Annotated in this window: 46 protein-coding genes (2 of these 46 running past the window's edge); 25 read left to right on the forward strand and 21 right to left on the reverse strand. The window is 70.1% G+C overall.

The genetic code is table 11. The annotated features are described in order from the left end of the window. Positions 1–413: the 5' portion of a histone deacetylase family protein gene (locus tag A176_RS04805; protein WP_002640444.1), read on the reverse strand. The gene continues 613 nt to the left of window position 1, outside the view; 413 of the gene's 1,026 nt are visible here — the first part of the coding sequence; its start codon is at positions 411–413; the stop codon falls past the left edge of the window. A 110-nt stretch (positions 414–523) separates the two neighbouring features. Here A176_RS04805 and A176_RS04810 point away from each other — a divergent pair, with 110 nt between their 5' ends. The 5 genes from A176_RS04810 (at position 524) to A176_RS04830 (ending at position 6,914) form a co-directional block, all read left to right on the forward strand. Further along, positions 524–2,572, forward strand: coding sequence for a methyl-accepting chemotaxis protein (locus tag A176_RS04810; protein WP_002640445.1), 2,049 nt, complete (start codon positions 524–526; stop codon positions 2,570–2,572). A 9-nt stretch (positions 2,573–2,581) separates the two neighbouring features. Next, on the forward strand, positions 2,582–3,865 hold the full coding sequence (locus tag A176_RS04815; protein ID WP_002640446.1) for an MFS transporter: 1,284 nt from the start codon (positions 2,582–2,584) through the stop codon (positions 3,863–3,865). A gap of 132 nt (positions 3,866–3,997) precedes the next feature. Then, on the forward strand, positions 3,998–4,552 hold the full coding sequence (locus tag A176_RS04820) for a twin-arginine translocase TatA/TatE family subunit (RefSeq protein WP_002640447.1): 555 nt from the start codon (positions 3,998–4,000) through the stop codon (positions 4,550–4,552). Between the two features lie 42 nt (positions 4,553–4,594). Continuing rightward, complete coding sequence (tatC, locus tag A176_RS04825; RefSeq protein WP_002640448.1) at positions 4,595–5,800, forward strand: twin-arginine translocase subunit TatC; 1,206 nt, start codon at positions 4,595–4,597, stop codon at positions 5,798–5,800. A gap of 13 nt (positions 5,801–5,813) precedes the next feature. After that, the gene (locus tag A176_RS04830) at positions 5,814–6,914 is read left to right on the forward strand and encodes a potassium channel family protein (protein WP_002640449.1); all 1,101 of its coding nucleotides are present in this window, start codon (positions 5,814–5,816) and stop codon (positions 6,912–6,914) included. Here A176_RS04830 and A176_RS04835 read toward each other — a convergent pair. The 3 genes from A176_RS04835 to A176_RS04845 form a co-directional block, all read right to left on the reverse strand. Continuing rightward, positions 6,886–8,205, reverse strand: a complete 1,320-nt coding sequence (locus tag A176_RS04835; RefSeq protein ID WP_002640450.1) for an alpha/beta fold hydrolase — start codon at positions 8,203–8,205, stop codon at positions 6,886–6,888. The two genes, A176_RS04830 and A176_RS04835, sit on opposite strands and share 29 nt — an antisense overlap. A gap of 49 nt (positions 8,206–8,254) precedes the next feature. Further along, positions 8,255–9,544, reverse strand: a complete 1,290-nt coding sequence (locus A176_RS04840) for an O-acetylhomoserine aminocarboxypropyltransferase/cysteine synthase family protein (RefSeq protein WP_002640451.1) — start codon at positions 9,542–9,544, stop codon at positions 8,255–8,257. Between the two features lie 283 nt (positions 9,545–9,827). Then, a complete protein-coding gene (locus A176_RS04845) occupies positions 9,828–10,196 on the reverse strand; it encodes a nuclear transport factor 2 family protein (protein WP_002640452.1) in 369 nt (122 codons plus the stop codon). A 134-nt stretch (positions 10,197–10,330) separates the two neighbouring features. Here A176_RS04845 and A176_RS04850 point away from each other — a divergent pair, with 134 nt between their 5' ends. Beyond that, the gene (locus tag A176_RS04850) at positions 10,331–11,230 is read left to right on the forward strand and encodes a methylated-DNA--[protein]-cysteine S-methyltransferase (protein ID WP_002640453.1); all 900 of its coding nucleotides are present in this window, start codon (positions 10,331–10,333) and stop codon (positions 11,228–11,230) included. Here the strand turns inward: A176_RS04850 and A176_RS04855 are convergent. From A176_RS04855 to A176_RS04870, 4 genes are read right to left on the reverse strand one after another with little or no spacing between them, the layout of a single operon-like run. Beyond that, positions 11,221–11,913, reverse strand: coding sequence for a histidine phosphatase family protein (locus A176_RS04855; RefSeq protein ID WP_002640454.1), 693 nt, complete (start codon positions 11,911–11,913; stop codon positions 11,221–11,223). The two genes, A176_RS04850 and A176_RS04855, sit on opposite strands and share 10 nt — an antisense overlap. Next, positions 11,913–12,986 carry a phosphotransferase family protein gene (locus A176_RS04860; protein ID WP_002640455.1) on the reverse strand — a complete coding sequence of 358 codons (1,074 nt, stop codon included), beginning with the start codon at positions 12,984–12,986 and terminating at the stop codon, positions 11,913–11,915. The genes A176_RS04855 and A176_RS04860 overlap by 1 nt, the downstream gene beginning before the upstream one ends. 18 nt (positions 12,987–13,004) lie before the next feature. Next, positions 13,005–13,829, reverse strand: a complete 825-nt coding sequence (locus A176_RS04865; protein ID WP_002640456.1) for an SDR family oxidoreductase — start codon at positions 13,827–13,829, stop codon at positions 13,005–13,007. A 5-nt stretch (positions 13,830–13,834) separates the two neighbouring features. Further along, positions 13,835–15,070 (reverse strand): acyl-CoA dehydrogenase family protein, encoded by a 1,236-nt coding sequence (locus A176_RS04870; RefSeq protein WP_002640457.1) that lies wholly within the window; start codon positions 15,068–15,070, stop codon positions 13,835–13,837. 79 nt (positions 15,071–15,149) lie between these two features. Here A176_RS04870 and A176_RS04875 point away from each other — a divergent pair, with 79 nt between their 5' ends. Beyond that, positions 15,150–16,055 carry a LysR family transcriptional regulator gene (locus tag A176_RS04875; protein ID WP_002640458.1) on the forward strand — a complete coding sequence of 302 codons (906 nt, stop codon included), beginning with the start codon at positions 15,150–15,152 and terminating at the stop codon, positions 16,053–16,055. A gap of 1,338 nt (positions 16,056–17,393) precedes the next feature. Next, positions 17,394–17,879, forward strand: a complete 486-nt coding sequence (locus A176_RS04880) for a hypothetical protein (protein ID WP_002640459.1) — start codon at positions 17,394–17,396, stop codon at positions 17,877–17,879. Between the two features lie 165 nt (positions 17,880–18,044). Here A176_RS04880 and A176_RS04885 read toward each other — a convergent pair whose 3' ends face one another. Beyond that, a complete protein-coding gene (locus A176_RS04885; protein ID WP_002640461.1) occupies positions 18,045–18,893 on the reverse strand; it encodes an aldose epimerase family protein in 849 nt (282 codons plus the stop codon). A 7-nt stretch (positions 18,894–18,900) separates the two neighbouring features. Then, a complete protein-coding gene (gene pruA / locus A176_RS04890) occupies positions 18,901–20,556 on the reverse strand; it encodes an L-glutamate gamma-semialdehyde dehydrogenase (protein WP_002640462.1) in 1,656 nt (551 codons plus the stop codon). Positions 20,557–20,726: 170 nt separating this feature from the next. On the opposite strand from pruA, the gene A176_RS04895 reads away from it, so the two are divergent. From A176_RS04895 to uraH, 5 genes are read left to right on the forward strand one after another with little or no spacing between them, the layout of a single operon-like run. Further along, a complete protein-coding gene (locus A176_RS04895) occupies positions 20,727–22,172 on the forward strand; it encodes a SidA/IucD/PvdA family monooxygenase (protein WP_002640464.1) in 1,446 nt (481 codons plus the stop codon). Beyond that, entirely contained in the window at positions 22,169–23,539 is a 1,371-nt protein-coding gene (allB, locus tag A176_RS04900; RefSeq protein ID WP_002640465.1) for an allantoinase AllB, read from the forward strand. Before A176_RS04895 ends, allB begins: the two co-directional genes overlap by 4 nt. A 21-nt stretch (positions 23,540–23,560) precedes the next feature. After that, positions 23,561–24,583, forward strand: a complete 1,023-nt coding sequence (alc, locus tag A176_RS04905) for an allantoicase (RefSeq protein ID WP_002640466.1) — start codon at positions 23,561–23,563, stop codon at positions 24,581–24,583. Continuing rightward, a complete protein-coding gene (gene uraD, locus A176_RS04910; RefSeq protein ID WP_002640467.1) occupies positions 24,580–25,092 on the forward strand; it encodes a 2-oxo-4-hydroxy-4-carboxy-5-ureidoimidazoline decarboxylase in 513 nt (170 codons plus the stop codon). Before alc ends, uraD begins: the two co-directional genes overlap by 4 nt. After that, entirely contained in the window at positions 25,089–25,433 is a 345-nt protein-coding gene (gene uraH / locus A176_RS04915) for a hydroxyisourate hydrolase (protein ID WP_002640468.1), read from the forward strand. Before uraD ends, uraH begins: the two co-directional genes overlap by 4 nt. Positions 25,434–25,438: 5 nt before the next feature. On the opposite strand, the gene A176_RS04920 is transcribed toward uraH, so the two are convergent. The 4 genes from A176_RS04920 to A176_RS04935 all read right to left on the reverse strand — a co-directional run bounded on the left by A176_RS04920 (position 25,439) and on the right by A176_RS04935 (position 27,627). Beyond that, positions 25,439–25,846 (reverse strand): DUF488 domain-containing protein, encoded by a 408-nt coding sequence (locus A176_RS04920; RefSeq protein ID WP_002640469.1) that lies wholly within the window; start codon positions 25,844–25,846, stop codon positions 25,439–25,441. Positions 25,847–25,955: 109 nt separating this feature from the next. Then, positions 25,956–26,369, reverse strand: coding sequence for a response regulator transcription factor (locus A176_RS04925; protein WP_002640470.1), 414 nt, complete (start codon positions 26,367–26,369; stop codon positions 25,956–25,958). Between the two features lie 146 nt (positions 26,370–26,515). After that, positions 26,516–26,854: a hypothetical protein gene (locus tag A176_RS04930; protein WP_002640471.1), complete on the reverse strand. Its 339-nt coding sequence runs from the start codon at positions 26,852–26,854 to the stop codon at positions 26,516–26,518. A gap of 113 nt (positions 26,855–26,967) precedes the next feature. Next, the gene (locus tag A176_RS04935) at positions 26,968–27,627 is read right to left on the reverse strand and encodes a S1 family peptidase (RefSeq protein WP_044889683.1); all 660 of its coding nucleotides are present in this window, start codon (positions 27,625–27,627) and stop codon (positions 26,968–26,970) included. A gap of 378 nt (positions 27,628–28,005) precedes the next feature. On the opposite strand from A176_RS04935, the gene A176_RS04940 reads away from it, so the two are divergent. The 7 genes from A176_RS04940 to A176_RS04970 all read left to right on the forward strand — a co-directional run bounded on the left by A176_RS04940 (position 28,006) and on the right by A176_RS04970 (position 36,240). Next, positions 28,006–31,590 carry a protein kinase domain-containing protein gene (locus tag A176_RS04940; RefSeq protein ID WP_044889682.1) on the forward strand — a complete coding sequence of 1,195 codons (3,585 nt, stop codon included), beginning with the start codon at positions 28,006–28,008 and terminating at the stop codon, positions 31,588–31,590. A gap of 443 nt (positions 31,591–32,033) precedes the next feature. Then, positions 32,034–32,690 carry a 2-hydroxychromene-2-carboxylate isomerase gene (locus tag A176_RS04945; protein WP_002638785.1) on the forward strand — a complete coding sequence of 219 codons (657 nt, stop codon included), beginning with the start codon at positions 32,034–32,036 and terminating at the stop codon, positions 32,688–32,690. A gap of 144 nt (positions 32,691–32,834) precedes the next feature. After that, complete coding sequence (locus A176_RS04950; protein ID WP_002638786.1) at positions 32,835–33,482, forward strand: hypothetical protein; 648 nt, start codon at positions 32,835–32,837, stop codon at positions 33,480–33,482. Between the two features lie 76 nt (positions 33,483–33,558). Beyond that, the gene (locus A176_RS04955; RefSeq protein ID WP_002638787.1) at positions 33,559–34,755 is read left to right on the forward strand and encodes an acetyl-CoA C-acetyltransferase; all 1,197 of its coding nucleotides are present in this window, start codon (positions 33,559–33,561) and stop codon (positions 34,753–34,755) included. A gap of 29 nt (positions 34,756–34,784) precedes the next feature. Beyond that, positions 34,785–35,000, forward strand: coding sequence for a hypothetical protein (locus tag A176_RS04960; RefSeq protein WP_002638788.1), 216 nt, complete (start codon positions 34,785–34,787; stop codon positions 34,998–35,000). 161 nt (positions 35,001–35,161) lie between these two features. Further along, the gene (locus A176_RS04965; RefSeq protein WP_002638789.1) at positions 35,162–35,359 is read left to right on the forward strand and encodes a hypothetical protein; all 198 of its coding nucleotides are present in this window, start codon (positions 35,162–35,164) and stop codon (positions 35,357–35,359) included. Positions 35,360–35,511: 152 nt separating this feature from the next. Continuing rightward, positions 35,512–36,240, forward strand: a complete 729-nt coding sequence (locus tag A176_RS04970) for a DUF1751 domain-containing protein (RefSeq protein ID WP_002638790.1) — start codon at positions 35,512–35,514, stop codon at positions 36,238–36,240. A 15-nt stretch (positions 36,241–36,255) separates the two neighbouring features. Here the strand turns inward: A176_RS04970 and A176_RS04975 are convergent, their stop codons facing one another. Continuing rightward, complete coding sequence (locus A176_RS04975; protein WP_002638791.1) at positions 36,256–37,893, reverse strand: sigma-54-dependent Fis family transcriptional regulator; 1,638 nt, start codon at positions 37,891–37,893, stop codon at positions 36,256–36,258. 142 nt (positions 37,894–38,035) lie between these two features. Here A176_RS04975 and A176_RS04980 point away from each other — a divergent pair, with 142 nt between their 5' ends. Together A176_RS04980 and A176_RS04985 are read left to right on the forward strand one after the other, a co-directional pair. Further along, entirely contained in the window at positions 38,036–38,911 is an 876-nt protein-coding gene (locus tag A176_RS04980; protein ID WP_021781109.1) for a dioxygenase family protein, read from the forward strand. Positions 38,912–38,943: 32 nt separating this feature from the next. Then, the gene (locus A176_RS04985) at positions 38,944–39,564 is read left to right on the forward strand and encodes a YceI family protein (protein ID WP_002638793.1); all 621 of its coding nucleotides are present in this window, start codon (positions 38,944–38,946) and stop codon (positions 39,562–39,564) included. A 127-nt stretch (positions 39,565–39,691) separates the two neighbouring features. On the opposite strand, the gene A176_RS04990 is transcribed toward A176_RS04985, so the two are convergent. From A176_RS04990 to A176_RS05005, 4 genes are all read right to left on the reverse strand, one after another. Next, on the reverse strand, positions 39,692–46,765 hold the full coding sequence (locus A176_RS04990) for a DUF6982 domain-containing protein (RefSeq protein ID WP_049872234.1): 7,074 nt from the start codon (positions 46,763–46,765) through the stop codon (positions 39,692–39,694). 126 nt (positions 46,766–46,891) lie between these two features. Continuing rightward, complete coding sequence (locus tag A176_RS04995; RefSeq protein ID WP_002638795.1) at positions 46,892–48,283, reverse strand: peptidase MA family metallohydrolase; 1,392 nt, start codon at positions 48,281–48,283, stop codon at positions 46,892–46,894. 57 nt (positions 48,284–48,340) lie between these two features. Next, a complete protein-coding gene (ilvA, locus tag A176_RS05000) occupies positions 48,341–49,645 on the reverse strand; it encodes a threonine ammonia-lyase (protein WP_257720807.1) in 1,305 nt (434 codons plus the stop codon). Continuing rightward, positions 49,642–50,871: a Glu/Leu/Phe/Val family dehydrogenase gene (locus A176_RS05005; RefSeq protein ID WP_002638797.1), complete on the reverse strand. Its 1,230-nt coding sequence runs from the start codon at positions 50,869–50,871 to the stop codon at positions 49,642–49,644. Before A176_RS05005 ends, ilvA begins: the two co-directional genes overlap by 4 nt. A 71-nt stretch (positions 50,872–50,942) precedes the next feature. Here A176_RS05005 and A176_RS05010 point away from each other — a divergent pair, with 71 nt between their 5' ends. Continuing rightward, positions 50,943–51,461: a helix-turn-helix domain-containing protein gene (locus tag A176_RS05010; RefSeq protein ID WP_044889680.1), complete on the forward strand. Its 519-nt coding sequence runs from the start codon at positions 50,943–50,945 to the stop codon at positions 51,459–51,461. A 4-nt stretch (positions 51,462–51,465) separates the two neighbouring features. Here the strand turns inward: A176_RS05010 and A176_RS05015 are convergent, their stop codons facing one another. Then, on the reverse strand, positions 51,466–53,886 hold the full coding sequence (locus A176_RS05015; protein WP_044889649.1) for a DEAD/DEAH box helicase: 2,421 nt from the start codon (positions 53,884–53,886) through the stop codon (positions 51,466–51,468). Between the two features lie 68 nt (positions 53,887–53,954). Here A176_RS05015 and A176_RS05020 point away from each other — a divergent pair, with 68 nt between their 5' ends. Further along, a complete protein-coding gene (locus A176_RS05020; RefSeq protein ID WP_044889648.1) occupies positions 53,955–55,061 on the forward strand; it encodes a sigma-70 family RNA polymerase sigma factor in 1,107 nt (368 codons plus the stop codon). Positions 55,062–55,156: 95 nt separating this feature from the next. After that, positions 55,157–55,708, forward strand: a complete 552-nt coding sequence (locus A176_RS05025; protein WP_002638801.1) for a hypothetical protein — start codon at positions 55,157–55,159, stop codon at positions 55,706–55,708. Between the two features lie 24 nt (positions 55,709–55,732). Here the strand turns inward: A176_RS05025 and A176_RS05030 are convergent, their stop codons facing one another. Further along, positions 55,733–57,260, reverse strand: partial view of a beta-ketoacyl synthase N-terminal-like domain-containing protein gene (locus A176_RS05030; RefSeq protein WP_002638802.1) — the 3' portion only. The gene runs 41 nt beyond the window's last position; 1,528 of the gene's 1,569 nt are visible here — the last part of the coding sequence; its start codon lies beyond the right edge, outside the window; it ends in the stop codon at positions 55,733–55,735.

Below are 57,260 nucleotides of genomic sequence, written 5' to 3' on the forward strand. Positions count from 1 at the left end.
TTGTTGAGCAGGCAGAAGCCCATGGCCTTGTCGGGCTCGGCGTGGTGGCCGGGCGGGCGCACCAGCGCGAAGGCGTTGCGGGCCTCGCCCTTCATCACCGCCTCCACCGCCTGGATGGAGGCGCCGGCGGCGAGCCTCGCCGCGTCCACGCTGTCGGGGGACACGAGGGTGTCCGCGTCGACTTGCGCCTTCTGCCCGTTGAGGCGCTGGAGGTACGCGAGCAGCTCCGGCGTGTGCACCGCCGCCAGCTCCGCGTCCGTGGCCGAGCGCGGCGCGGTGAGCAGCGTGCCCTTCACTGGCGCGCTCGCCAGCACGCCGAGGATGCGCCGCAGACGGGAGGGCGACTCGGGGTGGCCCTGCCCGGGGTCATGCTGGAAGAAGAGGGGGTCCGTCAGTAGCAGGGTGGAGGACATCCGGAAGACCTTACGCATCCGCCAAGCGGGAAGTCAGCGCCCTGGAGGGCGGGCGGCGCCATCGCCCTGTTCTTGCCCTGCCGGTGTTTCCCTCCTTACAGTGCCCCGTCTTGGCTCTCCGGTTCAAGAAACCCGGCCTGCGCCGGCTGCTGCTCGGCTCCTTCGCGCTCGTCCTCGCACTCATCCTGGGGACGCTCTACTTCGTCGTTCCGTCGCGCGTGGAGGCCCACCTGGAGGAGCGCCTGCAGACGCGGGGCGTCGCCCGGGCGGGCCTGGCTGTCACCATGCTGACAACCCAGCCCGCCGCGGCCCTGCCCGACAGCCTGGAGCGGCTGCGGGACGGCGACGATGACTTCAAGGTGCTGGCCGTGCTCTCCAGCGAGGGGCAGGTGCTGGCCACCCACCCCCGCGAGCCTCCCGCCTGGTTCCAGGAGGAGTTGAAGGCCCGACAGGGCGCGCCGCTGGACGGCCTGCGCTTCGCCAACGGTGACCGCGTGGTGGCACGCCCGGTGACGTTGTCCGGGGGCGTGGTGGGGCAGGTGCTGGTGGTGCTCGACAACGCCGGCCTGAACGCGGTCGTCACCGAGCTGCGCCATCTCGTGCTGCTCGCGTTCGGCATTGGCCTGGCGCTCTTCCTGCTGGTGGCCTTCTTCATCTCCCGCGCGTTCATCCTGGTTCCGCTGGACGCGATGATGGGCATGGCGCGCCGGCTGGCGGAGGCGGACCTCACGGGCCGCGTGGACGTGGGCACCCAGGACGAGCTGGGGCAGTTGGCCGAGGCGCTCAACCGCATTGCCCAGAGCTGGCGTGACACGCTGGGCCGGGTGCGCGGCGTGTCGGACGTCGTGGCGGGCGTGGTGGAGCAGATTCACCGCACCGGCACCACCGTGTCGTCCGGCGCGGGCACGGTGCAGGCGCGCGTGGAGGAGACGTCGTCCTCCATGGTGCAGATGATGGCCTCGCTGCGCGGCATCGCGGAGAACGTGGAGGTCCTCTACCAGAGCGCCGAGGAGAGCAGCTCCTCCATCATGGAGATGGCCGCCACCAACGACGAGGTGGCGGAGAACGTCCAGGCCATGGCGGCCAGCGTGGAGGAGACGACCAGCGCCATCGAGGAGATGACGTTCTCCATCAAGGAGGTGGCCACCAACATCCAGGAGCTGTCCGCCTCCACGGAGGAGACGTCCTCGGCCATCAGTGAGATGGACGCGGCCATTGGCCAGGTGGAGGCCAACGCCAAGGAGACGGCGCGGCTGTCCGAGCAGGTCTTCGAGGACGCGCAGACGGGCGTGGAGTCCCTGCGCAAGACGCTCACCGGCATCGACCGCATCAAGGACACGAGCCGCTCCGCAGCCAGCGTCATCGACAGCCTGGGCCGGCGCATCTCCGAGATTGGCAACATCCTCAACGTCATCGACGACGTGGCCGAGCAGACGAACCTGCTGGCGCTCAACGCGGCCATCATCGCCGCGCAGGCGGGCGAGCACGGCAAGGGCTTCGCGGTGGTGGCGGAGGAAATCAAGGACCTGGCCGAGCGCACCGGCGCGTCCACGAAGGAAATCGCGGAGCTCATCCGCAGCATCCAGGAGGAGAGCCGTCACGCCGTGGTGGTGATGAACCAGGGCGTGCGCAGCGTGGAGGAGGGCGTGCAGCTCGGCCGCGAGGCGGAAGGGGCGCTGCGCAAAATCAACGACAGCACCCAGAAGTCCACGCAGATGGTGAAGGCCATTGCCCGCGCCACGGTGGAGCAGGCGCGCGGCAGCAAGCAGGTGACGGCGTCCATCCACCGCATCAGCGAGTCGGTGCAGCAGATCTCCAAGGCCTCCAACGAGCAGGCCCGCGGCGGCGAGCAAATCATGAAGAGCGCGGAGAAGATGAAGGCGCTCACCGCCCACGTGCAGCGCAGCAGCCAGGAGCAGGCGCACGGCAGCAAGCAAATCACCCGCTCCATCGAGAGCATCAACGAGATGGTCACCCACCTGAACCGCGCCCAGAAGGAGCAGACCAAGGGCAGCGAGCAGGTGCTCAAGGCGGTGGAGACCATCAAGGGCGTGTCGGAACACCAGACGCGCTCCGTGAAACAACTGGAGGAGGCCATCGACAACCTCCAGCGGCAGGCGGAAATCCTCCGTGCGGAGGTTCGCCGCTTCCGGGTGTAAGACGTCTTCATGCCGACACAACGACAGGTTTCGGAGCGCGCCGTGGTGGCGCTCATCGGCGCGGTCCAGTTCGTCAACATCCTGGACTTCGTGATGGTGATGCCGCTGGGCCCCGACTTCGCGAAGGGGCTGGGCATCGCGACGTCGCACGTCGGCACCATTGGCGGCGCGTACACGGCCGCCGCCAGCGTGGCGGGGCTCGCGGGCGGCTACTTCCTGGACCGCTTCGACCGGCGCAAGGCGCTGGCGGTGACCATGCTGGGGCTGGTGGTGGCCACCGCCGCGGGCGGCTTCGCCACGGGCCTGTCCACCCTGCTGCTGGCGCGCGTGGTGGCGGGCCTCTTCGGCGGCCCGGCGACGTCCCTGGCGATGTCCATTGTCGCGGAGCTCGTCCCCGTGGAGCGGCGCGGCCGGGCGCTGGGGACGGTGATGATCGCCTTCTCCGTGGCTTCGGTGGCGGGCGTGCCCATGGCCCTGAAGATGGCGGAGTTCGGTGGCTGGCGCCTTCCGTTCTTCGGGGTGGCCGCGCTGGGGCTGGTGGTGGTGCTGGGCGCCATCTTCTACCTGCCGCCCGTGCGCGGACACCTGGACGCGGAGGCCGGAACGCGGCGTCAGGTGGGGATGCTCGAGCTGCTGGGCCACCGGGACATCCAGTGGTCCTACCTGATGACGGCGCTCGTCATGATGGCGGGCTTCATCCTCATCCCCAACCTGTCCGCCTATCTGCAGCAGAACGTGGGGTACCCGCGGGACTTGCTCTGGCTGCCGTACTTCGTCGGAGGCATCGCCAGCTTCGTCACGCTGCGGGTGGCGGGGCCCATGGTGGACCAGTACGGGCCCTTCGTGGTGGGGACGGTGGGCTCCGTCCTGGTTCTGCTGTCCACCTACGTGGGCTTCATGGCCTTGCCGGCGTGGCTGCCGGTGCCGGTCATCTTCTCGGCGTTCATGGTCGCCATGGGGATGCGCAACGTGGCCTACCACACGCTGACGTCACGGGTGCCGGACAACGCGGTGCGCGCGCGCTTCATGTCGCTCCAGTCCGCCGTCCAGCACATGGCCACCGCGATGGGCGCCTTCCTCAGTGCCCGGCTGCTGACGGACCTGCCGGACGGCACGCTGGGCGGCATTCGGGAGGCGGCAGGAGTGTCCATGGCGCTGACGCTGTTGCTTCCCGCCATGTTGTGGGTCGTGGAGCGGCGGGTGCGGAGGACCGAGCAGGCGCGGGCGCTGGCGATGGCTTCCTCGGTTGGCGGGAGTGTTCCACTGTCGCCCAAGGCGGAGTCGCACGCGTAGTATGAAAGGGTGCCTGGGGGTTGCCTGCCGCCCATTCCGGAGGGCGGGCGAGCGCTTTGGCACGACGAACGGTTGCGCCTGTATCCCCGGGGCGCGATAAACCGGGCTGCCTCGGGGAGCGCGTCAGGAAAAATGTTCAACATCGGCGCAGGCGAAATGGTGTTCATCCTGGTGGCCGCGCTGCTCATTCTTGGGCCGCAGCGGCTGCCAGAACTCGCGCGTGGCATCGGCAAGTTCCTGCGTGAGTTCCGCCGCCAGACGGATGAAGTCCGCAACGTGGTGGAGCGTGAGTTCTACGCCATGGACCAGGAAATCGGAGAGCCGCCCACCGCGCCCGTGAGGCCCGGCACGCGGTTCGCCCCTCAGCCGCCGGAGTCCCTGGGCGGCGGGACGGACGCGCCGGTGCCTCCCGTGACGGACGGCGCGGCGCCGCAGCAGGGCGACACGGCGGCGCCTCCTTCCGCGCAGTCCTCCACGCAAGTGCTGGAGCTGGACGCGAACGGGCCTCGCGAGGTGTCCGCTTCGGAGGTGCCGCCCAGCGAGGGCACCGCCCAGGCGGCGGCGCCGGAGCAGCCCTCGGCCGAAGCGCCCGAGGCGGCGCCGGAGCCGGCTTCTTCTTCCGCCACCTCGCCCACGCTGTCGCCCATCCCGGGCACGGTGGCGCGCAACGCCCCGAAACGGAGCTGAGTCCTGAGCCCCCCGCCCATCAACCCCGACGCCGACCTGCGCATGAGTCTGGCGGACCACCTGACGGAGCTCCGCAGCCGTCTCATGCGGTGCACCATCGCGGTGCTCGTGCTGGGCACGGTTTCGCTCATCTTCGCCAAGCCGATTTTCGGCCTGCTGATGCAGCCGGTCCTGGACGCGCTGCCGCCCGAGAATCGCGCGCTCATCTACACGTCCGGCATCGAGGAGCTGAACGTCCTCATGAAGGTGGGCGTGTACTGCGGCATCTTCCTCACCACGCCCGTCATCCTGATGCAGATCTGGGGCTTCGTGTCGCCCGGCCTGTATCCGGAGGAGCGCCGCTTCGCCGCGCCCTTCGTGGCGTTCGGCTCCATCGCCTTCCTGCTGGGCGCCGCCTTCTGCTACTTCGCGGTGCTCCCCTCCATGTTCACCTTCCTCCTCAACGAGGAGGAGACGCTCGCCCTGGAGCAGCGCCTGGATTCGGCGCGGCTGCGCGCGGATGACGCCTTGCGCTTCCTGCGCCTGGGCGAGGCCGAGGAGGCGGGCCGCATCGCGAAGGAGACGAGCACCGCGCTGCGCGCCGACGGCACGGGCCAGGCGCCCGAGACGCAGGTGGCGCCCGCCGCCAGCGTGGAGATGACCGCGCGGCTGGAGGGCCTGGGCCGGCTGCTGGACGCGGCCTCGGTGGGCTACGGCGCCCAGTCACGCGGCGTGCTGCGGCAGGCCGTGGCGAAACGCGTGGAGGCCGTGACGGCCTACGGGAATCAAGACTACGCGGCGGCGGCGGCGGCCATGGATGGTTCAGCGAGCCTGCTGGCGGGCATCGCGCCCACGCGCACGGAGGAGATGGCGGGGCTGTGGCGGCTGGAGAAGGAGCTGGCGACGGCGCATACCGCGCACGAGGCGGCGCGCTGGACGCGGCCCATGCTCTCCATGCATGAGCAGCTCTCGCTGGTGCTGCTGCTCATCCTCGCCTTCGGCATCATCTTCGAGCTGCCGCTCGTCATGGCGTTGCTGGGCGTGGTGGGCGTGGTGAAGTCGTCCTGGCTCTTCAAGTACCAGCGCCACGCCTTCGTGGTGTGCCTCATCGCGGCGGCCATCATCACCCCCACGGGCGATGTGGTGAACCTGTCGCTGATGGCGGGCCCCATGCTGCTCTGCTACGAGCTGGGCGTGCTGCTGGTGTGGCTGGTGGAGCGGCGTCGCGCGCGGAACTCCGAGGAGACGGGCATCACCCCGGCGTCGTAGTCGAGGAACCACCATGAAGAAGCCGTCCCGCCGGCACTTCCGGGCCAACCTGCGCTACCTGCGGGCGCTCACGCGGCGCTTTCGCACCACGTTGACGCTGTCGGCCGTGCTGTTCCTGGGCGGGCCGCTGTTCTTCCACTGGCGCTTCCGCAGCCCGGAAGGACAGCGCATCGACTTCGGTGAGGCGCTACACCACACCTACTTCCTGCTCTACGGCCAGCCGTCGCTGCCCTACGTGGACGACTGGCTGGTGGAGGTGCTCAACCTGGTGATTCCCCCTACGGGGATTGCCCTGGTGGCTGACGGTGTGGTGCGCTTCGCCTACCTCTTCTTCGCCCGGCACAAGAACGACAAGGAGTGGATTGAAGTGGTCTCTGAAACGATGAAGGGCCACGTCGTGGTGTGCGGGGCGGGGCGGGTGGGCTACCGCGTGGTGACGCAGTTGCGGGAGATGGGCCGGGAAGTGGTGGTGGTGGAGAAGCGCGAGGACGCCGCCTTCGTGTCCGCGCTGCGCGACGAGCTGGTGCCGCTGCTCATCGACGACACCCGCAGCCCGCTGTGCCTGCCGCGCACCAACGTGAAGGATGCCTCTGCCATCGTCTGCGCCACGGACGATGATTTGGCCAACCTCAACATCGCGCTCGACGCGCGCAAGCTCAACCCGAACATCCGCGTGGTCATCCGCCTGTTCGACGATGACTTGAGCGGCAAGGTGCGCGAGACGTTCAAGGCCGAGGCGCTCTCCAGTTCGTCCCTGGCGGCGCCGGCCATGGCGCTGGCGGCCATGGACCCGCGCATCATCCACTCGTTCCACCTGTCCAAGCACCTGATGGTCGTCTCGCTCTTCGAGGCGCGCCTGGGCCTGCCGAGCCTCACCATCTCCGAGGTGCGGGACAGGTTCGGTTGCCTCACGCTGTCCCTGCAACGCGGCGGCGAGGAGAAGCTGCACCCTCCCGGCGACGAGGTCATCCGGTCCGGCGACGTGCTGTCGCTCCAGGCGTCCTATCCGGAGTACCGGCGGCTGCGCGCCTTCACCCACGAGGCGGAGCCGCCGCTCTGGTCCCACCACGACCCGGTGCCGGTGGTCACGCCTTCGGCACGCAAGGTGGGCTGAAGGCGGGCGCTCGTGGGGGCGCCTCCGCCCAGTGCTGGGGGCTCTTCGCGGTGGGCAGCACGAGCGCTCGCGAGAGCAGGGACGCCATCGCGTCCCACTCCAACAGGAAGCCGTCATGGCCATGCAGGCTGGCCAGCGTGGCGTGCTCGGCGTGCAGCCCCCGCTCCCGCAGCCGCCGCGCCAAGGCCGCCATGTGGCTGGGGAAGAAGAGCTGGTCGGTGTCGATGCCCACGCACAGCGCGCTCGCGCGGATGCGGGCCAGTCCGCCGCCCGGGAAGCGTGACACGTCATGGTGGTCCATGGCCCCGAGCTGCGCCAGGTACGCGCGCGCGTCGAAGCGGGCCTCCAGCTTCTGGCCCTGGTACTCCAGGTAGCTGTGCATGGGGTGCAGCGCGCGAGAGGACCACTCGGCGGGACGGCCTTGCAGGGCCTCCAGGCCGGGCTCCGCGCGGTAGGTGAGCATCGCGAGCTGCCGCGCCAGCTCCAGGCCCCGGCGCGGCGACTCGGGGTAGCCCGGGTCCATCAGCAGCGCCTGCCGCGCCACGTGGTTGAGGCCCACCACCCACGCGGTGGCGGACTCCGTGGTGGCGATGGGCGCCATGCGGGCGAAGCGCTCCGGTGCCAGCGCCGCGAGGCAGAGCACCACCATGCCGCCCAGTGAGCCGCCGGTGACGAGCTCCACCTCGTCCAGGCCCAGCGCGTCCATGGCCAGGAGGATGCTGCGCGCCTGGTCCCACGGGGTGAGCGTGGCCGGCAGGCGGTGTTCGTCCTGGCGCAAGTCGCCCTTGGCCTGGGGCAGCGGCGGCCCGAAGCGCGCGTCGTCCGTGCGCAGCGGGAAGCCCTCGTCGGCCGGGCCCGTGGTGCCGTAGCAGGAGCCGAGGTTGTTGAAGCACAACAGCCGCACCCGCGACGGGTCCAGGACGCGCCTGGGGCCGATGAGCGGCTCCCACCAGCCGCCCTTGCCACCTGCCCGCATGTCGCCGGTGAGCGCGTGGACCAGCAGCACCGTGGGCACGGACGCCGGGGCGCGTCCGGAGCCTCGGTGCCGGGCCTCCTCGGCGAGCCCGCGCTGTTCCTCCACGGTGCGGCGGACGACGCGCAGCGCGCTGGCGTCGGCTTCCTCCGGGGAGAGGACGCGCGCGCGCGAGTGCAGCCAGGGCACGTCCTCCTCCGGCCCCCACCACCATCCGCGGACGATGTGGTGCATCACGCGCGCGCCGGCCTCCAGCGTCAAGTCGGGCAGGGACAGGTCGAAGAGGCGCGGGGCCGGTGCGGCGGATGGGGTGGGCATGAGAGCACTCCGGAAAAGTCGTGATGGCCAGCGAGATGACGGGGTGTCGTCAGGGCGCGGTGAGCGCCCGGTCCAGGTCGGCGAGCAGGTCGTCCAGGTGCTCCAGGCCCACGGACAGGCGCACCAAATCGTCGGTGACGCCGGTGCTGAGGCGCTCTTCGGGGGAGAGCTGCTCGTGGGTGGTGGATGCGGGGTGGATGATGAGAGAGCGCGTGTCGCCGATGTTGGCGAGCAGGCTCCAGAGCTTCACGTGGTTGATGAGCTTGCGCCCGGCCTCGCTCCCGCCGTGGACGCCGAACGTCACCAGGCCGCCGAAGCCGCCGCGCAGGTAGCGCCGGGCGTTGGCGTGGGACGGGTCATCCTCCAATCCGGGGTAGCGCACCCAGGCGACCTTGGGGTGTTGCTTCAGCCACCGCGCCACCGCGAGCGCGTTCTGCGAGTGCTTCTCCACGCGCAGCCGCAGCGTCTCCAATCCGAGGATGAACGCGTGCGAGTTGAAGGGGCTGATGGCGGGGCCCATGTCCCGCAGGCCCTCGAGCCGCGCCTTGAGGATGAAGGCCGCGGGACCAAAGGCCTCGGCGAAGCGCAGGCCGTGGTAGCCGGGGTTGGGGTGGGTGAACTCGGGGAACTTGCCGTTCGTCCACGGGAAGGTGCCGCCATCCACGATGACGCCGCCAATGGAGGTGCCCTGGCCTCCGATGTACTTGGTGGCGCTGTGCACGACGATGTTCGCGCCGTGGCGCAGGGGCTGGAAGAGCGCGGGGGACAGCGCGGTGTTGTCCACGATGAGCGGCAGCCCGGCTTCGCGCGCGACGGTGGCGATGGCCTCGAAGTCCGGGATGTCCAGGCGCGGATTTCCGAGCGACTCCAGGTAGAGGGCCTTCGTCTTCGGCGTAATCGCCTCGCGGAAGGGCTCGGGCCGGTTGGCGTCCACGAAGCGCGTGTGGATTCCCAGCCGGGGCAGCGTCACCTTGAAGAGGTTGTACGTGCCGCCGTAGAGGCTGGAGCCGGAGACGAACTCGTCACCGGACTTGAGCAGCGTGAGGAGGGTGAGCGTCTCCGCGGCCTGCCCGGAGGCCACCGCGAGCGCGCCCACGCCGCCTTCGAGCGCGGCGATGCGCTTCTCGAAGACGTCCGTCGTCGGGTTCATCAGCCGCGTGTAGATGTTGCCGAACTCCTTGAGCCCGAAGAGGGCGGAGGCGTGCTCGGCGTCGCGGAACGCGTAGCTGGTCGTCTGGTAGATGGGCACCGCGCGCGCGCCCGTGGTGGGGTCGGGCGTGTAGCCCGCGTGCAGGGCCAGGGTGTCGAAATGCAGGGGACGGTCGTCGGACGTACTCATGGGGCGCTGCTCCTCGGTGGGGAATGAGCGAGGGCAGCGCGCGTCCAGAAACGACGAAGCCCACCAACCCTCGCGGGTGGATGGGCTCGGTGGCTCGCCAGGGTCGGGACGGACGTCAGCCGAACCTGGAGGGCATGAGCCCACCCGGCATCGACATTCGACACATGGCGTTTAGCGACGTCATCGCATCAACGGATAAGCGGTCGTCTTCCGGGAGTCAAGTCACTCGCCCCGCGGTGCCAGCGCATGCGCACTGGCGGACAGCGTGCGTGACGGCGCTGTGTCACCCCAACGCCGTGCAGTGCGCCGAGATGACTTGAGGCGCGTCGTCGACGACCTGCCACACGCGTGTGTAGCGGAAGTCTCCTTCGAAGCGGGCTCCCTGGAACTCTCCGGATAGCGAGGCGCGGACGATGACGACGGCGCCCGCGGAGAGGTAGCGAAGCTCCTGCTCGGTGACGTCCAGACGCGTGAGGCGAAGCGCTCCCGAGCGGTGCGGCGCGAGGTCCGCTTCCTTGTCGAAGAGCTGCCCGGTGTGATTGACGAAGAGGAGGTCGTCGGAGAGCAGCGCGTCGAGCGCGACCACGTCGCTCGACAGCATCGCCTGCCGCAGGGCCTCCTCCGCCGCCAGGATGTCTTCCTCCGTGAACATGGAACGCCTTTCCGGGTGATGATGCTTCACGCCCATGCGAGCCCGGCGCGTGGGACGTGCGCAAGAACCGGGTTGCCGCTGCGTGCGCTCGCGGACATACCCAATCTTGAACGCACTTCTCTCGGAGCAACGGCATGGCATCCAGCGATTACGCCCGCATCGAACAGGCCATCCTCTACCTCGACGCGCATGCGCTCGAGCAGCCGTCCCTGGAGGATGCCGCCGCGCACGTGGGCTTGAGCCCCTTCCACTTCCAGCGGCTGTTCTCCCAGTGGGCGGGCATCAGCCCCAAGCGCTTCGTGCAGCTCCACACGCTCCGCTCGGCCCGGCGCCTGCTCGCCGAGCGCCGGAGCGTGCTGGAGACCTCGCTGGAAGTGGGGCTGTCGGGCAGCGGCCGACTGCACGAACTCTTCGTCACCCTCACGTCGATGACCCCGGGGGAGTACAAGCTGGGCGGGGAAGGGCTCACCGTGCGGTACGGCGTCCACGCGTCGCCGTTCGGTGGATGTCTCCTCGCCGTCTGCGAGCGCGGCATCTGCGGGCTGCACTTCCTCACCGGCGAGTCGAAGGAGGAGGCCTTGGCCGCGCTGAAGCACGAGTGGCCTCGCGCCACGTTCGAGGAGTCCGCCGAGGCCACGGCGCCCTGGATGGAGCGCATCTTCAGCGCTTCGCGCCCGGACGCGGCGCCCCGGCCGTTGTCGGTGCTGGTGCGTGGCACGCCCTTCCAGGTGCAGGTGTGGCAGGCGCTGCTGCGCGTGCCGTCGGGCGAGGTGACCACGTACGAGGACCTCGCGCGGGCCATTGGGAAGCCGAAGGCGATGCGCGCGGTGGGCTCGGCGGTGGGAGACAACCCCGTGGGGCTCCTGATTCCGTGCCACCGCGTGCTGCGCAAGACAGGCATCTTCGGTGAGTACCGCTGGGGCGCCGCGCGCAAGCGGGCGATGCTGGCGTGGGAGGACCTGCGCTACGACGACGGTGTCGCGCAGCAGGCCCGGCCTGGGGCCCTCGTCGAACCCACCGCGGCTCAGCGGTAGGTGAGCAGGGCGCGCTGGGCACCTTCGAAGTGGGCGTGCTCGTTCAGCGTTGAGAGGTACCGGCCCCGCGCGCTGTAGATGACCTTGGTGAGGCCGCAGTTCGCCAGCGTCAGGTTGAGGCGGAAGGCGTGTTCATCCGGGATGCGGAGCAGGTCCTGGCAGACGGCGGTGATGGGGCCACCCGACGTGAAGACGAGCGCGTTCTTCGACGGGCCCATCTGCTCGATGAGCGCGTCCAGCGCGGCGACGCAGCGCTTCCGGAACGTGGACCACGGCTCCGGATAGTCCGCGTCATGGTTGCCCGAGACCCAGCGGGCCACGGCCTCCATGTAGAGCGCCTGGTAGGCCTGACGGGGCGACTCCATCCGCGACAGCTCCTCGCGCAGCACGGCCTGGTCCGCGTAGCGCGGCGTGTGGCGGGCGACGATGTCCTCGTGGTCGAACTCGTCGAAGCCCGGGGTCTGCACGGAGGTGGTTTCACACCCGAGCGCCGCGAGGCACGTCTCCGCCGTCTGCCGGTGCCGCGCCAGGGTGCCGGTGACGACGGCGTCCACGCGCGGAAGGCGCTCGCGCAGCGCGGTTCCCAGCAGCCGGGCCTGCTCGAAGCCTGTCTCGGAGAGCTGGTCGTAGTTCTCCGCGCCGAACGACGCCTGTCCATGGCGGACGAGGTACACCACGCCCATCAGCGGGCTCCTTTCCGGATGAGTCGGTGGCAGCGCCAGCCGAGGTAGTTGACCAGCACCCAGAAGTTCTTGAACGCCGGGTTGCGCGTCTGTTTGTGGTGGTAGCGGTAGTAGATCTGCTGCGCGATGACGGCGAGCCGGAAGAGGCCGAACACCTCGTAGAAGGTCCAGTTCTCCGGCTTCAGCTTCGTGCGGTCCAGGTAGTACGCCACCACCTCCTCGCGCCGCAGCATGCCGGGCAGGTGCGTGGGCTGACGCCGCGTCGAGCGCAGGAAGATGTCGTCATCGGCATGGACCCAGTAGGCGAGCGCGCTGCCCAGGTCCATCAGCGGGTCGCCCAGCGTGGCCATCTCCCAGTCGAGCACACCGATGACGCGCGTGGGCTCCGCCGGGTCGAGCACCACATTGTCGAAGCGCCAGTCGTTGTGGATGACACACGTCGCGATGTCCGCGGGCGTGTTCGCCTTGAGCCAGTCGCGCACGTAGCGGAAGCCCGCGACGTTCCAGGTCCGCGCCTTCTCGTAGCGCGCGGACCAGCCCTCCACCTGTCGCGTGGGATAGCCCGGGCCCTTGCCCAGTGACGTGAGTCCCACCGCCGCCGGGTCCACGGCGTGCAGCTCCACCAGCTTGGTGATGACGTTGAGGCACAGCTCGCGCGTCTGCTTCGCGTCCAGCGTCAGGCCCCGAGGCAGGTGCTTGCGCGGAATGAGCCCCTCGATGCGCTCCATGACGTAGAAGTCGCTGCCCAGCACGGCCGGGTCCTGGCACAGGCCGACCATGGTGGGCACGACGGGGTAGGCCGGCTTCAGGGCCTGCTGCACCGTGTACTCGCGGGCCATGTCATGCGCGGACTTCGCCTTCGTGCCCGAGGGCGGCCGGCGCAGGATGAGGTCCCGGTTCGGGTACTTCAGCCGGTACGTCCAGTTGGAGGCGCCGCCCGCGTACTGCGTGACTTCCGGCGTGCCCTCCAGCGTGGGCACCTGGGCCTTGAGCCAGGCGTCCACGGCGGGGAGGTTCAGCTCCTCGCCCTGTCGGACTGCGCCCGCGGGGTCGATGGTGGCGGTCGATGACATGCGTGGCGGCTCGCGGGCTCAGGGGGATGTCGGACGCGAACCGTGACGCATGCCCCGGGTGCTCCGGCGCAGCATCCACGAATAGAGCTCGCGCGGCAGCAGGCGCTTCATCCGCCACGTCCTCCGTCCGTCCGCGTGGGGCAGGATGTAGAACCCGCGCTGCGCCACGGCGGTGAAGATGTCCTTGGCGATGTCATCCGCGGTGATGGCCGAGCGCTCGAGCAGCCGCGCCATGGTGGCCCCCAGCCGAGGGTCCGTGGTGCGCAGTGAGTCGCCCAGGTTCGTCTTGAAGAAGGACGGGCACACGACGCTGACGCCGACGCCGTACTCGGCCAGCTCGTTGTGCAGCGTCTCCGACAGCGACACCACGGCCGCCTTGGTCGCGTTGTAGCTGCTCATCAGCGGCACATCGAGCAGGCCCGCCATGGACGCCACGTTGACGATGTGGCCGTGGCCCTGCTTCTTGAGGCCGGGCGTGAAGACCTTGCAGCCCCGCACGACGCCCAGCAGGTTGATGTCGATGATCCACTGCCAGTCTTCAATCGACACGTCCTCGATGGCGCCCGCCTGCGCGACACCGGCGTTGTTGACGACCACGTCCACGCCGCCCCACTGGGCGTTGAGCCAGTCCCGAGCGTCCTGGAGGTCCTCCTCGCGGCGCACGTCACAGCGCTGGTAGTGGGCCTGGGGCGCCAGGGCGGAGAGCTCCCGGAGGGCCTCGTCGCCTCGGGCGTCATTGACGTCGCCGATGCAGACCTTCCACCCCGCGCGAGCGAAGCGCAGGGCGATGGCCTTCCCGAGACCGCTGGCACCACCGGTAATGAAGATGCGTTGATTGGCCATGGCAATCAGCTCCGAGAGAAGCCCCGCTTGGACAGCTCGATGCGGGCGATGAGGCCCTTGTGCACTTCGTCCGGTCCATCCGCGAGGCGCAGGCTGCGCGCCTGGGCGAAGAAGCCCGCCAGCGGCGTATCTTGAGACACCCCCGCGCCGCCGTGAAGCTGGATGGCGTCGTCCACCACCTTCTGGAGGACATTGGGCGCGACGACCTTGATGGCGGAAATCTCGCTCATCGCCCCGAGCGCCCCCACCTGGTCCATCTTCCAGGCCGCATAGAGCGTCAGCAGGCGCGCCTGGTCGATGGCGATGCGGGCCTCGGCCACCTTCTCGCGGTTGCCGCCCAGGTTGAGGAGCGGCTTCCCGAAGGCGGTGCGGTTCATGCCCCGGTCAATCATCAGCTCCAGCGACCGCTCCGCCGCCCCGATGCAGCGCATGCAGTGATGGATGCGCCCCGGCCCGAGCCGGCCCTGGGCAATCTCGAAGCCCATCCCCGGTCCGGAGATGACGTTGTCGCGCGGGACGCGCACGTTGTCGAAGTGGACCTCGCCGTGGCCGTGGGGCGCGTCGTAGTCGCCGTACACGGGCAGCATGCGGCGGATGCTCACCCCGGGGGCGTCCAGCGGCACCAGCACCATGGAGTGCTGATGGTGGCGGTCACCGCCGGTGTCGGGCGTGCGGGCCATGAAGATGGCCACCTTCGCATTCGGGTGCCCCAGGCCGCTGGACCACCACTTGCTGCCATGGAGGACGATTTCGTCACCGTCGACGATGGCGGTCGCCGCCATGTTGGTGGCGTCGGACGAGGCGACGTCCGGCTCCGTCATGCAGAACACCGACCGGATTTCTCCGGCGAGCAGCGGCTTCAGCCAGCGCTCCTGCTGCGCCTCGGAGCCGTACTTCCAAAGCACCTCCATGTTGCCGGTGTCCGGAGCGCTGCAGTTGAAGACCTCGGGGGCGATGAAGCTGCGGCCCGTCTCCTCCGCGATGGGGGCGTACTCCAGGGTGCTGAGCCCGGCGCCGAGCTTCGCGTCCGGGAGGAACAGGTTCCACAGGCCCTCGGCCTTCGCCTTGGCCTTGAGTTCCTCCATGACAGGAGGCACGCGCCACGTCTTCCAGTCGCCGCCTTGCGCCGTGGCGCGGAGCTCCTCGTGATAGCGGGTTTCCGCAGGGAGGATGTGCTCGCTCATGAAGCGCTTCACGCGCTCCAGGTAGTCCTTGCCTCGCTCACTCGGCTCGAAGTCCATCGCGCGTTCTCCTGGCGGTCTGCCTCCATCCTGCGCATGGAGGCTTGATGCATCCAGTGAATGTTGGTCATGTGTCATCATGAACCCTGTTCATGCCTCCGCTGGGCTGGCGCGGCTCGACCTCAACCTCTTCCGGGTGTTCGACGTGGTGCTCCGGGAGCGGAACCTGACCCGGGCGGCGGAGGTCCTGTTCCTCAGCCAGTCGGCCGTGAGTCACGCGCTGGCCCGCCTTCGTGAGCAACTGGGCGAGCCGCTGTTCGTCCGGGAGGGGAGGGGCGTGGCGCCCACGGCGTTCGCGGAGCGGCTGGCCCCGGAGATTCGCGCGGCGCTCGCCCTGTTCGAGCAGGCGGTTCATCACAGCCGTGGCTTCGACCCTCGCCGGGACGTGGGGCACTTCACGGTGGCGATGAACGACCTGCTGGAGCCGTCCATCCTTCCGCTGCTGGTGGCGCGGCTGCGGGAGCACGCTCCGGAGATTCGAGTCTCCAGCGTCCGTCTCGACAGGGCCAAGCTGGAGCGGGACCTCGCCTCTGGGAGACTGGACCTCTCCATCGACGTGGAGCAGCAGACGGGGGCGGACCTGAAGCGCGCGCCGCTGCTGAAGGATTCATTCTGCGTCGTGAGTCGCCGTCGGCGGAAGCTGGACGTGGCGAAGTACATGGCGGCCCAGCACGTCACCGTGTCGTCTCGTCGCACGGGGCTGGCCGTGGAAGACCTCGTGCTCAGCCGGCTGGGCTATCAGCGCGACGTCGTCGTTCGCTGCCAGCACTATGAGGCCGCGTTCCAACTCGTCGCGGACTCTGACTTGCTGCTGACGATGCCCCGTCGCCGCGCCATGGACCTGCACGCGCAGCGGGGCAATCACCTCTTGCCGATGCCGCTGTCGTTCCCTCCGCTGGAGCTGCATGTCTATTGGCACCGGCAGGCGGATGGTGACCCTCGGAGCCGGTGGTTGCGTAGCGAGTTGCTCTCGCTGACCGAGTAGTCGCCTGGGGGAATCCCGAAGGGCTGCGACTCCTCTCCTGCAGCAGCCTGTCGGCTGCCCCCGGAATGTAGGAGGTGGCGCGCGGCGCCGCCGGTTGGACAAAGCTCGGTGCGAGGTGCCCCTTCTGGACGGCGCCTGGGAGCTAGCTGTTCGGAAATGTCGGGGGTTTTGGCTACGGACGCTCCCTGCCGCCTCAGGTCGACTACAACCGGCCCGTGGGGGGTGGCGCGTGTCGCCGCGGGTTGGACAGTGCGCAGTGCGCGGTGCCCCTCTGGCCGGCGTCCGGGAGCTAGCTGTTCGGAAATGTTGGGGGTTTTGGCTACGGACGCTCCCTGTAGCCTCGTGCCGACTGCAACCGGCCCGTGGGTGGTGGTGCGTGTCGCCGCGGGTTGGACAGTTCGCGGTGCGTGGCGCCCCTCTGGCCGGCGCCTGGGAGCTAGCTGTTCGGAAATGTCGGGGGTTTTGGGCGATGGGCGCTCCCTGCAGCCTCAAGCCGACTGCAACCAGCCCGTGGTTGGTGGCGCGTGTCGCCGCGGGTTGGACAGTGCGCGGTGCGTGGCGCCCCTCTGGCCGGCGTCCGGGAGCTAGCTGTTCGGAAATGTCGGGGGTTTTGGGCGATGGACGCTCCCTGCAGCCTCATGCCGACTGCAACCGGCCCATGGTTGGTGGTGCGTGTCGCCGCGGGTTGGGCAGTGCGCGGTGTGTGGTGCCCCTCTGGCCGGCGTCCGGGAGCTAGCTGTTCGGAAATGTCGGGGGTTTGGACGATGGGCGCTCTCAACCTCTGCCCGCAGCAACTCGATGCTGTCGCCGCCCACCTCAACAGCAGCCCGCGAATTCGCACCAGAGGTCCTCTCCTGGCCGAGGTACTCGCGCAGGTCGTTGCGATGACGGTTTGAGAGCGCGGCTCAAAACCCCCGACATTTCCGAACAGCGGCCCGCGAGTGTCGTACCGGGGGCCCTCTCCTCGGGTGGGGCGCGAGAGGGCACCTGGCGCTCCGCCACACGCAAACGGGCAATGTGGAGAGGCCGCGCCCCGTTGCCTTACGCGTGATGCGCCGCCGTGCCGTGGGGCTCATCGGCCGAGTGCTGGAATCGGCTCCAGGTCGCAAGCGCATACGCAGTCGATTGCCTTCGGTGAAACGGATGGCACGCTGTATCTGCTCGTCACCCAGGCGAAGAAGTGCCGGGTGGTGGAGTTCCATGGCGGCGTGCGTACCCGTGACTTCTCCGCACCTGCTGGCATGTGGATGATGACGTCGTTCGTGGCGCCGGGGCAGGGCCTCACGCTCGTCCTCGCTTCCCGTTCTGGGAAGACCTACGGGCAAGCGGGGGAGGACGGTGGAGACTCCCACGGAGGGGACGGGGCCCTTGAAAGGGGACCACCGGGGGGACGTCGGTGAACTCGTCACCGTGGGCCAGCAGCTCTGTCTCGCGGGGATGCAGAATCAGTTCTACGTCTGGAATGGCGCCTCGTGGCTCGATGAGCGTGAGAGCCTGGCGGTGGGAAGAGAGGTGCTCACCGGCATCAATGCCGTGGTCGCCATGGGCGAGCTGCCCGCCGTCGCGATCCTGGGCCGTGTTCATGTGCGCGATGGCGGTGACTGGCGTCCGTTGCCGCTTTCGCTCACGGAGGAGCTCCACGCCCTGGCCTACCGCGCCAGCGATGGCGCCTTGTTCGCCGCGGGCACTTCGCTCTGGCGTGTTTCACGCGAAGGCGAGTGCCAGGCCCTCCCGCTGTCCGCGAAGACCACCTGGTGGGGCGCGGCGGTCTTCCGTGAGCAGCTCGACCGTCGGTCTTCCAGGTGGAGGGCGAGTCCCTGGTAGAGGTGCTGTCCCCGGGCGCACAGGTGAACCACAATCATTTACTGCACGCGCGCGGAGCCTGGCTCCATGTCGTCCGTGATGACGGGGTCCATCGCTTCGATGGTGAGCGCTGGAGCCCGATTCCCTCGCCCACGCTGTCCGCGTAGGGCGAGGGGCCGCACTGCCTCAACCCTCGATGTGGAACACGAGTGAAGCGCGTGCGCCGGGCTGCACGGACGGCAGCCCTTCACCCGTCGCCAGCGCGCCCTTGGCGGCGGTCCACGGCTCCACGCAGACGAAGTCCTTCCCACGCTGCGTCCACACGACGAGCACGTGGTACTCTGGACTCCACGACAGGCGGATGGGCTTGAGCCCGGGCCCCCGCTCCAACGTGGTCCCCGGCTTCGAGTGGTCCTTCAAGTGAAGGTCCACTTCCTCCTCGGTGAGGTCCAGCCCCGTGAAGGCCACCTCCCGACCCCGCCAGTTGTCCCACGCGCGCGTGGCGTTCGTGTCCACGCGTGCCTGTGACTTCGCCGCGGCCGGCACACGGAAGTACGGGTGGAACCCCAGGTGCAGCGGCAGAGGCCGCGTGTCCTGGTTTTCCACCTCGAACTCCAGCGTCAATCGCGTGCCCACCAGCGAGAAGCTCAGCCGCGCCGCGAACCGCCACGGAAAGTGGCGCAGCGTCTCCTCGCTGGAGGACAGCGCCACCACCAGCCGCGACGCATCCGCCTGCCGCACCTGCCACGGCAGCTTCCTCGCGAAGCCGTGCTGCGGCAGCGAGTACGTCCGGCCTTCCACGGAGTAGGTGTCCCCCGGCAACGGCCCGGCGATGGGAAAGAGCACGGGGATGCCCCCGCGCACGTTCTTCGCCGGGTCCGCGACCGTGGCCTCATCGACGTACAGCAGTTCGTCACCGTCCACGCACATCCGGGTGACGATGGCACCGCGTGAAGGAATGACCTCCACGCGGCAGCCGCCGTTCACCAACGCGTACGTGTCCAGGCCTGCGATGCCGGGGAACGGGCCGTTCATGCGTGCCTCAGCGGGCGCCTTCGTTCGGGTCGTTGTCCATGGAGGGGTAGGGCACCTTCACGGGCGGGACGAAGGTCTCCTTGATGGTGCGGGGGCTGGTCCACCGCACCATGTTGAGGGCCGAGCCCGCCTTGTCGTTGGTGCCAGACGCGCGGCCACCACCGAAGGGCTGCTGGCCCACGACGGCGCCGGTGGGCTTGTCGTTGATGTAGAAGTTGCCCGCCGCGTGGCGCAGCTCGCGCAGCGCCGTGTCGATGGCCTTCCGGTCGCGCGCGAACACCGCGCCCGTGAGGGCGTAGGCGGCCGCTTGGTCGACCTCGCGCAGCGTCTCCTCGAACTTCGCGTCCGGGTAGACATTCAGACCCACGAGCGGCGCGAAAATCTCCTCGCGGAGGATGCGGTGCGTGGGGCTGTCGAGCTGCACCAGCGTGGGCTTCACGAACCAGCCCTGCTTCCGGTCCACGTCGCCACCGGCCACGATGCTGGCGCCGCTGTCGCTCTTGGCCAGGTCGATGTACGAGGAGACCTTCTTGAAGGACTTCTCGTCGATGACGGCGCCCATGAAGTTGCTGAAGTCCGACACGTCGCCCATGCGGACCTCGCTGATGAGCGCCTGGAGGCGGGGCTTGAGCTTGGGCCACAGCGACTCGGGGATGAAGACGCGGCTGGCGGCCGAGCACTTCTGTCCCTGGTACTCGAAGCCGCCGCGGACGATGGCCACCGCGAGCGCCTCCAGGTCATCCGCCGCGGACGGGTGGGCGACGATGAAGTCCTTGCCGCCCGTCTCTCCGACGATGCGCGGGTACTGCTTGTAGCGGGAGATGTTCTCGCCCACCGTGCGCCACATCGTGTTGAACGTCGGCGTGGAGCCGGTGAAGTGGATGCCGCCCAGGTGCGGGCTGGCCAGCACCGGGTTGCCCACCGTCGGGCCGTCGCCCGGCAGCATGTTGATGACGCCGTCGGGCAGGCCGGCCTCGCGCAGCAGCTCCATGATGTACCAGGCACTCAGGGCCGACGTGGACGACGGCTTGAAGAGCACCACGTTGCCCATGATGGCCGGCGCGGTGGCCAGGTTGAGGGCAATGGCCGTGAAGTTGAACGGCGCCACCGCGAAGACGAAGCCGTCCAGCGGACGGTAGTCCGTCATGTTCCACGTCTGGTGCGCGGCCTCGGGCTGCCAGCCCAGAATCTGCTCGGCGAAATGGACGTTGTAGCGGAGGAAGTCCACCGCCTCGCACGTCGCGTCGATCTCCGCCTGATGGGCCGTCTTGGACTGCCCCAGCATGGTGGCGGCGTTCATGATGGGCCGGTAGCGCGAGGCCAGCAGCTCCGCGGCGCGCAGGAAGATGGCCGCGCGCGACTGGAACGGCATGCGCGCCCACTCCTCCTTGACGGAGAGGGCGGACTGGATGGCCTGCTCCACGTGGCTGGCGTCCGCCTCGTGCAGCGTCGCCAGCACGTGCTGGTGGTTGTGCGGCATGCGCACCGTGTCCGTCTTGCCGGTGCGGATGTGCTTGCCGCCGATGATGACGGGGATGTCGACCTGCTCGCCGGACATGCGCTTCAGCGCGGCCTGCAGCTCACGGCGCTCGGACGTGCCGGGCGCGTAGGAGAGGACAGGCTCGTTCTTCGGCGGCGGGACGCGGGTATGGGCGTTGATCACGCGGATTCACCTTGGGCGGAAACGAAGGGCGCGCAGCATAGCCAAGCGGCCCTGCAGGGGAACGTGGAAGGTGACGTAACCTCCAGTGAACCCTTGGGGTTTTTGTCAATTCCCCGAAGTTCCGGGGGCCGGTTGGCCCGGTGACGCGGTGCGCGGGTACGATGTGAACCATGCGCGTTCCTTCGAGCTCCGATGAGTCGCCCTCCGTCCCCGCACTCACCGCGCTGGAAGCTCGAATTCGCAAAGACCTGGAGCAGCTCGAATACCCCCGCCGTCCGTGGGTGCTGCCGCGCCGCACGCGCGACGGACAGTCCGTGCTCGACGTGCTCGTCATCGGCGGAGGACAGAGCGGGCTCACCGCCGCCTTCGGGTTGATGCGGGAGCGCGTCACGAACCTGCTCGTGGTGGATGACTGCGAGCAGGACCTCGCCGGGCCGTGGAAGACCTTCGCCCGCATGCACACGCTGCGGACGCCCAAGCACCTGACCGGCCCCGACCACAACCTGCCGAACCTCTGCTTCCAAGCCTGGTACGAGGCACACCACGGCGAAGGCTCCTGGGAGGCCGTGGTCCGCATCCCCAAGGAGTTGTGGGCGGACTACCTCAACTGGTACCGCCGCACGCTCGCCATCCCCTACCGCTGCGGGACGCGCGCGGGCGCCATCGCATGGAGCGCGGAGGACGACTGCTTCACGGTGCCGCTCACGGACACGCGGCAGGGCACCACGGACCTCGTGCATGCGCGCAAGGTGGTCCTCGCCACCGGCATCGACGGTTCAGGCCGCTGGGAGGTGCCGTCCGTCGTGGCCGGCTTGCGGCGCGAGCTGTACGCACACACGCGCGACGCCATCGACTTCGAGGCGCTGCGCGGCAAGCGCGTGGGTGTGCTCGGCGCGGGGGCTTCCGCGTTCGACAATGCCTCGGTGGCGCTGGAGCAGGGCGCGGGCGAGGTCCACCTCTTCTACCGCCGCAAGTCGCTGCCCAACGTGAATCCATACCGCTGGGCCGAGTTCGTGGGCTTCCTCAAGCACCACGCGGACCTGCCAGACGCGGACCGCTGGCGCTTCATCCACCGCATCATCGAGATGGGGCAGCTTCCGCCCTCGGATACGTTCAGCCGCGCGCGGGCCTTCCCCCAGTTCCACCTGCATGGCGGAAGCCCCTGGCTCTCGGCGGAGGAGGTGGACGGCCAGGCGCGCATCTCCACGCCTCACGGACAGTTCACCTTCGACAAGCTCATCATCGGCAGCGGCACGGTGACGGACCTGTCGCTGCGCCCGGAGCTGGCGGGGCTGCATGGTGACATCGCGTTGTGGAAGGACCGCTACATGCCGCCCGAGGGCCAGGCGAACGCGGACCTGCTGCGCCACCCGTACCTGGGCGCGCACTTCGAGCTTCAGGAGAAGCACCCGGGGCAGGCGCCGTGGCTCCAGGGCATCTTCAACTTCACCTTCGGCTGCCTGCTGTCGCTGGGGTTTGGCGGGGCGAGCATCTCCGGCATGAAGTACGGCCTGCCTCGGCTCGTGTCCGGGGTGACGCGGCAGCTCTATCTTGACGACAGGGAAGCGTTCTTCGCGTCCCTGGCGGGTTACGACGAGAAGGAATTCGAGCCATGAGTGGAGAGCAGTTCGTGGTGCGCGGCCGTCGCGTGGTCACGGGCGAAGGCGTGCGCGAGGCAGCCGTCGTGGTGCGCGATGGCAAAATCGCCGCGGTGGTGTCTCACGCGGAAATCCCAGCGGGGTTGCCCGTGCTGGACGTGGGCGACAAGGTGGTGATGCCGGGCGTGGTGGACAGCCATGCCCACATCAACGAGCCCGGCCGCACGGAGTGGGAGGGCTTCGAGACGGCCACGCGCGCGGCGGCCGCGGGCGGCATCACCACGGTGGTGGACATGCCGCTCAACTCACTGCCGCCCACCACCACGCTGGAGGCGCTCCAGCTCAAGGCGGAGGCGGCGCGTCCCCGCTGTCACGTGGACCACGCGTTCTGGGGCGGCGTCATCCCCGGCAACGCGCACGAACTGGAGGCGCTCATCGACGCGGGCATCGCGGGCTTCAAGTGCTTCCTGTGCCCGTCCGGCGTGGACGAGTTCCCGCACGCGACGCGCGAGGTGCTCGATGTGGCGATGCCCATCCTCGCGCGGCGGGGCATTCCGCTCATCGTCCACGCGGAGCTGGAGTCGCCGGTGGAGGGGCTCACGCCCGGAGGCGACGCGCGCACGTACCGGGGCTACCTGGAGTCGCGGCCGAAGCGCTGGGAGAACGACGCCATCCGGATGATGGTGGAGCTGGCGCGCGTGCATCGTTGCCGCGTGCACATCGTCCACCTGTCCTCGGCGGAGGCCCTGCCCGTGCTGCGCGACGCCCGGCGCGAGGGGCTCGACGTGTCGGTGGAGACGTGTCCGCACTACCTCAGCTTCACGGCGGAGGAGATTGAGGACGGCGCCACCCACTTCAAGTGCGCGCCGCCCATCCGCGAGGCGGAGAACCGCGAGCGGCTGTGGACGGGGCTGGCGCAGGGGGACATCGAGCTGGTGGTGTCGGACCACTCGCCGTGCACGCCCGCGTTGAAGCACCTGGAGCGCGGAGATTTCGGCGCGGCCTGGGGTGGCATCGCGTCGTTGCAGCTCAGCCTCCCCGCGGTCTGGACAGAGGCGAAGCGGCGCGGCCTGGGGCTGGAATCCCTGGTGCGCTGGATGTGCGAGGCTCCCGCGCGGCTGGTGGGGCTCGCGGGCGTGAAGGGGACATTGGCGCCGGGCGCGGACGCGGACCTCGTGGTGTTCGACCCGGACGCTTCATTCACCGTGGAGCCCCAGCGCCTGTTACATCGTCATCCGATAACACCCTACGCGGGTCGCACGTTGACGGGCGTGGTGGAGATGACGTTCCTGCGAGGGACGAGGATTTTCGAGCGCGGCCAGCCGTTGCCGCGTCCGGTGGGTCACTGGGTGCGCCGCCCCGTGGGTTCGCGCGCCGCTGCTTGAAGCACTTGGGAGAAACACACCATGCATGCACCCGAAGAGGGAAAGCTGCGCGTCGCCTTCACCGAGCTCATCGACCTGGCCGCGGAGAACGTGGGCGGCCAGGCGTTGCTCGCCAGTGATGAGTTCTTCGCGGGCAAGGAAAACCTGTTGAAGCCGGGACGAGGCATCTTCATCCCCGGCAAGTTCACGGAGAATGGCAAGTGGATGGACGGCTGGGAGTCGCGCCGCAAGCGCGTGCCCGGCCACGACTGGTGCATCCTCAAGCTGGGCATGCCCGGCGTCATTCGCGGCGTGGACATCGACACCAACCACTTCCTCGGCAACTTCCCCGAGTACGCCTCGGTGGACGCGCTGGCGGTGGAAGGCGAGCCCACGCCGGAGGCGCTCGCCGCGGCCACCTGGACGCCCATCCTCCCGCAGCTCAAGCTCCAGGGCGGCACGCGCAACCTGTTCCCCATCGCCAGCGACCAGCGCTGGACGCACCTGCGCCTCAACATCTTCCCGGACGGCGGTGTGGCTCGCTTCCGCGTGCACGGCGAGGTGCGGCCGGACTTCGAGCGCCTGTCGCGCGCGGACGGCACGGTGGACCTCGCGGCGGCGGAGAACGGCGGCACGGTGATGGCGTGCAACGACGCCTTCTTCGGTCCCAAGGACAACCTCATCCTCCCGGGCCGCGCGGCCAACATGGGCGAGGGCTGGGAGACACGGCGCAAGCGCGTGCTACCGGGCTTCGACTGGATCGTGGTGAAGCTGGCCGTCCCTGGCACCGTGCAGCGCGTGGAGGTGGACACCGCGTACTTCAAGGGCAACTTCCCGGACACGTGCTCCATCGAGGGCTGCTCCCTGCGCGAGCCGGTGGTGGACTTCGCCAACGCGCATGACATCGCGTGGACGGAGCTGCTGCCGCGCACGAAGCTTCAGGCGGACCACCGCCACTACTTCGAATCCGAGCTGGCGGCGAAGGGGCCCTTCACCCACGTGCGCCTGAAAATCTACCCCGACGGCGGCGTCAGCCGGCTGCGGGTCCACGGGCGGCCGGCATGAGCGGCGGACTGACACGACTCAACTCGCAGTTGCCGTCGGAGGCTCGCGCGGAGCTGCTGCGTTGCTGCGGCTCGTCGCGCTGGGTGGACGGCATGGTGCGCTCGCGGCCCTTCCGTGACGAGGAGCATCTGTTCTCGGAGTCCGCGTGGCTCTGGAAGCAGACGGGGCCGGACGACTGGCGCGAGGCGATGACGCACCATCCGCGCATTGGCGACGTGTCCCAGCTTCGCGCGAAGTTCGCGTCCACCGCGTCGTGGTCCTCGCAGGAGCAGGGCGGGGTGCAAGGCGCGGACGAGGCGGTGCTCCAGGGACTGGCGGACGGCAACGCCGAGTACGAGCGCCGCTTCGGCTTCATCTTCCTGGTGTGCGCCACGGGCAAGAGCGCGGCGGAGATGCTGGAGCTTTTGCGCGAGCGGATGGACAACGCGCCGGACGAGGAGCTGCGCATCGCGGCCGGTGAGCAGGCGAAAATCACCCGCATCCGACTGGAGAAGCTGCTGGCGCCATGAGCACCCTGTCCACCCATGTCCTCGACACGAACCGGGGCCGTCCGGCGTCCGGTGTTCCCATCACCCTGGAGCTGCAAGGGGGCGCGGGGGAATGGAAGGAGCTGGCACGCGGCGTCACCAACGACGACGGCCGCGTGCGCGACTTCCTGCCCCAGGGCTCGCGCGTGGAGACTGGCGTCTACCGGATGACCTTCGACACCGGGGCGTACTTCCGGGCGCTCGGCGTGCGCGGCTTCTATCCGTCGGTCACGGTGCTCTTCGAACTCACCGCGCCGGACGAGCACTACCACGTCCCGCTGCTGCTGAGCCCGTTCGGCTATTCCACGTACCGCGGAAGCTGAGGCACTCAGGCGTGGTGACGCGGCTTGGGCCGCCGTGAGGTTCGCGGCGGCTTCTCGGGCGCGGCATCCCGCGCGTCTTCGAGGAACTGCTGCAAGGCGGCCGCGTTGTTGTGCTCGGTGTCGTGGGCGCTGTAGACGAGCGTCACCGTGCCGTGCCGGGCGGCCTCGAGGATGGGTTGCCACACCGAGGGATGGGCCGCGAGCTCGGCCGCGTATCGGCGGCGGAACTCGGGCCACCGCGCCGGGTCGTGGCCAAACCACTTCCGCAGCGCCGTGCTGGGCGCTGCGTCCTTCATCCAGGCATCCAGGGGAAGCGCCGTCTTGCGGACGCCCCGCGGCCACAGCCGCTCCACCAGGAAGCGCCGTCCGTCCGTGCGGCTCGCTGCTTCGTAGGCCCGCTTGAGTTGAATCATCGCCGCTCCGTTCCTCGTGCCGCCCGCGCGTGGCGGCATCATTCAGAGGAACAACGGCTGTCGTCCGCGAGTGCTTTCCGCGACCCGGTCATCCGCTGACGGGCTCGACTCAGGTCTTCCACACGGACTGCGGCGTGGCGACGGTGGGCGCGGCGGCGTTCTCGCGGCGCAGCAGCGCGTGAATCTGGGCGATGAGCACGGGCGGCTTCACCGGCTTGACGAGGTATGCATCCGGCACGGGCTGGTCCGGCGGCCCGTCCGTGCGCGGCGCGTAGCCGCTGACGAAGATGACGGGGATGTGCTTGAGCGTGGGCTCGGCGCGGAACCGGCCGCACAGCGCGTAGCCGTCCATGCCGTCCATGTTCACGTCGGAGAGGAGCACGTCCGGGCGGTGGGCCAGGGCCTGCGCGAGCCCGGACTCGCCGTCCGCCGCCGTGGTGCAATCGAACTCACCGGAGAGCAGGAGACGGAGCGTCTCCCGCATCGTCCATGAGTTCTCGACGATGAGGACCTTCGGCTTCACGAGACCCCGACTCTCAGGGAGGCAGCCGCCCGGCGGTGCCCGGTGCACCTTCTCTCCCCCGAAAGACCCCAGCATCACCTCTCGTGCCAACTCGGAGCAAGAGGGGGCGGCCCTCACCCACGGTTTGGGGTGGGCGCCGTGCGTCGCTACTCCTCGGGCGGTGGGCTGACGAGGCCCTGACGCGAGACGGCGGAGTCGGGCTCTTCGTCGCCTCGCGCTTCCCGGTCGGGGACCTCCTGGGCCGTCCATTCCTCGCCGCGCTCCACGCGCGCTTCCCACGGCGTGTCGGCGTTGGGCATCGCGTCAGCCTCGCGCGTCAGGCGCCGCGAGACGTCCGCCGCGCCGCGATCCAACGCGTCCTCCACCTGCCCCCGGTTGCGCGGTTGGAAGCTCTCCCCCGCGTGGAAGCCCGCCTGCTGGTCATCGCCGATGTCCCGGGGCCGCTCGTCCCCGGAGCCCGTGTCCTTCTTGCCCTTGCCGGCCATGGTGCCGTCTCCGTGCGTCGTAGGGCGGGCGTCCACCGCGCCCTGTCCGCCACAAGTTCGGAGCCCCTCGGGCCCGGGGCAAGCGGCGTGGGCTCCGCCGAGGGGAGAGGCGGCTAGCGGGGCGGGGGCGGGGCCTTTCTCGCCAAGGCGGGGCGTTTGTGGGCGAGCCGCGCCACCACCTCGGCCATTCCCGACGTGGGCGCGGCGATGCGGCACGCCGCGCCGCCATGCACCAGTCCCACCACCTGCAGTTGGGCGTCCACCAACGGCGCCCCGGAGTCACCCGGCCGGCCCCGGACGGTGGTGAAGAGCGCCGCGGGCACATCCGGCAGCGAAGGGCAGGGGGCCAGCCGCTCCAGCAGGGCGTCTTGCGGCGGGCCCGGGCGGTCGTTGCGGCCCACGAAGACCAGCGGCGCGCCCGGCGTGGGCATGGCCGCGGCGACCTCGAGCGGACGCACCGGCGCGCGGGTGTCCAAGCGGATGATGGCCATGTCCCGGCCCCGGTCGACGTGGACGTAGCCGCCTTCGAGCTGGCTCCCATCGAGGAGCGACAGCGTCACGCGGCGGTCCTGCGGCTGGACGCAGTGCGCGGCCGTCAGCACATGGCGTCCGTCCTCCACCACCACGCCAGCGCAGTGGCCCGGCTCCAGCGTCACCGTGGCCGCGGCGACGTCCTCCAGGGCCAGGCGTGTCTCATCCGAGGTCTGACAGGCCGACAGCACCGCCGCGCCCACGCCGACCACCCACCACCGCCTCCCGCCCCCGTGTTTCATCCATCACCCTCGCGGCCCCGTCCTGGTGGCCGTCCTGCGAGGGAGGATGTGCACCCACGCGTGGGCACGGGCGGGGCCGGGCCGCCGGGCAGTCGTCCAGCCGGGGCATCCGCTGTCCGGTGCTTGCCGTTGGGGCGCCTGGGTGCGGTGCTTCACTCAACGCCCGTCTGGCACCGATGATGTGTGCCTGTCGCAAGGAAACGTGATATCCCATTAACTTCTGCATTTCGTTGACCCCGCCGGTTCCCCTTCGTGAGCGACGAGGAGAAGACAGCAGTCCTGGACGAGCGCAGCCGTCCTCCAAGTTCGTGGGGGGACCGCATTCGCACGCCCATCACCCTGCCGGGTGCGCGCGCTGGAGAGCGCCGCTCGCTGGCCATGGGCATGGTGGTGACGGGGCGCTACCGGGTGGAAGGGCTGCTGGGCGAGGGCGGCATGGGCCGCATCTGGCTGGCGTCGGACCTGCATGAGCACCGCCGGGTGGCGCTCAAGGAGATGCAGGTCCCCGCGGGCCTGACGGCCGGCAAGACGGAGGAGCTGGTGCTGATGTTCCGGCACGAGTTCTTCGCGATGAAGAAGCTCCAGCACCCCGGCACGCTCAAGGTCTTCGACTGGGGCATGACGGAGGCCGGCAACCGCTTCATCACCATGGAGGTGGTGGACGGGCAGGACTTGAGCTCGCTGGGGCGCGAGTCGCCGCTGGACACGGCCACGCTGTACCGCGTGCTCATCCAGATGTCGCAGGTCCTGGCCTTCCTGCACTCGCGGCTGTACGTGCACTGCGACATCAAGGCCAGCAACGTCCGCATCACCCGCTCCGGCGCGGTGAAGCTGATGGACTTCGGGGTGATGCACCAGTTGGGCACGCCCAGTCCGGGCAAGCTCAAGGGCACGCTGGAGTACCTGGCGCCGGAGTGGCAGCGGGGCGCGAGCATCGACGGGCGCGCGGACCTCTACTCGCTGGGCGTCATGGCCTATTACCTGGCCACGCGGCGGCTGCCCTTCAAGCGCAACACCCCGGCGGCGCTGCTGGCGGACCACCTGACGCGTCCGCCGCCGAAGCCGTCCACCATTTGCCCGGTGGACCCGCAGTTGGAGGAAATCATCCTGCTGCTGCTGGCGAAGGATCCACGCGAGCGCTTCCAGGACGCCAGCGAGCTGATGGAGGCGCTCTGCCACGCCAGCGGCGAGCCCATGCCGGAGGAGCCGCTGTCCGCGCGCGCCAGCTACCTGCACGTGCCGGAGGTGGTGGGCCGCGCCGCGGAGCTGGAAGCGTTGATGAACGGCCTGGCCGAGGCGGACTGGGGCCAGTCCCGCGCGGTGCTGCTGGGCGCTCCGGCGGGCGTGGGCAAGACGCGGCTGCTCCAGGAGTTCGAGCTGCAGGCCAAGCTGGCGGAGCTGCCCTTTGGCCGCGGTCAGTGCCGCGCGGAGGGGCAGGCGCCGCTGACGCCCATCGTCCAGGCGGTGCGCTGCCTGGTGCCGCTCACGCCGGCGGAGATGATGGACCGCCTGGCGCCGAAGCTGCGGCAGTTGCTGCCGGGGCTGACGCCGGACGCGCCGGAGTCCCACCCCGTGGCGGGCGAGGAGAAGCTGGCTTTCTTCGGCGCGCTGGCCGAGTGGGTGCAGGCCCTGGGTCGGCGGATGACGCTGGTGCTGTGCTTCGAGGACCTCCAGTGGGCGGACAGCGCCACGCTGGAGGTGCTCAACGTCCTCATCCGCGCGCTGTACGGCACGCGCGGCATGGTGGTGGGCACGTTCCGCTCCGGAGAGCTCAGCCGGCTGAGTCTGGCCTTCCAGACGGTGGACGAGAAGATCACCACCCGCATGGACCTGGAGCCGCTGGCCGTCGAGCACGTGCGCACGCTGGTGGAGCTGGCGCTGCCGGGCTTGAGCGTGCCGGAGGCCTTCGTCACGCGGCTGCACGACACCACGGGTGGCAACGCCTTCTTCGCCACCGAGTGCCTGCGTGCGCTGGTGGAGGAGGGCGCGCTCACGCGCGTGGGCGGCCGGTGGAGCGCGGTGGAGGGGCTGGACACGCGGCCCATGCCGGCCAGCATCCACGACGCGGTGATCGCGCGCCTGGGCAGCGCTCCGGCGGAGCAGGTGTCGCTGCTGCGGCGTCTGGCGCCCGCGGGCCGCAGCCTGGAGCTGCCCATGCTCCGCGCGCTGGCGGAGCTGCCCGAGGCCGAGCTGTTCGCGGTGCTGGATGGCATCGTGGAGCGGCAGTTCCTCCAGGAGGTGGAGGGCCGCTACGTCTTCACGCACGACACCGTGCACCAGGCCATCTACGACAGCACGCCGGAGGACGACCGGCGGATGGCGCACGGCCGCGTGGCGCTGGCGCTGCAGACGCTGCACTCGTCGCGGCCGGAGCTGTCGCGCACGGTGGGGTGGCACTACCTGCGCTCGTCGGAGCCGGAGCTGGCCATTGGCCCGCTGCTGGACGCGGGCCGGGCCGCCATCGAGGCGCAGGCGTTGCTGGAGGCGACGCTGCTGCTGAAGGAAGCGGCGATGTTGCTGGAGGCGGCGCCGGACTTCCCAGGACGCGACAGGCTGCTGCTGCGCATCTGGGTGACGATGGTGGAGGTGGGCTATTCGAGTGACCCGCCCATCTCGCTCACCTTCGCGCGCAAGCTGAGCGAGCATTGGGCCTCCACGGTGGACCTGGTGGAAGGCCGCGCGCAGGCGGTGGCCGCGCTGGAGGCCGCGTGCTCGGCGCCGGAGTCGGAGCGCCCCGCGCGCTTGAAGGAGCTCTTCCGCGAGCGTGAGGCGGATTCGTTCTCGTCGCCCGCGGACGTGTTCTGGAAGCAGGCAGAGCTGCGCATCCTCCAGGCCATGGCGCTGGCGAGCGTCGGACGCACGGACGCCCTCTCGGACCTGCTGGCGCGCGTGCGGGCCGAGCAGCCCGAGGTGTCGCCGTACCGCGCCGCGACGCTACTGGCGCCCGCGCAGTTGTGCGCCTACACGGGCCGCTTCGCGGGCGTGCTGGAGACGCAGTACGAGCAGTTGGAGCGGCTGCGCGGGCTGCGTGAAGTGACGGGCCGGCTGCCCCGGCGTCTGGCGTGGGCGCTGGGCATGGGCGGCTACATGATGAACCTGAACCTGGCGCTGCGCGGCGAGCCGCTGGACGCGCAGGCGCTTCGCGACGGGTACGCCGTGGCGGAGTCCCACGGGTTCACGGACGTGCGCGGCTTCCACCTGTTCTCGGTGGTGACGCGCGCCGCCTTCACGGGGGACGGCGCGGCCTTCGTCCCGGCCTTCACGGAGAAGACGGAGCTGGTGCGGCGGCTGGGCAACCCCCGGCTGATGGAGCGCAACCTGGCCCTCTTCACGCCGCCGTACTACCTGGAGCGCGGCGAGCACGAGCACGTGGCCGCGGTGGTGGCCCGCGCCGAGGCGCTGTCGCGCGTGCTGCCCGAGGACCGCTGGCTCCAGTGTCACCTGCGCGTGTACCAGGCCTGCCGCGACGTGCTGTTCGAGGACGCTGGTGCGGCGCGCCAGTCGCTGCCCGCGGCCCTGGCGGCGGCGCGCGAGGGGGGCATCCGCATGGAGACGCTGCTGCGCGTCTACCAGTCCCGCTTCGAGCGGGAGCAGGGCAACCTCGTGGCGGCCCAGGATGCCGCGGAGGCGGCGCTGGTGCGGGCCACCGACCCGGTGCTCGCGAACCCGTGGGATGAAATCCTCTCCCGCCGGGCGCTGGCGGCGCTGATGCCCGGCGAGGAGGGGCTGATGCACCTGCGCCGCGCGCTCGCGCTCGCGGAGCTGACGGGCAACGTGCTCCAGGTCGGGCTGGTGCGCCTGTCGCTCGCGGAGCGCGCGCGGGACTCGGACGCCGCGGTGGTGGCGCTCGAGGCGGCGGAGGCGGCCTTCACCGACGCGCGCGCCTCCAGCCTGCTCGCGCTGGCCAGCTCGCTGCGCGGCGCGCTCCAGCGCCGAGCCGAGGAGCTTCGTCAAATCGCCTGAGGCGTACCGTCGGCGGGAGGCGCCCGAGCGTCACGGCGCATCCCCGTTCCGGGCCCAGCGGGATGTCCCGCGCACTCGCGGTTCGCTTGCCACCTCCAGCTTGTGCAGGGAGCTTGCGCGCGCGGACCGTGGCGCCTCCGGCATGTGCAGGGAGCTGGCGCGGACCGTGGCGTCTCCGACATGTGCAGGGAGCTGGCGCTCGAACCATGGCGTCTCCGGCATGTACAGGGAGCCGGCGCGCGAACCATGGCGTCTCCGGCATGTGCAGGGAGCTGGCGCGCGAACCATGGCGTCTCCGGCATAGGGTTGTCGCTGGCGCGGGGGAGCGCCGCCCTCGACTCGCTGGCGTCCTGGACGCGGAGCCGTTCAGAAGCCACTGTGCTCCCTCCGGCGTGTGCGTCCTGTGACGGTGCGGCCCCGGGGTCGGCGTTAGACTCAGGGCCATGCCCCACACCCCCATCCGCTTCCTCCTCGACTACATCTCGCCGTACGCCTACCTGGCCTGGACGCGCCTGCCGGCCCTCGCCGCGCGCCATGGCCGCACCGTGGAGCCCGTCCCCGTGCTGCTGGCGGGCCTGCTCAACGCGACGGGCAACATCGGCCCCGCCGAGGTGGCGCCCAAGCGCGTCTACATCTTCAAGCAGACGCTGCGCATCGCCCACGCGTTCAACGTGCCCTTCGCGCCGCCGCCCGCGCACCCGTTCAACCCGCTGCTCGCGCTGCGGGTGACGGCCGCCGTGGAAGACCTGGGGGCGCGCAGCCGGCTGGTGAGCGCCCTGTACGCCTCCGCGTGGGGCGGCGGCCCCGGGCTGGAGACGCCCGAGACGGTGGGCGCCGCGATTCAGGCCGCGGGCCTGGACGCTCCGGCGCTGCTCGCCGCCGCGCAGACCCAGGCCGTGAAGGACCGGGTCCGGAGCAACACCGAGGCGGCGCTGGCCGCCGGGGCCTTCGGGGTGCCCACCTACCTGGCGGACGACGAGCTGTTCTTTGGCGTCGACTCGCTGGAGCACCTGGAGCAGTTCCTGCGGGGCGAGGACCCGCTCACCCCGGACGCGCTCGAGCGCTGGCGCACCCTGCCGGCCAGCGCGTCCCGGCGCTAGCGCGCGGAAGCCAGCGCACGCCGGCACCGCTTTCCGCTAGGGTCCCGGGGCCATGGTCTCCGGTCGGCCCGCCTTGTTGACCTCCTCGACGCGGCACCGCGCGCACGTCGCGCGGGTATCCCCGTGCCTGGAGGCCCCTCCCGAATGAACATCCTCGTCGAGTTGGGCATCGCCGTCGCCGGCCTGGTGCTGGCGTGCGTGCTGCTGTCCATGAACCTCTGGCGCAGCATCCTCTTCCTCGCCCCGTCCAGCGTCCGCGTGGAGCCCGAAGCCCCCGCCGACCAGATGGACCTGCCGCTGACGCTGTCGGGCCGCGCCAACCAGCTCCAGGCGCTGGGCTTCGTGCCGCTGGGCAGCCACGAGGAGAAGCCGCGCCTCCAGCGCGCCACGCGCTCCTACGACTGGGCGCACCCCGGTGAGCGCGTCTTCGCCACGCTCTACGCGGGGCAGGGGGGCGTCCCCCGGTTGTACCTCCTCACCCCCCTGGCGTCCGGCGGCTTCGTCATCACCGCCGACTACCGGCGCCCCGCGTTGGACGTGCCCGGCGTCTACCTGACGGGTTCACTGGAGGACGCTCCGCCCGACCGCCTGCTGCGCGCCCATCTGCGCCGGCTGGAGGGCCTGGAGCCCGCCGGCGACTTCACCTGGGAAGGCCGGGTGGCGGCCGGGCGTTCCTGGTACCAAGGGCTTGGCCGCAAGGAAATCCGCAAACAGAACCTTCAAGGTTTGTTGTGGACCGTCATCGCGCTTGCCATCGTCGCCAGCGCTTTTTTAGGGCGGCGCGGGCCCTGAGGGCCGCCGTCCCACACGTCACGACGTCACGGCGCGCGTGCACCGCGCGCCCCTTGAGAGTAGGTAGACGACCACCATGAAGAGCGTGTCCAAGAACGAGGAAATCTACTTCCTGTCCGGTAAGCGCACCCCGTTTGGTACCTACGGGGGCAGCCTGAAGGACCTCAGCGCCACCGACCTCGCGGTGGAGTCCGCGAAGGCGGCCCTGGCCCAGGCGAAGGTGTCTCCGGAGGACGTGCAGCACGTCGTCTACGGCAACGTGGTGCAGACCAGCGCCGACGCCATCTACCTGCCGCGCCACGTGGGCCTGCGCACCGGCGTTCCCGTCCCCGTTCCCGCGCTGGGCGTCAACCGGCTGTGCGGCTCCGGCTTCCAGGCCTTCGTCACCGCCGCGGAGATGATGCTCACCGAGCAGGCCTCCGTCGTGCTGGCCGGTGGCACCGAGTCCATGAGCCAGGCCCCCCACGTCATCCGCGGCGCCCGCTGGGGCCTGCCGCTGGGCAAGGGCGGCCTGGAGGACATGCTCTGGACGGCCCTCACCGACAGCTACACCGGTCAGCCCATGGCGATGACGGCCGAGCAGCTCGCGGTGGACTACGCCCTGACGCAGGAGCAGGTGGACGAGTACGCCGTCCTCACGCAGAAGCGCTTCGCCGCCGCGCAGGAGGCGGGCCGCTTCCAGGACGAAATCGCCCCCGTCACGCTGAAGACGAAGAAGGGTGAGACGGTGGTGTCTCGCGACGAGCACGGCCGCCCGGAGACGACGGTGGAGGGCCTGCGCAAGCTGCCCAAGGTCTTCAAGAAGGACGGCGTGGTGCACGCGGGCGCCGCCAGCGGCATCTGCGACGGCGCGGGTTCCATGGTGATGGCCACCGGCAGCTACGTGAAGCAGCACGGCCTGCAGCCCATTGCGCGGCTCGTCAACTGGGGCATCTCCGGGTGCGACCCCAAGGTCATGGGCATTGGCCCCGCGCCGGCCATCCGGAACCTCCTGGCGCGCGCGGAGTGTCAGCTTTCGGACATTGACCTCTTCGAGGTCAACGAGGCCTTCGCGCCGCAGTTCCTGGCGGTGGAGAAGGAGCTGGGCCTGCCGCGTGAGCGGACCAACGTGAATGGCGGCGCCATCGCCGTGGGCCACCCGCTGGGCGCCTCGGGCGCGCGCATCACCACCACCCTGGTGTACGAGCTGAAGCGCCGCGGCGCCCGCTATGGTATCGGGTCCGCCTGCATCGGTGGCGGCCAGGGCATCGCGGTGCTCGTCGAGGCGCTCTGATGGCACACGACTTCCAACCAGGACGCGAGATGAGCAACGAGGTGGACGCCAAGACGGCGCGTGAGCGGGCCAAGGCCATCGCGGAGCAGCGCCGCGCGGAGCGTCGCAACCGCAAGCGCAAGTGCGTGGTGTGCGGCGTCGAGGAGAGCGACAAGACGCCCCTCACGGCGCACCCCGAAGGCATCGGCCCGGCCTGCAAGGACGAGGTGACGTGCCTGGCGCGCAAGGCCGCTAGCGGCCGGTGAAGTCCTAGGGCTCCGGCCTCGCCCCCCGCGCGAGGGCCGGGAGCCCACCCCCTGGGTGGGTAATTCGGGACGCGCAAGGGCCGGATTGTCGGCGGCGTTTCTTGATGGCGGAATCGTCTCGGGGTAAACGTCCAGAATCTCTGGTTTGGACGAGGGTCGGAATGGGCGTTATCAGCTTCACGGGCGTCAAGGTGTTCTCCACCACGCTCGCGCGTGACCGCGAGAACATGGGTGAGAACATCACCAAGTGGCTCAAGGAGAACTCCCATGTCGAGGTGGTCGACAGGGTGGTGACGCAGTCCTCCGATAAGGAGTTCCACTGTCTGACCATCACGCTCTTCTACAAAGTGAAGGCCTGAGCGGCCTCGCGGCGTTTGAAGCGACGTAGGTGTTCGAGGGCGCTCTCCCCGGTCTGTCGGGGAGCGGCGCCCTTCGTCGTTTGGGGTTGCGAAGCGAGCGGTGTTCCACCACCTTTGGACGGCTCTGGAGCAACGAGAGGATGGTGTACTGAATGCGACCGATGCGGAGCTTCGGCGGCGGGGGCGGCGGTATGGGGCTGCCCGGCCTGGAGACCATGGCGTCCAAGCTGGCCGTGGCGCTGGTGGCCGGCTCCGTGCTGTTCCACCTGACGAAGGCCCAGTCCGGCAACCTGCTGCTGCTGATCCCCGAACTGGTGGTCCGCGGGCCCTTCCTCTGGCAGCCGCTCACCTACGCCTTCATCGAGACCGCCCCGATTGGCATCATCTTCGGGGCCATCATCACGTGGTCCATCGGCGGCTACCTGGAGTCCCTCTGGGGCGGCAAGCGGCTCCTGATGGTGGCGGTGGGCATCGCGGTGACCGCGGGTGTGCTCACCACGCTGCTGGCCCTGCTCGTGCCCGGCACGACGGTGCAGGCGTACGCCGGCGGCAACGTGATGACGTCGGTGCTGTGGGTGTCCTACGGACTCACCATTGGCCGGGGGCAGGCGAACTTCTGGGGCATTCCGCTCTCGGGCAATGCCCTGGCTGGCATCGGCGCGGGCTTCGTCGTCCTGTCGGCCATCACGTCGGGCTGGCAGACGCAGGTCCCGGACCTGCTGGGCCTGTGCATGGCGTTCGCCTACGTGCGCGGCGCGAACCCGCGCAAGCTGTGGCTGACCCTGCAGCACTGGCGGCTGCAGCGTCAGTTGAAGGGCCGCTCCAAGCACCTGCAGGTGGTGCGGCAGGACCGTCCCGACCGGGACCAGTACCTCAACTGACGCCGGGCGGGCGTCTCAGTGGGCCGCCTCCGGGTGGCCATACTGCTTGAGCTTCCGGTAGAGCGTCGCCACGCCGATGTCGAGCTGCTCGGCGGTGCGCGCGCGGTTGCCGCCGTTCTGGGCCAGCACCGCGAGGATGTAGTGCTTCTCCACGTCCTCCAGCCGCCGTGGGTTGTCCGAGGGCACCAGGCTGGGGGGCGCGGCGCGGACCTCCTCGGGCAGGTCCTCCCGCTCCACGCGCGTGCCCTCGCAAAGGGCGACGGCGCGCTCCACGGCGTTGCCCAGCTCGCGCACGTTGCCGGGCCACGGGTAGCGGAGGAGTTGATCCGCCGCGTCGGGCGACAGGCCTGACACCCGGCGGCCCAGCCGCTCCGCGGCCTCCGCGAGCAGCAGCCGCGCCAGGGGCAGCACGTCGTCACGGCGGTCCCTCAGCGGCGGAATCCTCAGCTCGATGACGCGCAGCCGGTAGTAGAGGTCCTGCCGGAAGCGGCCCAGGCGGACCTCCTCGGCGAGGTCGCGGTTGGTGGCGGCGACGAGCCGCACATCCACCTTGCGGCTGGTGTTCTCGCCCACGCGGCGGACCTCACGCTCCTGGAGCACGCGCAGCAGCTTGGCCTGCATGGAAGGCGGCACCTCGCCCACCTCGTCCAGGAAGAGGGTGCCGCCGTGGGCCGCTTCGAAGAGGCCCGCCCTGTCGCTGGTGGCGCCGGTGAAGGCGCCGCGCACGTGGCCGAAGAGCTCGCTCTCCAGCAGGCTCTCGGTGACGGCGGCGCAGTTGACGGCGACGAAGGCCTTGTGCGCGCGGCCGGACTCGTCGTGGATGAGCCGCGCGATGCGCTCCTTGCCCACGCCGCTCTCGCCGGTGACGAGCACCGTGGAGTCCACCTTCGCGGAGCGCCGCGCCAGGTTGATGACCCGCTGCATCGCCTCCGAGCGCGCCACCATGCCCGCCGGGTCCTCCGTCACGCCCGCGCGCGCCAGGGACTGCCGCTTCGCGCGCAGCTTGCGCTCCGTCTGCCGCAGCGCCTCCGTCACCTGCGCCAGCATGCCTTCCATGCACTGGGTTTCGTAGAAGCGGAGCACCTCGGCGCACTCGGTGCTCCATTCGTCGGCGGGCCGGCCCACGTAGTGGCAGGCCGCGTCGCCCTTGCCCACGCAGCGCAGCTCCGTGCCGTAGATGGGCTTGCCGTTGACGTAGCTCATGTAGCCGGACGCGAAGCCGGTGAGGCTCCAGCACACCGGCTGGTCGGCCTGTCCCAGGTGCAGGAGGTGCTGCTCGGCCTCGTAGGAGTCGCGCCACTGGGCCTCGGCGAAGGGCTCCGGGCCTTCGTCCGCCCGGCGCTCCACCGGCTCCACCCGGACCTGTCCCTGCAGCGTGTGCAGCCGGCCGCCCGCGCGCCGCCACAGCGACTCATCCTTCCAGGGCACCGCGCCCTTCATCGCCTCCGCGGTGCGCCAGCCGTGCGCGTAACCCAGGCGCGTGAAGGTGCCGCGCGCCGCCGTCATCCCCATCAACCCGATGAGCTCCTTGCGCAGCATCCCCAGGGCCACCGGGTCCATCAGCAGCACCCGCTGGCCTCCGAAGTGGATGAGCCCGCCTCCTGGCTCGAAGGTCAGCAGCTCACTCAAGTCCAACTCGAAACGGCCAGCCACGCTGTACGGCTCCTTCCAGAATGAGTTGAGTCTCTATCGTTTTGAGAGCGTCGTTGCACGACTGGATGAGGGTTGGGAGCAAATCCAATAGGTTGGACTTTTGTGTGTCCTGGTCCTGCGGTTGCATTAGAAGGCGCCCGACATGGCGGACGAGCTCGACAGACGCGTGGTTCTTCAAGGCGCGGCGGCGGCCGGGGTGGCGGGCGTTCTGGGCGCGGGTGGCCCGGGAGGCAGCCAAGCGGTGGCGCCGACGGCGTTCATCTCCCATGGCTCGCCCATGGTGGCCTTGGATTCGGATGCGTATCCGCAGGCGCTGCGCCGCTTGGGTGACGCGTCACCGGTGCGCGCGCTGGTGGTGGTGTCCGCCCACTGGGAGACGCCTGGCGAGGTCCGCGTCACCTCGAGCGCCCAGCCGTCCCTCATCCATGACTTCTACGGGTTTCCGGAGGCGCTCTACCGCCTGCGGTATGGCGCGCCCGGTGCGCCGTCGCTGTCCGAGGACGTCGTCTCGCGGTTGAAGGCGGGCGGGCTGCCGGCAGTGGCCGACGCCGAGCGCGGGTGGGACCACGGCGCGTGGGTGCCGCTGCTGCATGCCTTCCCAGAGGCGAAGCTCCCCGTGGTGCAGGTGTCCATGCCGCTGGGGGCGAGCCCCGCGGACGTGGCGCGCATGGGCGAGCTGCTGCGTCCGCTGCGCGCGCAGGGCGTGTTGCTCATGGGCAGCGGTGGCATTGTCCACAACCTGCGCCGCCTGAATTTCCAAGAGAAGGAGGCGTCCGTCGAGCCGTGGGCCGAGGCCTTCGACGCGTGGATTGCCCGCAAGCTGGAGGCGCGTGACTTCACCGGCCTTCAATCATGGCTGGACGCACCAAACGCGCGGCTCGCGCATCCAAGGGCCGAACATTTGATGCCGCTCTATTTCGTCCTCGGAGCTGCCCTCCCCGAGGACCGTCTCACCCCCGTATTCGAGGGCTTCCATCACGGAACCTTGTCCATGCGCAGCTTCGCGCTGCGCGCCTGACTTTCGTTGTCACTCCAAGGAGCACACTCACCATGAAGACGTCCCTGAAGAGCGCCGTTGCCCTGATGTTCGCCCTCCCGTCGATGGCGCTGGCCTCCACCTGGAAGGTGGACGAGTCGCACTCCAACGCGGGCTTTGCCATCCGTCACATGATGGTCTCCAACGTCAACGGCTCCATCAACGTGAAGAGCGGCACGGTGAACCTGGACGACAAGGACATCTCCAAGTCCACCGTCGAGGCCGTGCTGGACGCGTCCTCCATCAACACGGGCAACGCGAAGCGCGACGAGCACCTGAAGGCGCCTGACTTCTTCGACACCGCCAAGTTCCCGGAAATCACCTTCAAGTCCACCAAGGTGCAGAAGGCGGGCGCGGGCAAGCTGAAGGTCTCCGGCGACCTGACCATGCACGGCGTCACCAAGCCCGTCGTCCTGGACGTCACCGGCCCGTCGAAGGAGTCGAAGGACCCCTGGGGCAACACCCGCACGGGCGTGACGGCGACCACCAAGCTGAACCGCAAGGACTTCGGTCTGACCTACAACCAGGCGCTGGAGACGGGCGGCGTGGCGGTGGGTGAGGAAGTCACCGTGAACCTGGACCTGTCCCTGGTGAAGCAGGGCGCCCCGGCCCCGGCCGCGACGGACAAGAAGTAGTCAGCGTTTCTCCGGCACCCGCCGGGCTGAAATGACAGAGGGGCTCCCACGGTGGTGGGGGCCCCTCTTTCATTTGCGGGGCTTGGGGCCCCGCTCACGCTGCCTACTCCGGACGGGGGCTTTCACCTCAGCCCTCGGCCACCGCCTGCACGCTGGAGCGGTAGATGAAGATGCGCGCGGTGTTGGTGCGCTGGTCGGCGGGGATGACGAAGAAGCCCGGCGTGCTGCCCTGGAAGTCCTGGGAGAAGCCGGCGACCTGGCGGCCATCGTTGAAGGTGACGCGAATCTTCAGACCTTCGGCCTGCGGCTGGCGCGCGCCCGCGGGGAGCATGAAGAAGATGGCCTTCACGCGCTTGCCGGGAATCTGCTCGGCGGCGAAGCCACTCTGCTGCTCCAGCGAGATGACGTCGTCGAGCAGGTCCGCGTCGCGGATGGTGCCGCGCTTCACCTGTCCCTCCACCGTGTGGATGATGACGCGATGCTCGCCCTCCACGAAGGAGGTGAGCGCCGTCCCACCGACGATGGCGGTGTCATCGAAGAGCGGCTCGCGCTCGGTGGCGAGGTGGTTGGTGGGCGCGGCCGGGATGACGGCGGCGGGGCGGAGGGCCTGCGCCACCGCGCCCGCGCCCGCCGCGCCCATCGCCGCCTGTGCGTAGGGCGAAGGCGGGACGACCACCGCGTGCGCGGGAGGGGCGGGGATGGCCGCGGCGGGAGCCGACGGCACCACGACCTCTTCCTCGACGTCGATGTCCGAGACTTCCTGCTCGAGCTCCATCGAGACTTCTTCGACCTCCTCGACGGGCTCGACGTCGGAGTAGTCCTGGGCGGGCGCGCCGAAGGGGCTGCTCGGCGGCGCGGCCCACTGCGCCGCCGGAGCGGGCGCGCTGTCCTCGATGGGCTCAGCCTCCCAGGTGGCGGCCTCTTCGACGGGCTCGGCCTCCATCACCGGCTCGACGTCGACGGACGCGTCGCTCCACTCGGCCGAGGCGGGCTCGGCGGACCACTCGGGCGTGGCTTCGGGCTGCGCCGTTGCCCACGCCGGCTGCTGCTCCGTGGGGGCTTCCCAGGTGGCGGACGCGTCACTGGTCGCGGACCACTCGGTGGTCTCCGGCGTGGCGGAGGTCCATTCGTTGGCCGGTGCCTGGCCCGTGTCCGACGCGGCCCACTCGGTGGCCGGCGTGGGCTCGGCGGCAGGGTCTGCCCACTCGGACTGGGCGTCCTCGGTGGCCGGCGTCGTCGCCGCGGGCTCGGAGGTCGACCATTCCGGCTGCGCCTCCTCGATGGGAGAGGCCCACTCTTCCTGGATGGCCTCGGGCGCGATTTCCTCGACAGGGGTCTCCCACGCCGACTGCGCGCCGTTCGTTTCGGGGGAGGCCTCGGCGCTCGCGGTCGCCCACTCCGTCTGGACTTCGACGGGCGCTGCGGTCTCGGGCGTGGCGCTCCAGCCGTGGTTCGCGGGGGCGGTGGTGGTGTCTTCCTCCGTCGCCCATTCCGGCTGGGCCTCGAGGGTCTCCTCGGGCTCGGCCCACTCGGCCTGCACTTCAATGGGCTCGGCTTCCGGCTCCGCCGGGGCGGACCAGTCGCCCTGGCCCTGCTCCGAGGTGGTCCACTCCGCTTGGACTTCGGCGGGCGCGGCGGTTTCAGCGGCGGCCCATCCGGGCTGCGCCGTGCCAGTCGCATCCGTGGACCACTCCGCCTGAACCTCGGCGGGCTCGGCGGTCCATTCGGCCTGCGCGGCGCCGGCCGTGTCCGAGCTCGCGGACCAGTTGGAAGCGTCGGGCGTCGCGGCCCACGAGGACTGGTCCGTGCCGGACGTGGTGGTGTCCGCGGTCCACTCGGCTTGGGGCTCGGTGGTCTCCGGCGTGGCCCACTCAGGCTGGGCCTCAGTGGTCTCGGGCGTGGCCCATGCCGCTTGGGGCTCAGTGGCTTCGGGCGTGGCCCACTCTGCTTGGGCCTCGGTGTTCTCGGGCGTAGCCCATGCCGCTTGGGCGGAGGTGGTGTCCGTGCTGGCGGTCCACGCGGGCTGCGCCTCGGTGGCTTCCGGCGTGGCCCACTCTGCTTGGGGCTCAGTGGCCTCGGGCGTGGCCCATGCTGCTTGGGCGGAGGTGGTGTCCGTGCTGGCGGTCCACGCGGGCTGCGCCTCGGTGGCTTCCGGCGTGGCCCACTCTGCTTGGGGCTCAGTGGCCTCGGGCGTGGCCCACTCCGTCTGGCCCGAGGTGGCGTCGGTTTCGGCGGTCCACGCGGGCTGGGCCTCAGTGGTCTCGGGCGTGGCCCACTCCGCCTGGGCAGAGGTGGCGTCCGTGCTGGCGGTCCACGCGGGCTGCGCCTCGGTGGCTTCCGGCGTGGCCCACTCCGGCTGTGCTGCGTTCGTGGTCCACTCGGCTTGCGCCTCGGTGCTCTCGGGCGTCGCCCACTGAGACTGAGGGGACTCGGCGCTGGTGGCCCAGTCCGCAGTCGCGGGAGCAGTGGTTTCCGTCGCGGCCCATTCCTGCTGGGCGGTGCCGGCAGCATCCGTGTTGGTCGACCACTCGGCTTGTCCAGCGTCGGTGGTCTCCGCCGGTTCTGCCCACTCCGCCTGCGCCTCGATGGTGGGGGACTCTTCTGAAGTCGCCCACTCCGACTGCACGGCGTTGGAGGCGTCGGCGTTGGCGGACCACTCGGCTTGCGCCGTCACGGGAGCAGTTGCCTCCGCGGTCGCCCATTCAGGTTGGACGGCGACTGCCGAGTCGTTGCTCTCAGACCACTCGGCCTGGGGCTCGCTGGCAGACGTCCACTCGGTGGTGGCCTGCGCGGAGGCTGCGTCGGCAGTGGCGGTCCACTCGGCCTGGGGCTCGGTGGAGGCCGCTTCCGAAGACCACTCTGCTTGGACCTCGATCGTGGCGGAGTCCGTGGAGTCAGACCACTCGGCTTGAGCCGTGGGGGCTGCGGCTTCGGCAGTCGCCCACTCGGGCTGCGGCGCCGCAGGGCTCGTTTCAGCGGTGGTCCACGCGGCCTGGGGCTCCGTGGCGGCCGTCTCCGCGGTCGCCCATTCCGGCTGCGCCTCAGCCGAAGCAGCTTCCGTGGTGGTCCACTCGGGCTGCTGCTCCGCAGCGGTTGCTTCGGTGGTGACCCACTCAGGCTGCAACTCGACCGGAGCTGCCTCCGGAGTCGCCCACTCGGGCTGCGACTCGGTCGAAGAGGCTTCCGTGGCGGCCCACGTAGGCTGCTGCGCCGAAGTGGTCGCCCACTCGGACTGCGGCTCCGCAGCAGGTGCTTCGGCAGAGGCCCACTCGGGCTGAACCGCCGTCGCGGACTCGTCGGCCGTCGCCCACTCGGGCTGAGCCTCCGTGGCGGAGGCTTCCGTAGTGGCCCATTCGGGCTGGGGCTCAGCGGTAGCCGCTTCAGGAGTCGCCCACTCGGGCTGAGCCTCCGTGGCGGAGGCTTCCGCAGTGGCCCATTCCGGCTGGGGCTCCGCGGTAGCCGCTTCAGAAGTCGCCCATTCCGCCTGCGTCTCAGTGGCGGAGGCTTCCGCAGTAGCCCATTCCGGCTGGGGCTCAGCGGTAGCCGCTTCAGAAGTCGCCCATTCGGGCTGCGCTTCAGTTGCGGACGCTTCCGCGGTGGCCCATTCCGGCTGGGCCTCGGTGGTGGCCGCTTCAGGCGTGGCCCACTCGGCCTGGACTTCAGCGGCCGGTGTTTCGGCGGTGGCCCAGTCGGACTGAGCCTCCGTGGTGCTGACTTCGGCAGTCGCCCACTCGGGCTGGGGCTCCGTCGAAGCCGACTCCGTGGTGGCCCAGTCGGACTGAGCCTCCGTGGCGCTGACCTCGGCGGTCGCCCACTCAGGCTGGGGCTCCGTCGAAGCCGTCTCCGTGGCGCCGACCTCGGCCGTCGCCCACTCAGGCTGGGGATCAGCCGTGGCGCTGACCTCGGCAGTCGCCCACTCGGGCTGGGGCTCCGCTGACGTGGCTTCCGGGGTGACCCACTCGGGCTGGAGTTCGGAGGTCGAGGCTTCGGTGGTCGCCCACTCGGCCTGCGGCTCCGCGGTCACCTCTCCCGTGGACCATTCCGTTTGCGCCTGCTCAGGCGCGGTCTCTGCCGGCGTCGCCCATTCAGGCTGTGCCTCGGCGGCCTGAGCTTCGGCGGTGGCCCATTCCGGCTGCGCATCCTCGGAACCGGCGGTCCACTCGGACTGCGCCGCCATGGGCTCAGCGGTCCATTCCGTTTGCGCAGTCGCCGCAGCGGTCTCCGTGGAGGAGGTCCACTCGGTGGAAGCAGTCTCCACCGGCGTCGACGTCCACTCGGCTTGCGGCTCGCTCGAAGGTTCCGCCCACTCGGCCTGAAGCTCCACGGGAGCCTCGGGTTGGGTCTCCCATCCCGAATGCGTCTCGGTGGCAGCGGCGTTCAGGACGTTGTTGGCGGCCCAGTCGGTCGTGGCGGTTTCCGTCGTGGGCTCGGATGCGGAGACCCACTCGGATTGCAGCTCGATGGCGTCCGGCTCGCTGTCGGGCAGCGCCATGCTCCGGCTGTCCGTCTGTGCGAACTGCCCGTGGCTCAGGAACTCGTTCGCCGCCGCGAGGGGCACGGCCTCCTCGGGATTCCCGCTCAGGTCGAACATCTCCTCGGCGGAAGGCGCAGCCGACGTGTGCTGAGAGGACGCGCGCGGCGGATCCCCCGCGACGGAGAGGGTGTCGGCGTGGAGGTTCGGACCCACCTGCACCGGGTGGATTTCGAGCGAAGGAACGTCCGAGGTCGCGAAGGGCGCCGCAGTCTGCGCGTACGCCGTGTCGTGCGTGGCGTCCGCGCTGACATCGACCAACTCCAGCGTGGGCTGCTCGCCGCTCGTGTCGCTGTCGTGGGCCGCCACCGCCTGCTCGGGCTCGGCTTCGACGTCCATCACATCGAGCGTCGGCGCTTCGGCCGCGACTTCCGTCGAGTCGAGCTCCAGGGTGGGAGCGCTCTCGCTCACATCCGAGGCATCGAGCGCGATCTCCGCGGGCGCATCGTCGGCCGTGGACGCGGTGACGCCCGAGGCGTCGAGCGCAATCTCCGCAGGCGCGTCGTCGGTCGCGGACGCCGTGACGTCCGAGGCGTCGAGCGCAATCTCCTCACGCGCGTCGTCGGTCGCGGACGCCGTGACGTCCGAGGCGTCGAGCGCAATCTCCGTGACCTGTGCCTCGGAGGCCGTCTCGGCGACATCGGACGCATCGAGGGCGATCTCCGCCTCCGCGGAGGCAGGCTCGCTCACGTCAGACGCGTCGAGAGCGATCTCCGCGTCCTGCGTGTTCGCGGCTTCCACGGTGCCGGCCGCTTCGAGCGCCAGTTCCGCGTACTGCGCATCGCCCGCGTGAGCCGCGTCGGCGCTGTCAACGACCGCATCGGCGGCGCTGATGTCAGCGACCTCGAGCGGAGTCGCCTCGTCGCTCGAGAACGCCGTGTCAGCGCTGGCATCCAGCGTCGCCGCGTGCGCGTCCTCGACAGCGCCCGCTACGGCGGCGTCCGTGGTGCTTGCGTCGGCAACGTGCGCCTCTTCGGCAGCGACTTCGCTGTCCACCGCGATGGGCGCCCCAGCGAACGCCGGTTCGAACGCGTGATGACTCACATCGGTGACGTCGACCGTCGCGTCCGTAAAGGCCTCGACAGGTGCTCCCGCGTCGGAGGCCTCACTGACCTCGGACGCATCGAGCGCAATCTCAGCGGGGCCCGCGTCGGAGGCCTGCACATCCAGCGCGGCGGCTTCCGTGAACTCCTCGGCGCTCGCCTCCAGTTCGACGGCAGGCGCTTCGGCGCTGGCCGCGACATCCTGCTCGGAAGCCGAGGCTTCGAGCATGTCAGTGGCTTCGAGGGCAATCTCCGCGTCGGGAGTCGCCTCCGGCTCGGCCATCGCGGCGACGTCGATGATGTCACCGGCGTCGGCGACTTCCGTCGGCTCGGCTTCGACGGCGAGCGGCGCGGAGGCCCACTCATCGTCGATGGGCGCGGGCGCCAGCTCCTGGGCCAGCACGGGCTCGCTCTCCGTGGCGCCGTCCACCAGCTCGACTTCGGAGGAGGGGACTTCCTCTTCGGCAGAAGCCAGGGCGTCCGCGTCGGGGGCGGACTCCACCTCCATCGACAGGTCTGCGAAGGACGCCTCCAGCGAGGTCTCCGGCTCGGCGGTGGCGGTGGCCTGCGGCTCGGCGCTGACGTCGGAGAAGTCATCCTCCGCGACGTTCACCGCTTCGGGCTGCGTTCCCTGCTGGAGATCCTCGGTGACATCCGCGAACGACGCGGACGGGTCTTCCACGGCGTCCTCGGCGGACAGCTCCACGGCCGACTCTTCGGCGTCGAGAGCGTCCTCGTGGGCCGGTTCCGAGTGCGCCTGCTCCGAGGCCTGTCCGCTGGCACCCGGCGTCATCCACGGCGCCGGTTCGCTCAGCGCGGGGATGTCGATGTCATCGGCGAGGCTGAGATTGGCTGGCTCGGGCGCGGCCTCGGCGGGGGCCTGCTGGGCCTGCGGATCCGCCTGCCACGCGCTCGCATCTCCCTGCGCGTTCGGGTCGTAACCCTGCTGCGCATAGGCCTGCGCGTTCGGGTCGTAACCCGGCTGCGCGTAGGCCTGGGCGTTCGGGTCGTAACCCGGCTGCGCGTAGGCCTGAGCGTTCGAGTCGTAGCCCTGCTGCGTGTAGGCCTGGGCATTCGGGTCGTAACCCGGCTGCGCATACGCCTGGGCATTCGGGTCGTAACCCGGCTGCGCATAGGCCTGAGCGTTCGGGTCGTAGCCCTGCTGCGCGTACGCCTGCGCGTTCGGGTCATACGCCTGCTGCGCGTACGCCTGAGCGTTCGGGTCATACGCCTGCTGCGCGTACGCCTGCGCGTTCGGATCGTAACCCTGGTTGGGATCGTACCCGGCGGGGTAGGGGTACCACTGGCCGTCGGCGGCGTAGTAGCCCTGGGGCTGCTGCTCGTAGCCAGCGGGGTAGGGGTACCACTGGCCGTCGGCGGCGTAGTAGCCCTGGGGCTGCTGCTCGTAGCCAGCGGGGTAGGGGTACCACTGGCCGTCATCGGCGTAGTAGCCCTGGGGTGCGGCCTGTTGCTGCCACGCGGAGGCATCCGCGACTGGAGCGTCGTCCACGCCCAGATGCGTGCGCAGCTCCATCCAGCGCGCCTCCTCCACGGGAGACAGGCTACCCAGCTTCCGCTTCTCATCGAGGAAGCGGAATTCTCTCATCGCCGCGCGCGTGTCCGACATCCGTCACCTTGCTGCAGACGGCGAACAACCGGGCTACCGCCGCAGCGTAAATAGAGGGGGCTTCGAGTCTAGGGGACTCCTGGGAACGGGTAAACCAATTGGCCCGGGCCCGGTTGGCAGCCTCCCCTACTGGAGAGCAGCCCGGACGTCCTCGTCCAGGGTCGCCCGCGTCCGGCCGTAGTGCTCGGTGAGGGCCTCGTCGATGGGTCTTCCCCGTCCCACCTCGCGGACCATGGTGAGGAACCGACCCGTTCCGCCCCGCTTCACCAGCTCCCGGACGGCGATGGCGGAGGTGGCGTAGGCCACGGCGGGGTTGCGCTGCATGATGAGGGACTGGCCCTCCAGGTGCTCCAGCTTGGGCAGCGAGTTCGCCTTGGCAGCCTGGGCCATGTAGTTGCGGACCGACCGGTCGGGGTCCTCGCCCCCCATGTAGCGCCACTCGACGTACTCGGCGAGGCCCTCGTTCATCCAGACGGGGAGGTTGTTGCCGCGGCCGTCGCAGAAGTCGTCCAGCGCGGCGTGGACGTACTCGTGGACCAGGGTGGCCTTGGTCTGCGGCGTGAGCTCGGCAGCGTCGTTGATGCGGATGGCGTTGTCGGAGTAGAGGCCGGCCACGGCGCGGGCCCGGGTCGCGCCGAAGTGCGTCTGGAACTCCGCCAGCGTGTAGAGGATGACATCCACCGGGGCCTCGCGCACCTCGCCCAGCATGCTGCGGGTGAAGTCATAGGCCTCGTCCAGGGCGGCGACGACGCGGCCCTCGTACTCGGCGCGCTGCCCGAAATCACGCTGGTTGTTGAAGTACCGGATGACGAAGCGGCTGTTCGAGCGCGTCCGCATGCCATCCGGGCCGGTGCTGGATTCGTAGTTGAGGCTGGCCGAGCGCGTGACGCTCCGGCCCTGTCCGGCCACCGCGGGCTGGACGTCGGCCGTGGCGCCGGGACGCCGGCCGGTGACGCCGCTCATCCGCTGCTCCAGGCGCTCCGCCTCCCGCCGCGCGGCGCCTTCCTCGTTCGCCTTGGCGCGGGCCTGCTGGAGCAGCCGCTTCGCGTCGCCCGCTTCCTTGGCCCGGGCCGGGACTTTCTCCAGCGCCGCCACCGCGCCCGCGGCGTCCTGCTCCTCCAGGAGCAGCTTGCCCAGCTCCAGGCCGAAGGCGCCGTCCTTGGGATGTTTCGTCAGGCCCTTGCGCAGGGCGGCCTCCGCGGCGGCCCGCTGGTCCGTCTTGCGCGCGGTCCGGGCCAGGCACCGCAGCGCGCCCGCGGATTCATCGTAGAGGGCGGCGCGCTCGCCCAGCGAGTACGCCATCACCGTGTCCTCGTCCTTCAGGGCCTCGCAGCCCTGGGTCAGCGCCGAGGAGACCGCGCCTCGCTGGGCCGAGGGAACGTCCGTCGCGTCGCCCGCGGAGAAGGCCAGGTACAGCTCCTCCCAGGAGCGGCTGGCGGCGAGCGACTTCGCCTTCTGCGCGGGCGAAGGAGAGGCGGCGGTCAGCAGGAGGGCGGAGAGCAGGGCGGCAGGGCTCATGCCCGGAGTATCGCCGGACTCGGGCGCGCGGGCGCAAGGCCCACCCGCCCCGAGATGCTACTTGCGAGCCACCTGCCAGCCGAGCTTGTGCAGCGTCCGCTCCAGCTCCTCGATTTGGGCCGGGCCGGTGGTCTCCAGCGTCACCTCCACCATGGCCTCGCCCAGGCCCGCCTTGGAGAAGGCGCGCTCATGGTGGATCTCCACCACGTTGGCGCGCAGGTCGGCCACCTGCGAGGTGAGCTTCGCGAGCATGCCGGGCCGGTCCGGCAGTCGCACCTCCAACTGCACCAGTCGCCCGGCCTTCACCAGGCCGCGCTCGATGATGCGGCTGATGACGTTCATGTCGATGTTGCCGCCGCTGAGGATGATGGCGGTGCGCTTGCCCTTCGCCATGGGCACCTCGCCGCTGAGCAGCGCCGCCAGTCCCACCGCGCCCGCGCCCTCCACCACGCTCTTCTCCTGCTCCAGCAGCGTGAGGATGGCGGCGGCAATCTCCTCCTCGTCCACGGCGACGACGTCATCCACGTACTTGCGCACCATGGGGAAGGTGAGGTCCCCCACGCGCTTCACCGCGATGCCATCCGCGATGGTGGTGCCCGCCGCGGCGAGCAGCACGCGCTCGTCCGCCTCCAGCGACGCCTTCATGCTGGCGATGGTCTCCGCCTGCACGCCCACCACGCGGATGTCCGGCCGCGTCTCCTTCAGCGCGCACGCGATGCCGGAGATGAGCCCGCCGCCGCCAATGGGCACGAGCACCACCTCCAGGTCGGGGCACTGCTCCAGCAGCTCCAGGCCAATGGTGCCCTGGCCGGCGATGACGTGCGGGTCGTTGAAGGGGTGGATGAAGACGCGGTCCTCCGCCTTCTGGATGCGCAGCGCCTCGGCGTAGGCCTCGTCGTAGTTGCTGCCCTTGAGCACCACGCGCGCGCCGTAGTCGTCCTTGGTGCGCGACACCTTGATGAGCGGCGTGCGCTCCGGCATCACGATGGTGGCATTCACACCCAGCCGCCGCGCGTGGTACGCGACGCCCTGGGCGTGGTTGCCGGCCGACGCGGCGATGACGCCCCGGCGCCGCTCGTCCTCCGTCAGCGTCAGCAGCTTGTTGAGGGCGCCGCGCTCCTTGAAGGCCCCTGTGCGCTGCAGGTTCTCCAACTTGAAGAACACCGCGGCGCACTCCGTCCGCTCCGTGAAGTGGTCGGACTGCGGGCAGGGCGTGGGGCGGATGGCCGAGCGGATGCGCTCGCGCGCGGCCTGGATGTCCTCGAGGGTGACCATGGTCGCGCCTGTATCGGAAGCGCGCCCCGGGTGGAAGAGACAGGCGAGCGGGGCCTGTCGCGTTGCGGGCGTGTTGCGCCGCGTCAGATGCCGCGCAGCACCGTGGCCTTGCCCACGCGGCCAATGGCCAGGATGTACGCGGCCGTCCGCATGGAAACCTTCCGCGAGCGGGCCACCTGGGCCACGCGCTCGTAGGCTTCCTTCATGGACTTCTCCAGCTCCGCGTTGACGCGGTCCTCTTCCCAGGACAGGTGCTGGAGGTTTTGCACCCACTCGAAGTAGCTGACCGTCACGCCGCCCGCGCTGGCGAGCACGTCCGGCACCACGAAGATGCCGCGCTTCTCGAAGACCTCGTCCGCCTCCGGCTGGGTGGGGCCGTTGGCGCCTTCGATGATGAGCTTCGCGCGCACCGCGTGGGCATTCTCGCGGGTGAGCACATGGCCCAGCGCCGCGGGGATGAGGACCTCGCAGTCCGCGCCCAGCACGTCTTCGTTGCTGCACGAAGCACCGCCGCTGAAGCCCGTCACGGTGCCGGTGCGCTTCACGTGCTCGAAGAGGGAGGGGATGTCCAGGCCCTGCGGGTTGCGCACGCCGCCCAGCGCGTCCGCCACCGCCACCACCACGCCGCCGTCCTCCCAGATGAGCTGCGCGGTGTGGCTGCCCACGTTGCCAAAGCCCTGGAGCGCGAAGCGCGTGCCCTTCACCGGCAGGCCCAGGTCGCGCAGGATTTCACGCGCGACGTAGAGCAGGCCGCGGCCGGTGGCGGCCTCGCGGCCCTTGGAGCCGTAGAGCTCCAGCGGCTTGCCCGTCACCACCGCCGGCGAGTGGCCGTGGTAGCGCGAGTACTGGTCCATGATCCACGCCATCACCTGGGGGTTGGTGTTGACGTCCGGCGCGGCGATGTCGCGGGTGGGCCCGATGACGTCCTGCACCTGGTCCACGAACTTCCGGGTGAGGCGCTCCAGCTCCTTGATGCTGAGCTGGGACGGGTCGCACGCGATGCCGCCCTTGGCGCCGCCGTAGGGGACATTCACGACGGCCGTCTTCCACGTCATCAGCGAGGCCAGCGACGCGCACTCGTCCTGGTCCAGCAGCGGGTGGTAGCGCAGGCCGCCCTTCATGGGGCCGCGGCTGTTGTCGTGCTGGATGCGGTAGCCGAGGAACGTGCGAATCTCGCCCGAGTCCATCTCGATGGAGACCTGCACCTTCACCTCGCGCAGCGGCGTGGCGAGCAGCGTCTCGATGGGGGTTCCCACGTCCATGATCCGCGCGGCTTTGCGGAAGTAGTAGTTGGTACCCTCGACGGCGCTCATGTGTCGGCAAACTCCTGGATGGCGGCGCGCGCGACCTTAACAGAAGGGGTGCGCTACCATAGTTAATGGCCATGCCTCCCGAACCGCAGGACGCTTTCACCTTGAGCGGACACCTCCAGGGCCTGGCCCGGCGCATCCGCGCGCTGAGGGAGCGGCGGGGCCTCACGCAGGAGGACTTCGCCGCCCGCTGCGGCATCTCCGTGTCCTTCGCGTCGCTCCTGGAGCGCGGCGAGCGCAGCCCCAGCTACGAGACGCTGCTCCAGGTGTCCGCCGCGCTCCAGCTCCCGCTGTACGAGCTGCTCCGGCTGGAGGACCCGCAGGACGCCGGCATCCACCGGCTGGAGACCTTCATCCGCGCGCAGGGCCTGTCGCGCGCGGACGTGGACCGGCTGCTGACGGTGGCGGAGGTGATGTTCAACGAGCCCTCCCCACGAGGAGGCGCGGACCCCGCGCCCGCCCCGCGGGTGGAGCCCGCCCGCTGCGGCGAGCCCGGCTGTGAGAAGCCGCTGCTCGCCCGGGGACTGTGCGCCGCGCACTACCACCGTGAGCGGCGCAGGAAGGCCGCCGGTTCGGAGACCGGCGGCGCCTGAGGGACTACTTCCGCTTGGCCTGCTCCACCTTGAGCGTGCGCTCGCCGTGGGGCTTGCCGTGCGTGGCCTCGAAGCCCGCCACGTCCTCGTCGGCGACGAAGACATAGGCGTAGGTGGGGCGCAGGTCCGTGCGCAGCACCTTGCCGGCCGGAGCGCCCGCGGCCTCCAGCGCGGCGGCGACGCCCGCCTCGTCCAGGCCGTCCTGCTTGCCCAGGCCCACCCACAGGCGCGTCTGGCCTTCCACCTCCGGCAGGGCCTCCTGACGGGGACGGCGCTCCGGACGCTGGCCGCGCGGACGGTGACGCTCCACCTTCAGCGGCTTCTCGCCGTGCAGCTTGCCGTTGACGGCGTCGAAGCCGGGCGCGTCCTCCTCGGCGATGTACGCGTAGCCGTAGGTGGGGCGCAGCAGCGTGCGCAGCACCTTGCCGGCCGGAGCACCCGCGGCCTCCAGCGCGGCGGGCAGCTTCGCCTCGTCCATGCCGTCGTCCATGCCCAGGTTGATCCACAGCTTCGCCTCGCCGGGGCCCGCGTCCGGGGACGGGGGCGGGCGGGGCGTGGCCTCACGCTCCGTGCGCGGCTTGCTCTTCTCCACGCGCAGCGTCTTGGAGCCATGCTGCTTGCCGTTGAGCGTCTCGAAGGCGGCGGCGTCCTCCTCCGCCACGAAGACGTAGGCGAACGTCGGGCGCAGCTCGGCGCGGACCAGCTTGCCCACCGGGGCGCCCGCGTCCTCCATGGCGGTGGCGATGCTGCCCGGCCCCAGGCCGTCCGCCGTCCCCAGGTTCACCCACAGCTTGGCCTCGCCGGGACCGGCCTCCAGCGCCGCGGCGCCACCCCGGCTGCTCTCGCCGCCACGCTCGCGACGGGCATCGTCACGGCGGGGACGGCGCTCGCGCTCCGAGGACTCGCCGCGCTTCTCGCGCCGGTCATCCCGCTCGCGGCGCTCACCGCGCTCACGCTTCTCGCCGCGGTCGCGCCGGCCGCTGCCCTCGCGGCTCTCGCTCTTGCGCTCCTGCGGCGGCTCACGGCCCTCCGCCGCCATCGCCGCCGCGGCCTTCTCCATGCGCAGGTGGCTGAAGAAGTACTTGAGCAGGAAGGCGATGAGGTCGTCGGCGTCCGCGCGCGGCTTGAGCTGCGCGGCCAGCGGCAGGAAGCCCTCGAAGACGGAGCCGCCCGCGGCCTCCTGGATTTCGCGCACGTGGCGCTCCGTCCACAGGCGCATGGCCTCTTCCGGCGCGGGCATCTCGCGCCGGTCGAACTTGATGCCGTACTTCTTCTCCAGCGCGGTGTACGTCGCCAGCTCGCGCCCGGAGAAGAGGTTGATGGCGGTGCCCTTGTTGCCGATGCGGCCCGTGCGGCCCACGCGGTGCAGGTACACCGCCGGGTCCTCCGGCAGGGAGTAGTTGATGACGTACTCCAGCCCGGAGATGTCGATGCCGCGCGCCGCGATGTCCGTGGCGACCATGAAGGCCACCTCGCCGCGCTTCACCTTGCCCATGACGCGCTCGCGCTCCTTCTGCGGCAGGTCGCCATTGAGCAGCTCCGCGTCGAAGCCGTTGCGGTTGAGCACCGCCGTCACCAGCGCCGTGTCATCCCGCGTGTTGCAGAAGATGATGGCGTTCTGGGGCTCTTCCTTCTCCAGCACGTAGATGAGGTTGCGCGGCTTGGGGAAGGCGTCCGACACGTCGTAGCGGATGTGGTGGATGTGCTCCACCGTGAAGACGTCGCCGGACAGCAGCAGCGTCTCCGCGTTCGTCGTGTAGCGCGCGATGAGGTTCTGGATGTCCGTGGGGACGGTGGCGCTGAAGAGCAGCACCTGGCGCGTCTTCGGAAGGCGGTCGAGGATGCGGGTGACCTCCTCGTAGAATCCCTGGTTGAGCATCTCGTCCGCTTCATCCAGGACGGCGTGGTCACACGCGTCGAGCTTCAGGTTGCCGCGGTTGATGTGGTCGAACACGCGGCCCGGCGTGCCGACGATGATGGGCGTGCCTTCCTCCAGCGCGTCCTCCTGCTGCTTCATGGAGGCGCCGCCGTAGATGGCCGCGACCTTCAGGCCCTTGATCTTGCCGAGCAGCTTCAGCTCGTCGGCCACCTGGATGGCCAGCTCACGGGTGGGGCAGAGGATGAGCGCGCGCACGCGGCGCTCGTCGGCGGGAATCTTCTCCAGCAGGGGCAGGCCGAACGCGGCCGTCTTCCCGGTGCCCGTCTTGCTGCGAACGATGAGATCTTTTCCCTCCATGGCGGGCCGGAAGGCGCGGGCCTGGACGGGGGTGGGGTTGGTATAACCGCGCTCCGCCAGCGCTTGGCGGATGGGCTCTGACAGGTTCATGTCGTCGAAGCCGATGTCCGCGATGTACTCGGCGGGACGCGTCGGGGCTTCGTCAGGCGCCGGACTCCCCGGCACGTTTGGCTCTTGGATGTCGCTCATCGGGCATGGGCATAGCCCCTGCATTACCCTGTGGCAACAATCGCGGCACTTTGCTGTATGGAGCCCCCATGGCGAATGGGAGGAAAAGAACCAAAGGTACGTCCCCCCGACCCCGGGCGAAACGGCCGGCCTCGCCGGGCGCTGGCGACGTCGTGGACGCCGAGGTGGAGGGGGCGGACGCAGAGGCTCAAACGGACCCGGATTCCCTGGAACCCGATGCGGCCGAGCTGGCGGAGGTCGAGCCGGAGGCCGACCTGAGCGCCCCCGTGGTGCCTCCCCGGGCGCTGGTGCGTGCCAGCGAGGCGGGGCTCACCCCCAGGGACCCCCTCCAGGCCTACATGGCCGAGGTTCAGCGCCACCCGCTGCTGACGCGGGACGAGGAGCTCCAGCTCGCCCGGCACTACCGGGCGTCCGGGGACGTCAACGCGGCCTACCGCCTGGTGGCGTCCAACCTGCGCCTCGTCGTGAAGCTGGCCCATGAGTACCACCGCAACCCGCTGTCGCTGCTGGACCTGGTCCAGGAGGGCAACATCGGGCTGATGCAGGCGGTGAAGAAGTACGACCCCGAGCGCGGCGTGAAGCTGAGCAGCTACGCGGCGTGGTGGATTCGCGCGTACATCCTTCGCTACATCATGGACAACTGGAAGATGGTGAAGCTGGGGACCACGGAGGCCCAGCGGAAGCTCTTCTTCAAGCTGCGCCAGGAGCAGGAGAAGCTCATCGCGCAGGGCTTCGAGGCCAGCCCGAAGCTGCTCGCCGAGCGCCTCAACGTCACCGAGCAGGACGTGGTGGAGATGGACCAGCGGCTGGGGCACGACGAGATGTCCATCGACGCGCCGCTGGGGAACGACGAGGACTCCCGCGCCACGCGCGCGGACCGCTACCTGCCTTCCAGCGGCGTGCCGGCGGACGAGCGCCTGGGCGCCGAGCAGCTCAAGGCGCTCTTCCGCGAGAAGCTGGCGGCGTTCGCCCAGTCGCTGGAGGGCAAGGAGCGCTTCATCTTCGAGAACCGGCTCACCTCCGACGAGCCCCTGACGCTGCAGGACATTGGCGACAAGTACGGCGTCAGCCGGGAGCGGGCGCGGCAAATCGAGGCGGCCCTCATCAACCGGATGCGGGAGTTCATGCGCGAACAGATTCCGGACTTCGACCTGGTCGCCAGTCCCAAGTCTTGACGTTGGGGGGGGGAGGGGGGAGGGCGGTCCGCCGGGCACTGGGGCTATGCTGCCGGCACCCGTTCGTTCTCCTCGAGCCTGAAGGGGACCCCCACATGCACCGCTCCACCCGCTTCGCGGGAGTGTGTCTCGCCGTCGTCACGTTGCTGGCGCTCAGTGGCTGCGCCAACTCGATGCGCAAGAGCTACCTGCGCGACAAAACCGCCGACCACGTCTACCGCCAGGAGTTGGCGGAGCTGTGGCCCCACGTCCGGACCGTGCTGAAGAGCCATGGCTACTTCTGGAAGGAGAACCCGGGCCGCTACGTGCTGGAGACGGATTGGCTGGACTCCGGCGGCGGCACCCTGGGGCCGGGCACCGCGTCCCGCTTCCTGGTGCGCGGCATCGTCCTGCCCAGCGGAGGCGCCGTCGTCCGGGTGCTGCGCGGCGACCGCCTCCAGCAGTCGGTGGGCGTGGGCTACGTGGACCAGGTCATCAAGACGCAGGAGGACTACGCCCAGGCGGTGAACAACAGCCAGGCCAGCGGCGTGCTGCCCACGCAGCAGAACTACTTCCGCGACCTGGAAATCGAGGTGGAGATTCTCCGCCTGAGCGACCCGGAGGCGGCCTCGCGCTTCGACGCGGAAGCGCTGGCCGCCCACCCCTGAGCCGTGCCTCGCGGCGCCCCGCCCCTACTTCGAATAGGGGCGGGAGATGACGCAGGCGTTGATGCCGCCCACGCCCATGGACAGCTTGCCCGCGCAGCCCGCGGGCGTGGCCACGGCCTCGTCGAAGACGAAGCGGCCGTGGACGCGGGAAATCTGCTTGTTGAGCTCCGCTTCCTTCAGCGGCGTGGGGAACACCTCGCCCTTGCCGTAGCCCAGGTACTGGGCCGTCAGCTCCCAGCCGCCGCCCGCGGACATGCCGTGGCCGAAGGTGCCCTTGCGCGCGGTAATCAGCACCTGCTCGGGCAGCACGTCGCGCAGGTTCTGGACCTCCAGGAAGTCACCCGGCGTGGCGGTGGCGTGCAAGTCCCAGCTTCCAATGTCCTCGGGGGCGCAGCCGGACGCGGCCAGCGCCTCACGGATGGCCAGCGTGGGGCCTTCCTTGGACGGGGTGATGATGTGGTCGGCGTCCGCGGTGACGCCCACCGCGATGGGCTCCATGCCCAGCGGCTGGAAGCCCTTGGCCGTGAAGTGCTCCAAGTCCCCCAACACCCACACCACCGAGCCGCCCGCGATGTGCGTGCCGCGCAGCGCGGTGAGGGGCTTGGAGACGGCGGCGTCCGCGGAGATGACGCGGGCGTTGTAGAAGCCGCCCACCGTGAGGGGCATGGGCGGCGGGTCCGTCATGCCCATGACCACGGCCTTGGCCTGGCCCAGTTGAATGGCGTTGATGGCCAGCCGCAGGCCGTAGCCAAAGGACGAGCACGCGGCCACCGGCGCGAACGTCATACCGGTGATGCGCCCCATCATCGAAATCTGCGAGGCGGGCGTGTTGTGGATGTTCCACAGCACGTTGGAGGACACGGCGTTCCACGGCGGCTCCGGCGCCATCCACTTCTTCTGGAGCTTGCCGTTGCGCGTGCGCTTCTCCTTGATGACGGCCAGCTTGGCGGACTCCACGTCGCCGTCGTCCGGCACGCCAATGGCCTCGATTTCGCGCAGCTCCTCCAGGTACTCGCGCAGCTCCGGCGAGCGGCCCGCCCAGAAGTGCCACCACGCGTCCTCGGCCTCGTCGCGGGTGAGCTCGTCCACGGTGGACGGCTCCGGCGGCAGCCCGGGGAGCGGCGCCTGATTCTCGCGCCAAGCGCGCAGTGCCGAGTTGCGCTCGGGCGCGGACCAGAAGCGGTCCCACCGGCGCTGGGCGCGGTACAGGTCCAGGGAGATGGAGCGGATGGTGGGCAAATCGCCCAGGCCCGTGCCCACGTAGACGTGCGCGCGGGGCCCCAGCGCCTGAAGCTCCTGCTCCAGGCCCGGGTTCTGCGCGAGCGACTGGATGAAGGCGCCAATGGCGAACTGCGTCGGCTGGCCCATCTTCCGCTCGAGCTGCGAGAAGCGGCTGCCCGGGAAGCGCGCATCAATCCAGGGCTTGTAGTCCGCCAGGTCGAACTCCGGCATGCCGACAAGGAAGTTGTCGGGGCCGAACCCGTTGAAGGGCGACAGCCAGCTTTCGGCGGACGACAGGTTGCGCTCGAACGCCTCGATGTTCCTGGACCGG

Origin of the sequence: Myxococcus hansupus, assembly GCF_000280925.3 — a bacterium.
Classification (GTDB): domain Bacteria; phylum Myxococcota; class Myxococcia; order Myxococcales; family Myxococcaceae; genus Myxococcus; species Myxococcus hansupus.

Bases quoted from the DNA above. Each gene is read 5' to 3' on its own strand.
- alc (WP_002640466.1), top strand. From the start codon at position 23,561: ATGCATGCACCCGAAGAGGGAAAGCTGCGCGTCGCCTTCACCGAGCTC.
- A176_RS04815 (WP_002640446.1), top strand. From the start codon at position 2,582: ATGCCGACACAACGACAGGTTTCGGAGCGCGCCGTGGTGGCGCTCATC.
- A176_RS04855 (WP_002640454.1), bottom strand. From the start codon at position 11,913: ATGGGCGTGGTGTACCTCGTCCGCCATGGACAGGCGTCGTTCGGCGCG.
- tatC (WP_002640448.1), top strand. From the start codon at position 4,595: ATGAGTCTGGCGGACCACCTGACGGAGCTCCGCAGCCGTCTCATGCGG.
- A176_RS04870 (WP_002640457.1), bottom strand. From the start codon at position 15,070: ATGGACTTCGAGCCGAGTGAGCGAGGCAAGGACTACCTGGAGCGCGTG.
- A176_RS05010 (WP_044889680.1), top strand. From the start codon at position 50,943: ATGCCTCCCGAACCGCAGGACGCTTTCACCTTGAGCGGACACCTCCAG.
- uraH (WP_002640468.1), top strand. From the start codon at position 25,089: ATGAGCACCCTGTCCACCCATGTCCTCGACACGAACCGGGGCCGTCCG.
- A176_RS05005 (WP_002638797.1), bottom strand. From the start codon at position 50,871: ATGAGCGCCGTCGAGGGTACCAACTACTACTTCCGCAAAGCCGCGCGG.
- A176_RS04970 (WP_002638790.1), top strand. From the start codon at position 35,512: ATGCGACCGATGCGGAGCTTCGGCGGCGGGGGCGGCGGTATGGGGCTG.
- A176_RS04945 (WP_002638785.1), top strand. From the start codon at position 32,034: ATGCCCCACACCCCCATCCGCTTCCTCCTCGACTACATCTCGCCGTAC.
- A176_RS04920 (WP_002640469.1), bottom strand. From the start codon at position 25,846: ATGATTCAACTCAAGCGGGCCTACGAAGCAGCGAGCCGCACGGACGGA.
- A176_RS04885 (WP_002640461.1), bottom strand. From the start codon at position 18,893: ATGAACGGCCCGTTCCCCGGCATCGCAGGCCTGGACACGTACGCGTTG.
- uraD (WP_002640467.1), top strand. From the start codon at position 24,580: ATGAGCGGCGGACTGACACGACTCAACTCGCAGTTGCCGTCGGAGGCT.
- A176_RS04875 (WP_002640458.1), top strand. From the start codon at position 15,150: ATGAACCCTGTTCATGCCTCCGCTGGGCTGGCGCGGCTCGACCTCAAC.
- A176_RS04830 (WP_002640449.1), top strand. From the start codon at position 5,814: ATGAAGAAGCCGTCCCGCCGGCACTTCCGGGCCAACCTGCGCTACCTG.
- A176_RS05015 (WP_044889649.1), bottom strand. From the start codon at position 53,886: ATGAGCGACATCCAAGAGCCAAACGTGCCGGGGAGTCCGGCGCCTGAC.
- A176_RS04955 (WP_002638787.1), top strand. From the start codon at position 33,559: ATGAAGAGCGTGTCCAAGAACGAGGAAATCTACTTCCTGTCCGGTAAG.
- A176_RS04965 (WP_002638789.1), top strand. From the start codon at position 35,162: ATGGGCGTTATCAGCTTCACGGGCGTCAAGGTGTTCTCCACCACGCTC.
- A176_RS04935 (WP_044889683.1), bottom strand. From the start codon at position 27,627: ATGAAACACGGGGGCGGGAGGCGGTGGTGGGTGGTCGGCGTGGGCGCG.
- A176_RS04995 (WP_002638795.1), bottom strand. From the start codon at position 48,283: ATGAGCCCTGCCGCCCTGCTCTCCGCCCTCCTGCTGACCGCCGCCTCT.
- A176_RS04850 (WP_002640453.1), top strand. From the start codon at position 10,331: ATGGCATCCAGCGATTACGCCCGCATCGAACAGGCCATCCTCTACCTC.
- A176_RS04845 (WP_002640452.1), bottom strand. From the start codon at position 10,196: ATGTTCACGGAGGAAGACATCCTGGCGGCGGAGGAGGCCCTGCGGCAG.
- allB (WP_002640465.1), top strand. From the start codon at position 22,169: ATGAGTGGAGAGCAGTTCGTGGTGCGCGGCCGTCGCGTGGTCACGGGC.
- A176_RS04980 (WP_021781109.1), top strand. From the start codon at position 38,036: ATGGCGGACGAGCTCGACAGACGCGTGGTTCTTCAAGGCGCGGCGGCG.
- A176_RS04860 (WP_002640455.1), bottom strand. From the start codon at position 12,986: ATGTCATCGACCGCCACCATCGACCCCGCGGGCGCAGTCCGACAGGGC.
- A176_RS04950 (WP_002638786.1), top strand. From the start codon at position 32,835: ATGAACATCCTCGTCGAGTTGGGCATCGCCGTCGCCGGCCTGGTGCTG.
- A176_RS05020 (WP_044889648.1), top strand. From the start codon at position 53,955: ATGGCGAATGGGAGGAAAAGAACCAAAGGTACGTCCCCCCGACCCCGG.
- A176_RS04835 (WP_002640450.1), bottom strand. From the start codon at position 8,205: ATGCCCACCCCATCCGCCGCACCGGCCCCGCGCCTCTTCGACCTGTCC.
- A176_RS04895 (WP_002640464.1), top strand. From the start codon at position 20,727: ATGCGCGTTCCTTCGAGCTCCGATGAGTCGCCCTCCGTCCCCGCACTC.
- A176_RS04960 (WP_002638788.1), top strand. From the start codon at position 34,785: ATGAGCAACGAGGTGGACGCCAAGACGGCGCGTGAGCGGGCCAAGGCC.
- A176_RS04820 (WP_002640447.1), top strand. From the start codon at position 3,998: ATGTTCAACATCGGCGCAGGCGAAATGGTGTTCATCCTGGTGGCCGCG.
- A176_RS04840 (WP_002640451.1), bottom strand. From the start codon at position 9,544: ATGAGTACGTCCGACGACCGTCCCCTGCATTTCGACACCCTGGCCCTG.
- A176_RS04990 (WP_049872234.1), bottom strand. From the start codon at position 46,765: ATGTCGGACACGCGCGCGGCGATGAGAGAATTCCGCTTCCTCGATGAG.
- A176_RS04985 (WP_002638793.1), top strand. From the start codon at position 38,944: ATGAAGACGTCCCTGAAGAGCGCCGTTGCCCTGATGTTCGCCCTCCCG.
- A176_RS04940 (WP_044889682.1), top strand. From the start codon at position 28,006: ATGGGCATGGTGGTGACGGGGCGCTACCGGGTGGAAGGGCTGCTGGGC.
- A176_RS04930 (WP_002640471.1), bottom strand. From the start codon at position 26,854: ATGGCCGGCAAGGGCAAGAAGGACACGGGCTCCGGGGACGAGCGGCCC.
- A176_RS04865 (WP_002640456.1), bottom strand. From the start codon at position 13,829: ATGGCCAATCAACGCATCTTCATTACCGGTGGTGCCAGCGGTCTCGGG.
- A176_RS05025 (WP_002638801.1), top strand. From the start codon at position 55,157: ATGCACCGCTCCACCCGCTTCGCGGGAGTGTGTCTCGCCGTCGTCACG.